The 50,562-nt window shown below is 56.0% G+C and carries 47 protein-coding genes and 1 pseudogene; 17 read left to right on the forward strand and 31 right to left on the reverse strand.

What is annotated here, in order from left to right; translation table 11 throughout:
* On the reverse strand, positions 1–883 hold an 883-nt coding region (locus VEV40_RS01530), incomplete at its 3' end, for an MEDS domain-containing protein (RefSeq protein ID WP_324829635.1).
* Between the two features lie 267 nt (positions 884–1,150).
* On the opposite strand from VEV40_RS01530, the gene VEV40_RS01535 reads away from it, so the two are divergent.
* Positions 1,151–2,056, forward strand: a complete 906-nt coding sequence (locus VEV40_RS01535; protein WP_324829636.1) for a rhomboid family intramembrane serine protease — start codon at positions 1,151–1,153, stop codon at positions 2,054–2,056.
* Positions 2,057–2,062: 6 nt separating this feature from the next.
* On the opposite strand, the gene VEV40_RS01540 is transcribed toward VEV40_RS01535, so the two are convergent.
* Positions 2,063–2,383 (reverse strand): transcriptional regulator, encoded by a 321-nt coding sequence (locus VEV40_RS01540; RefSeq protein ID WP_324829637.1) that lies wholly within the window; start codon positions 2,381–2,383, stop codon positions 2,063–2,065.
* 757 nt (positions 2,384–3,140) lie between these two features.
* A complete protein-coding gene (locus VEV40_RS01545; protein WP_414637769.1) occupies positions 3,141–3,488 on the reverse strand; it encodes a helix-turn-helix domain-containing protein in 348 nt (115 codons plus the stop codon).
* A 337-nt stretch (positions 3,489–3,825) separates the two neighbouring features.
* Here VEV40_RS01545 and VEV40_RS01550 point away from each other — a divergent pair, with 337 nt between their 5' ends.
* Positions 3,826–4,719, forward strand: coding sequence for a YihY/virulence factor BrkB family protein (locus tag VEV40_RS01550; protein ID WP_324829640.1), 894 nt, complete (start codon positions 3,826–3,828; stop codon positions 4,717–4,719).
* Between the two features lie 14 nt (positions 4,720–4,733).
* On the opposite strand, the gene VEV40_RS01555 is transcribed toward VEV40_RS01550, so the two are convergent.
* The 3 genes from VEV40_RS01555 to VEV40_RS01565 all read right to left on the reverse strand — a co-directional run bounded on the left by VEV40_RS01555 (position 4,734) and on the right by VEV40_RS01565 (position 7,484).
* Complete coding sequence (locus VEV40_RS01555) at positions 4,734–5,534, reverse strand: DUF1223 domain-containing protein (RefSeq protein ID WP_324829642.1); 801 nt, start codon at positions 5,532–5,534, stop codon at positions 4,734–4,736.
* 167 nt (positions 5,535–5,701) lie between these two features.
* Complete coding sequence (fabG, locus tag VEV40_RS01560) at positions 5,702–6,445, reverse strand: 3-oxoacyl-[acyl-carrier-protein] reductase (protein WP_324829643.1); 744 nt, start codon at positions 6,443–6,445, stop codon at positions 5,702–5,704.
* Between the two features lie 160 nt (positions 6,446–6,605).
* Positions 6,606–7,484, reverse strand: coding sequence for a DUF2071 domain-containing protein (locus VEV40_RS01565; RefSeq protein WP_324829644.1), 879 nt, complete (start codon positions 7,482–7,484; stop codon positions 6,606–6,608).
* Positions 7,485–7,521: 37 nt separating this feature from the next.
* Between VEV40_RS01565 and VEV40_RS01570 the strand changes: the two genes are divergently transcribed.
* The 4 genes from VEV40_RS01570 to coaD all read left to right on the forward strand — a co-directional run bounded on the left by VEV40_RS01570 (position 7,522) and on the right by coaD (position 11,365).
* On the forward strand, positions 7,522–9,078 hold the full coding sequence (locus VEV40_RS01570; RefSeq protein WP_324829645.1) for an FAD-dependent thymidylate synthase: 1,557 nt from the start codon (positions 7,522–7,524) through the stop codon (positions 9,076–9,078).
* A 103-nt stretch (positions 9,079–9,181) separates the two neighbouring features.
* Positions 9,182–9,550: a nuclear transport factor 2 family protein gene (locus tag VEV40_RS01575; RefSeq protein WP_324829646.1), complete on the forward strand. Its 369-nt coding sequence runs from the start codon at positions 9,182–9,184 to the stop codon at positions 9,548–9,550.
* A gap of 139 nt (positions 9,551–9,689) precedes the next feature.
* Positions 9,690–10,766: a recombinase RecA gene (gene recA, locus VEV40_RS01580; protein WP_324829647.1), complete on the forward strand. Its 1,077-nt coding sequence runs from the start codon at positions 9,690–9,692 to the stop codon at positions 10,764–10,766.
* A gap of 104 nt (positions 10,767–10,870) precedes the next feature.
* Entirely contained in the window at positions 10,871–11,365 is a 495-nt protein-coding gene (gene coaD / locus VEV40_RS01585; protein ID WP_324829648.1) for a pantetheine-phosphate adenylyltransferase, read from the forward strand.
* 12 nt (positions 11,366–11,377) lie between these two features.
* Here the strand turns inward: coaD and VEV40_RS01590 are convergent, their stop codons facing one another.
* Together VEV40_RS01590 and VEV40_RS01595 are read right to left on the reverse strand one after the other, a co-directional pair.
* Positions 11,378–12,133: a metallophosphoesterase family protein gene (locus VEV40_RS01590; protein WP_324829650.1), complete on the reverse strand. Its 756-nt coding sequence runs from the start codon at positions 12,131–12,133 to the stop codon at positions 11,378–11,380.
* A gap of 10 nt (positions 12,134–12,143) precedes the next feature.
* Complete coding sequence (locus tag VEV40_RS01595; RefSeq protein ID WP_324829652.1) at positions 12,144–13,400, reverse strand: cation:proton antiporter; 1,257 nt, start codon at positions 13,398–13,400, stop codon at positions 12,144–12,146.
* 372 nt (positions 13,401–13,772) lie between these two features.
* On the opposite strand from VEV40_RS01595, the pseudogene VEV40_RS20630 reads away from it, so the two are divergent.
* Positions 13,773–13,911 (forward strand): annotated as a pseudogene (locus tag VEV40_RS20630) (Clp protease N-terminal domain-containing protein); the annotation flags it as partial.
* A gap of 611 nt (positions 13,912–14,522) precedes the next feature.
* Here the strand turns inward: VEV40_RS20630 and VEV40_RS01605 are convergent.
* A complete protein-coding gene (locus VEV40_RS01605; protein WP_324829656.1) occupies positions 14,523–15,311 on the reverse strand; it encodes an SGNH/GDSL hydrolase family protein in 789 nt (262 codons plus the stop codon).
* Between the two features lie 16 nt (positions 15,312–15,327).
* A complete protein-coding gene (locus VEV40_RS01610) occupies positions 15,328–16,941 on the reverse strand; it encodes a SpoIIE family protein phosphatase (RefSeq protein ID WP_324829657.1) in 1,614 nt (537 codons plus the stop codon).
* A gap of 284 nt (positions 16,942–17,225) precedes the next feature.
* Between VEV40_RS01610 and VEV40_RS01615 the strand changes: the two genes are divergently transcribed.
* Together VEV40_RS01615 and VEV40_RS01620 are read left to right on the forward strand one after the other, a co-directional pair.
* Positions 17,226–18,086, forward strand: coding sequence for a tryptophan 2,3-dioxygenase (locus tag VEV40_RS01615; protein ID WP_324829659.1), 861 nt, complete (start codon positions 17,226–17,228; stop codon positions 18,084–18,086).
* A 20-nt stretch (positions 18,087–18,106) separates the two neighbouring features.
* Positions 18,107–19,300 (forward strand): aminotransferase class V-fold PLP-dependent enzyme, encoded by a 1,194-nt coding sequence (locus VEV40_RS01620; RefSeq protein WP_324829661.1) that lies wholly within the window; start codon positions 18,107–18,109, stop codon positions 19,298–19,300.
* On the opposite strand, the gene kdpC is transcribed toward VEV40_RS01620, so the two are convergent.
* The 5 genes from kdpC to VEV40_RS01645 form a co-directional block, all read right to left on the reverse strand.
* Positions 19,288–19,851, reverse strand: a complete 564-nt coding sequence (gene kdpC, locus VEV40_RS01625) for a potassium-transporting ATPase subunit KdpC (RefSeq protein WP_324829662.1) — start codon at positions 19,849–19,851, stop codon at positions 19,288–19,290. The two genes, VEV40_RS01620 and kdpC, sit on opposite strands and share 13 nt — an antisense overlap.
* Before the next feature lie 8 nt (positions 19,852–19,859).
* A complete protein-coding gene (kdpB, locus tag VEV40_RS01630) occupies positions 19,860–21,893 on the reverse strand; it encodes a potassium-transporting ATPase subunit KdpB (protein WP_324829663.1) in 2,034 nt (677 codons plus the stop codon).
* Between the two features lie 16 nt (positions 21,894–21,909).
* Positions 21,910–23,622, reverse strand: coding sequence for a potassium-transporting ATPase subunit KdpA (gene kdpA, locus VEV40_RS01635; RefSeq protein WP_324829664.1), 1,713 nt, complete (start codon positions 23,620–23,622; stop codon positions 21,910–21,912).
* A 2-nt stretch (positions 23,623–23,624) separates the two neighbouring features.
* Complete coding sequence (gene kdpF / locus VEV40_RS01640; protein WP_324829666.1) at positions 23,625–23,714, reverse strand: K(+)-transporting ATPase subunit F; 90 nt, start codon at positions 23,712–23,714, stop codon at positions 23,625–23,627.
* 199 nt (positions 23,715–23,913) lie between these two features.
* On the reverse strand, positions 23,914–24,603 hold the full coding sequence (locus VEV40_RS01645; protein WP_324829667.1) for a response regulator transcription factor: 690 nt from the start codon (positions 24,601–24,603) through the stop codon (positions 23,914–23,916).
* Between VEV40_RS01645 and VEV40_RS01650 the strand changes: the two genes are divergently transcribed.
* Complete coding sequence (locus VEV40_RS01650) at positions 24,581–26,089, forward strand: ATP-binding protein (protein ID WP_324829669.1); 1,509 nt, start codon at positions 24,581–24,583, stop codon at positions 26,087–26,089. The genes VEV40_RS01645 and VEV40_RS01650 overlap by 23 nt on opposite strands.
* Here the strand turns inward: VEV40_RS01650 and VEV40_RS01655 are convergent.
* Together VEV40_RS01655 and VEV40_RS01660 are read right to left on the reverse strand one after the other, a co-directional pair.
* Positions 26,076–26,795, reverse strand: a complete 720-nt coding sequence (locus tag VEV40_RS01655) for a base excision DNA repair protein (protein ID WP_324829671.1) — start codon at positions 26,793–26,795, stop codon at positions 26,076–26,078. The two genes, VEV40_RS01650 and VEV40_RS01655, sit on opposite strands and share 14 nt — an antisense overlap.
* Positions 26,792–27,154: a tetratricopeptide repeat protein gene (locus VEV40_RS01660; protein WP_324829673.1), complete on the reverse strand. Its 363-nt coding sequence runs from the start codon at positions 27,152–27,154 to the stop codon at positions 26,792–26,794. The genes VEV40_RS01655 and VEV40_RS01660 overlap by 4 nt, the downstream gene beginning before the upstream one ends.
* 45 nt (positions 27,155–27,199) lie before the next feature.
* Here VEV40_RS01660 and VEV40_RS01665 point away from each other — a divergent pair, with 45 nt between their 5' ends.
* Complete coding sequence (locus VEV40_RS01665; protein ID WP_324829674.1) at positions 27,200–27,637, forward strand: secondary thiamine-phosphate synthase enzyme YjbQ; 438 nt, start codon at positions 27,200–27,202, stop codon at positions 27,635–27,637.
* Here VEV40_RS01665 and VEV40_RS01670 read toward each other — a convergent pair.
* From VEV40_RS01670 to VEV40_RS01680, 3 genes are read right to left on the reverse strand one after another with little or no spacing between them, the layout of a single operon-like run.
* Entirely contained in the window at positions 27,621–28,493 is an 873-nt protein-coding gene (locus VEV40_RS01670; protein ID WP_324829675.1) for a flagellar motor protein MotB, read from the reverse strand. The two genes, VEV40_RS01665 and VEV40_RS01670, sit on opposite strands and share 17 nt — an antisense overlap.
* Positions 28,490–29,263 (reverse strand): flagellar motor protein, encoded by a 774-nt coding sequence (locus tag VEV40_RS01675; protein WP_324829676.1) that lies wholly within the window; start codon positions 29,261–29,263, stop codon positions 28,490–28,492. Before VEV40_RS01675 ends, VEV40_RS01670 begins: the two co-directional genes overlap by 4 nt.
* A 53-nt stretch (positions 29,264–29,316) precedes the next feature.
* Complete coding sequence (locus tag VEV40_RS01680) at positions 29,317–29,664, reverse strand: flagellar FlbD family protein (RefSeq protein WP_324829678.1); 348 nt, start codon at positions 29,662–29,664, stop codon at positions 29,317–29,319.
* Positions 29,665–29,958: 294 nt separating this feature from the next.
* Here VEV40_RS01680 and VEV40_RS01685 point away from each other — a divergent pair, with 294 nt between their 5' ends.
* The 4 genes from VEV40_RS01685 (at position 29,959) to VEV40_RS01700 (ending at position 33,168) form a co-directional block, all read left to right on the forward strand.
* Positions 29,959–30,873, forward strand: coding sequence for a flagellin (locus VEV40_RS01685; RefSeq protein WP_324829679.1), 915 nt, complete (start codon positions 29,959–29,961; stop codon positions 30,871–30,873).
* Positions 30,874–30,965: 92 nt separating this feature from the next.
* On the forward strand, positions 30,966–32,264 hold the full coding sequence (gene fliD / locus VEV40_RS01690) for a flagellar filament capping protein FliD (protein WP_324829680.1): 1,299 nt from the start codon (positions 30,966–30,968) through the stop codon (positions 32,262–32,264).
* A complete protein-coding gene (gene fliD, locus VEV40_RS01695; protein ID WP_324829682.1) occupies positions 32,261–32,701 on the forward strand; it encodes a flagellar filament capping protein FliD in 441 nt (146 codons plus the stop codon). The genes fliD (VEV40_RS01690) and fliD (VEV40_RS01695) overlap by 4 nt, the downstream gene beginning before the upstream one ends.
* Positions 32,702–32,706: 5 nt before the next feature.
* Positions 32,707–33,168: a flagellar export chaperone FliS gene (locus VEV40_RS01700; protein ID WP_324829684.1), complete on the forward strand. Its 462-nt coding sequence runs from the start codon at positions 32,707–32,709 to the stop codon at positions 33,166–33,168.
* On the opposite strand, the gene VEV40_RS01705 is transcribed toward VEV40_RS01700, so the two are convergent.
* The 8 genes from VEV40_RS01705 to VEV40_RS01740 all read right to left on the reverse strand — a co-directional run bounded on the left by VEV40_RS01705 (position 33,165) and on the right by VEV40_RS01740 (position 42,876).
* Positions 33,165–34,931 carry an ABC transporter ATP-binding protein gene (locus VEV40_RS01705; protein ID WP_324829686.1) on the reverse strand — a complete coding sequence of 589 codons (1,767 nt, stop codon included), beginning with the start codon at positions 34,929–34,931 and terminating at the stop codon, positions 33,165–33,167. The two genes, VEV40_RS01700 and VEV40_RS01705, sit on opposite strands and share 4 nt — an antisense overlap.
* A 52-nt stretch (positions 34,932–34,983) precedes the next feature.
* Positions 34,984–37,305, reverse strand: coding sequence for an LptF/LptG family permease (locus VEV40_RS01710; RefSeq protein WP_324829687.1), 2,322 nt, complete (start codon positions 37,303–37,305; stop codon positions 34,984–34,986).
* A gap of 31 nt (positions 37,306–37,336) precedes the next feature.
* Positions 37,337–37,684: a metal-sensitive transcriptional regulator gene (locus VEV40_RS01715; protein WP_324829689.1), complete on the reverse strand. Its 348-nt coding sequence runs from the start codon at positions 37,682–37,684 to the stop codon at positions 37,337–37,339.
* Positions 37,681–39,939, reverse strand: a complete 2,259-nt coding sequence (locus VEV40_RS01720; RefSeq protein ID WP_324829690.1) for a heavy metal translocating P-type ATPase — start codon at positions 39,937–39,939, stop codon at positions 37,681–37,683. Before VEV40_RS01720 ends, VEV40_RS01715 begins: the two co-directional genes overlap by 4 nt.
* Positions 39,940–40,137: a heavy metal-associated domain-containing protein gene (locus tag VEV40_RS01725; RefSeq protein ID WP_324829693.1), complete on the reverse strand. Its 198-nt coding sequence runs from the start codon at positions 40,135–40,137 to the stop codon at positions 39,940–39,942.
* A gap of 68 nt (positions 40,138–40,205) precedes the next feature.
* Positions 40,206–40,937, reverse strand: coding sequence for a response regulator transcription factor (locus VEV40_RS01730; protein ID WP_324829695.1), 732 nt, complete (start codon positions 40,935–40,937; stop codon positions 40,206–40,208).
* Between the two features lie 6 nt (positions 40,938–40,943).
* Positions 40,944–41,867 (reverse strand): HAMP domain-containing sensor histidine kinase, encoded by a 924-nt coding sequence (locus VEV40_RS01735; protein ID WP_324829696.1) that lies wholly within the window; start codon positions 41,865–41,867, stop codon positions 40,944–40,946.
* 64 nt (positions 41,868–41,931) lie between these two features.
* Positions 41,932–42,876 carry an acyl-CoA desaturase gene (locus VEV40_RS01740; protein ID WP_324829698.1) on the reverse strand — a complete coding sequence of 315 codons (945 nt, stop codon included), beginning with the start codon at positions 42,874–42,876 and terminating at the stop codon, positions 41,932–41,934.
* A 116-nt stretch (positions 42,877–42,992) separates the two neighbouring features.
* Here VEV40_RS01740 and VEV40_RS01745 point away from each other — a divergent pair, with 116 nt between their 5' ends.
* Both VEV40_RS01745 and VEV40_RS01750 read left to right on the forward strand, forming a co-directional pair.
* On the forward strand, positions 42,993–45,797 hold the full coding sequence (locus VEV40_RS01745) for a beta-propeller fold lactonase family protein (RefSeq protein WP_324829699.1): 2,805 nt from the start codon (positions 42,993–42,995) through the stop codon (positions 45,795–45,797).
* Positions 45,798–46,023: 226 nt separating this feature from the next.
* Complete coding sequence (locus VEV40_RS01750) at positions 46,024–46,572, forward strand: DUF4386 domain-containing protein (RefSeq protein ID WP_324829700.1); 549 nt, start codon at positions 46,024–46,026, stop codon at positions 46,570–46,572.
* Positions 46,573–46,602: 30 nt separating this feature from the next.
* Here the strand turns inward: VEV40_RS01750 and VEV40_RS01755 are convergent, their stop codons facing one another.
* The 3 genes from VEV40_RS01755 to VEV40_RS01765 all read right to left on the reverse strand — a co-directional run.
* Positions 46,603–47,589, reverse strand: a complete 987-nt coding sequence (locus VEV40_RS01755) for a diguanylate cyclase (RefSeq protein ID WP_324829701.1) — start codon at positions 47,587–47,589, stop codon at positions 46,603–46,605.
* Positions 47,590–48,362: 773 nt separating this feature from the next.
* Positions 48,363–50,009 carry a PQQ-binding-like beta-propeller repeat protein gene (locus tag VEV40_RS01760; RefSeq protein ID WP_324829702.1) on the reverse strand — a complete coding sequence of 549 codons (1,647 nt, stop codon included), beginning with the start codon at positions 50,007–50,009 and terminating at the stop codon, positions 48,363–48,365.
* Positions 50,010–50,291: 282 nt separating this feature from the next.
* The coding region (locus VEV40_RS01765; protein WP_324829703.1) for an alkaline phosphatase family protein at positions 50,292–50,562 on the reverse strand (271 nt) is incomplete at its 5' end.

The following is a 50,562-nucleotide window of genomic DNA, read 5'->3' on the forward strand; positions in this document are numbered from 1 at the left end:
CTCTGTCAGCATGAAACTCAGAGATGTGATGGCCGATGTACTCATGCGCCTCATAGCCGGTGAGCGACAATTCAGCTTTGTTGGCCCACAAAATCGTGCCATCAGCGGCAACCCAGTGCATGCCGATCGCAGCATTCTCAAGATAGTCCTTTAGCTCGGCTTCGCTTTCTTCCAGCGCCTGCTGCGTCCTCTTTCGCTCGCCGATTTCAGCTTCGAGCGCCTGCGCCTTCTGTTGCAGCAGAACGATGGCGCGAAGCCGCTCTTCAGCGTTCAACGAGGCCGTATATTGTTCCGTCGGCGTCACGGCGGAGTGTTCGGCGCAGATGTGGGAGAAAAGACTTGCGCTTTCCGGCTGCGAAAAAAGATGAATAGGATAAGCGCAGTGCAGTTGAAAGGCATGGGTCTGGGCCAGTACGTTCCAAAGCTCTTCCAGGCGAAGTGCCGCCTCATGATTTCCTTCCGCCCATAAAATGGCGACCATTTCGCCAAAAACCGCGATGCGGCGCTGTTCTCCGCCTATTGGGTGCCCCACGCGGCTGATAAGGTCGCCAACGACTTTAAGAAAACGGCCCGCATCGGGCTGGCCGTCCACCATGAATTCCTTCAGCAACTCAGCCGAATCCAGCCAGAAAAAGCGTTTGGCGGCGACCAGGCCTGGATCTATACCGCGATCTCGCAGGGTGGTATAAAGGCCCATCCTGTGGGCTTCGGTGGTAATGGCAAGAGCAATGTCGCCCGATCCCAGGGCTGAGCCAAGAAACCGGCCCACCTCTTCCAGCAGGAAGGAATCATCTTCATAGAATTGAACACTGTGGCCCTCGAAGCGAGGAGTGTCCCATTGCCGTAAGGGCGCGAAAGAGCTGTCGCCACTCTGGATTTTCATTACTGTACGCCTTCCCCTCGCTGCCCTTCTGACGTACTTAGATGGTTTAGAAAACAATCAACATAGGTTTAGAGGGGTACCAGACCAATACACTTTTAGCTGAGGAGATGCAGTCCCTACTGCAGATGTTGTCTTAGGTTGGCCACAAAGCCAGTCTTGTATTCACTGAGATTCAATCATTTGAAGTACGGGCTGTCCTTCGAGGTGAATCATTAGCGCGACAGCGGAGCCGATGAAACTGGGTTAAGGTATAAGTTGAGTCGGATTATGAGCGGTTCATGGCAGAACGACAGCGGCAACGGCGGCCCGTTTCATGCGGCGCACGCTGAACCCGAAATTCTGCCTCCTGAGGGAAGTCCTGAAGCGGCGGAGAGGCCGCAGCCGTATTACTACCAGCCCCAGCCGCAACCCATTCCACCGCCACAGCGGAACAGGCCGCGCTGGGCCTACGCGCCCGCGACTTATATCCTGGTCGGCATCAACTGCGCCGTTTTTCTGGGAATGCTCTTCAGCGGCGTCTCCATCCTCGGACCAACGCCTGAGCAGCTACTGAACTGGGGCGCCGACTATGGGCCCTATGTGCTTGTTCTGGATCAATGGTGGCGTCTGCTAACGGCGACCTTCGTGCACATCGGCATCATTCATCTGGCCACCAATATGTGGTGCCTGTGGAACCTCGGCCTGCTGGGCGAGCCGCTCATGGGACCCTTCGGCATGGCGGCCACTTATTTTCTTACCGGAATCGCCGGCAATCTGCTCAGTACGGCTGTTCATCCAGGCGTACCCGGTGGCGGAAGCGGCATCGTAGGCGCGGGAGCTTCGGGCGCGGTCTTCGGCCTCGCCGGAGCGCTGATCGTGCTGCTCAAGTCGCCGCTGCTGCCACTGCCGCGGGTGGAAGTGCAGCGCCTGCGCCGCAGCGTAATCTGGTTTGCCGTGCTGAACTTCGTCATCGGCGCAGGGACCTGGGTCGCGCGCACCTCAATCCAGATCGACAACATGGCCCACTTAGGCGGTTTCCTGAGCGGACTCGCTTTCGCCGTGCCGCTTGTGCCCCGCATCGGCGCGAGGCGTGAAGTTTTCCTGCGCCGCCGGTGGTTTGCTGTGCTGGGCATGGGCTTCCTGCTGTTGCTCGTCGCCTTCGGCGTCCACTCGTTTTATATGGGCGGCAGATAACAGACTCTAGTAAGATGAACGTCCGCTGCGCTTCTTTATCGTTTTCATTGTGAGCCAATAATCATCGAGCTGCCGCTTTCCTTCACTCGACAACTCCGCGGTGGTCAACGTCTTTTTCCCCTTGAAAGTCTTATCGATGTAAACGAGTCCCGCTTCTTCCAGCCGCGTGAGCTGCACTGAAAGATTTCCCTTGCTGAGTCCAGTGGTCTTTTGCAGAAAGAGAAAGTCTGCAGAAGCACACGACGAGAGCACAGTAAGAATGGCCAGCCGCGCCGGTTCGTGAATTGTGCGATTCACGTCAGGGAATTCAAAGGGCTTTTCAGGCATCTACTTCTTCGCCAGCATCGCCAAACAGACGCAGCAGGAGCATGTGATCCGCAATCGCGAGAGCGAGCATGGTTGCGCACATTGCCGCGAAAAGTATCAGCGGATTCCCCACTCTGAATAATCCAAGCACCCCGATTACGATCAGGAGCGCTACGCCCGCGCTACAACAGATCGTTCTTGCTCTCGGGGCTTCCGAATCAAAAAGAAAATGCTCACCGTAAAGGCAATGTAGAAAGGGATCCAGGTGGAGGGCCTACCTGGGCGGGAGGAAATGATTCCGGGCATTACGAGTACCGCAAAAAACGCAATCAGAAGCACCCATTGAAACCATCGTACCGGCGTTCTTCTGGCGAACAGGGGTAAATCAGGCTTCAGCCATCCAAAGTGCATTCGATAATAACGCCCCATCTGCCAGAACCACAGTGGAAGTACGATAAGTACTCCAATGATGATGGCCACTCTGCCCGCAAATCCGAATTGGGAGCGTATCGGCGCAATAAGCGAGCCCGCAAACCAAAGAGGCGCCAGGCGCAGTCCCTGAAGGTCGTAATAGTGCCGGGTCAGATAAGCGAGACGGTCGTACTTCTCCACGGGTTGGTTTATAACATAAACCGCTTATTGGTGAATGCCTCCATTCGCACTTTCATGAATGGAATTGACCAGGAAGGGAAACAGCAATACCCCACCCTTCATGCTTCGGGTGGGGCATTGACCACGATGTAACCTGGGCAATAGTAAGAGCGGCCAGGGTGGAGGTTCAGCGAACAGCTGTCGTCGCGAACTTCTTCACCATGGCGAGCAGCAGCTTGCGATCACTGTCGTTCAGGTTAGAAGAGTAGCGGCGTATCTGCGTAAGAAAGCGAAGCTCGTCGTCCGAGAGCCGGTGTGTGTCCAGTTCCCGTCCGAGCGTATCCTCGGCGAAAAATTGTGAGAGCGGTAAATCCAACGCGCTTGCGATCTTGGAGAGAGTGTCGAGCGAGGGAACGGTATGACCGTTTTCCACTCTCGACAGGTAACAGCGCAGCAGGCCGGTGCGCTTTTCTATATCACCCTGCGACAACCCTTTTTGCAACCGATAACCCCTAATGGTTATTCCAATTTTCATAATTGTGGTCCTATGTCCACATTCCCCTTTTCTGCACTGCAAAAGGTGGTTTGTTTTATTATTGCCTGCATAGTTAACACGTTGATAGGGGCGAAGCAAGTATTTTTTTCGGTATTTCGTAATCATTACTTCGCCTGAACCATCAAGGGTTCATCCAGGCAAAGGGATTTACTTCATTACCTGCCAGATTTTCCGCGGAAACTTGCCATTTGCTTTTCCTGTTCGTTCTTTTATTGCCAGCATATAGCGCGTAGTTATTTGCGCCAGGGCAATAAAGATGGCAATCTCGCGCATACCATGGGCGGTAAGGTGCATCCATGCAAAACAGGCTGGACGCATGATCGTTGCAGAAAAGCTGCGGGTCAGGACAACGCGCTTTTTGCAGAGCGCAGGCAGCATTATCGCCCTTGTTTACAATGAGCTGTGGCGGACGCGCGTTTTTACCGCTGCGGCCGCTCTGGCCTTTTACTTCACCTTTTCTCTTGCGCCACTGCTTATTCTTTTCGCTTCACTGCTCTGGTATTTGCCGGTTACGGCCCTTGTGAGCCAGCTGCTTACCATTCTGGCGGCTCTCATTCCACCAGATTCAATGCATCTGGTTCAGAAAGTTGTTCTCAGTTTTCTCGAACCGGGCCATGCCAAACTTATTTCTTTCGGCATTCTGGGTTATCTGTGGTCGGCGACCAGCGGTTTTTCCGAACTCATTGAAGCTCTTGATATCGCATACGATGTCCAGGATTGCCGCCCATGGTGGCGCGAGCGGCTGCAAGCGCTGCTGCTCACATTTACTGTCGGCGGACTGGGGCTGCTCTCGTTGATGGCCATCGTTGCCGGACCACATTTCGGCCACCTGCTGGCTATGGTTTTCCCTGTGCCTGGTATCTTCGCCCACGGCTGGCCAGCGCTGCGATGGACCATTACTATTGCCACTTTTGTCGCCGCCCTGGAGCTGGTGTACTATCTCGGTCCGCATGCAAGGCACACCTTCTGGTCTACGCTACTGGGAGCGGCGGTCGCTGTAGGCATGTGGTTTGCCGGCTCCTTCGGCCTCAGTTTTTACCTGGACCATCTTGCCCATTACAACAAGACCTACGGCTCGCTCGGAGCCGTGATTGGTCTCATGCTGTGGCTGTATATCAGCGCGCTCGCTGTGCTCATCGGGGCAGAACTCAATGCTGAACTGGGGAAGCGCAGAAAACCGCGTTCCAGTCTTTCGCGGGCGATTGTCTAAAACAATCGAGAGGTTCAAACCTCCTGTTGCGCCGCCCCGAAAATCTCGCCGTTCTGCCCTTTCTGGGCAAAAATAATCAGCCGCATTTTGTCATGGCTTACGCCATGAGGCAGCTTGACTTCAACCGGTCCCGAATACGGTCCGTGCAGTGAAAAGATCTTCTGCATCACCCGCACCACGGACACATGGGTCAGCGTTTTGCCGGAGTTCTCACCTTTGGCCACGTTCGACGTGTCCTCATCATCGGCCAGCGCAGCATAGAGAGTTGTGCCCTTTGCTGTCTGTGCAGAGAGTTCCGGCACAGAAATCGTGGCGTGAAGCACATTGCCGTCCCACGAAGCGCCGCTAATCTCGATCTGCAGTTTTCCCGCCATCGCCGCAGCCTTCTCGATGGCCTGAGATACTTGCGGGCCATTGCTGCCGTTTACCTGCTGCATACCATCAATCACCATCTGCGGCGTGTAGACGCTTTCCAGTCGAAAGCGCTGGTTGTAGTCATTCTGCCGCTCGGTCCAAAGCTCAGAGGAAAACGGATCGTGCCATCCGTCGTGGTTCCAGTAGTCCACATGCTCGCTCAATACAATGATGGGAACACCCGCGAAGGTTTTTCTCCGGTCAAGCTCCGCCAGCAGCGCGTCCGCGGGAGGACAACTCGAGCATCCCTCTGAAGTGAACAACTCCGCAACCACCGCCGGCTTTACATCCGGCGCGGGAGGAGCCGCGGTCTGCGCGGCGCCACATGGTTGCAATCCCGCCACAAGGGCCACGACAAAAGAAAAGGCGCAAACGCTCATGGATGATTTACCTGTCTTCATGATTCGCCTGTTCGACGCAGCTTGCAAAGCCCTTGTTCCACCGGATGAACAGCATATTTCGCACGTTCCGTCCAAACCCTGAACAAGGTGTGACCGCTCATAAAGAAAGCACGGCTGCATCAATGTTGAAGAATGGCGCCGCAGGCGCGTCCGCCTAAACGGCAAGTTTACATGTACATGCCGCCGTTTACGTCCAGCACATGTCCGGTGATGTAAGCAGCGTCATCCGAAGCCAGGAAGCGAACGGCATGGGCGATGTCCTCATCCGTCCCCGGACGGTTCAGCGGAATCTGACCCAGCATTGCCGTGCGCTGTTTTTCATCGAGCACCGCCGTCATCGCCGTCTCAATGTATCCCGGAGCGACAGCGTTCGCTGTGATGTTGCGTGAAGCCAGCTCGCGCGCCAATGACTTGGTGAAGCCGATCAGCCCGGCCTTGCTGGCAGCGTAGTTTGCCTGCCCCGCCTGCCCCGTCTCACCGACCACGCTTGAAATATTGATGATCCGTCCCCAGCGCGCCTTCATCATGGAACTGATGAGCGCCTGTGTCAGCAGAAACGTTCCCGTCAGATTCGTATTGATGACGTCGTCCCAGTCCGCGCGTTTCATGCGCAGCAGCAGCGTGTCTTTTGTGATGCCGGCGTTGTTGACCAAAATGTGCACGCTGCCGAAGTGCTCCAGCACGGCTTTCGCCGTTGCTTTGATTGATTCCTCGCTCGCAACATCCAGCACAAAAGCCTTCGCCGTGCCTCCATCAGTGGCAATCTCAGCGACAACTTCATTCAGCTTCGACTCATTGCGCGCGGCAACGGCAACACTGGCTCCAGCGCGCGCCAGCGCAATGGCGCACGCTCGCCCAATCCCTTGCGATGCCCCAGTGACCAGCGCAACTTTTCCTTCCAATGACGGCACAGCACTTCTCAACTTTCTTTCTGAATTCGCAAAACGAAATTATAGAAGCTTAGCCACAGACTACGGGTGCCCCATCCTTTGCGGATCGGGGTCCACTCACGCGCGGTGTTCGCGTGATGGGGTGAGGAGCAAATGGTGGGAGGCAACATAAGACTCGCAACTACAAAGGCTTCGCCGCCGGAACAGCCTGCGCCGCCGCATGTTTCGCCAGAGCAGGCAGCAATTCCAGTTGCCATACATACACCACCAGCTCGCGCGCATAGTGCAGCAACGGCTTCGTGTCCGGCAGATGAATCCCATGCGCCTGCGGCAGCTCGTTGATCTCAATTTCCGCCTCAGCCATCTCCAGCGGCCATGGCATGTGATGGATGTTCCCGCGATACAGCGTGCCGCGCTTGTCCGTCGTATAGAGACAGTAGCGTTCTGTCAGAAATGATTCGATGCCCCCCTTCGCGCTCGCCTGCTGCAGGCTCCTGTAGCGCGCGCGAAAGCGGACATGGTCAAGCGTAAGCAGGCGTGTGCTCTGATACCGGAACTCGCGCTGATCTTCAGATTCAATTTTCATATGCGCCCAGTAATAGGGCAGTTTGAAGAAAGTACGAGCAACGGCTACGGCCGCCGGGTTCGCCGCGTCAAGCGAAAAGAAGTAGACGCCGGACAAGTTCGAGTGGCGCTCGCGCACATAGGTCCGCAAATTCAGTTCCGGAAAATGATTGGCACCGGGTATCAGCGGCATGCCGCGCAGCCGGATGCGGTCCATCCAGAACGGAACCACCCCTACCCATGCCGACCCGTCAAAGGTGTCCACAACCAACCCTGGAGGCAGCAAATGCGCCAAGTCCATGGGAGGAACCGGCCAGTGTGCGAAGAGAAGATCATTCCAGCGTTGTGTCATGGCCCACGCTGTGCGGGGCAGCGGCCATGGCCGGTGACTGGTCTCAGATAGTATGTCCTTCATTTCGGGCCGGTTCTGAGACATGGGACGCGCCACCGCTCGTTGCAGTTGCAACACCGCGGTAACCTTCCGGGATTGTGCCATCTCTTCCAGAGGCAAATGCCGTATTCTGGTGGCCAACATGTCAGAAACCGTTGCTGAACCCGTAGTCGTCATGCGCGCCGAGCCTCAAAACCAGACAGAAGTTTTTGCCGTTCACGGCGCCGACCCGGAGGTGCTGGCCTACGCCATGGCCAAGTATTCGCGCTCGGCGCTCTCGATGAAGGAGTCTCTCAAAGAAATCAGCAGCCAGCGCGCTGAACAGTTTCTCAACACATTCTATTTCCAATACGGCCACCGCTCCATCGCTGATCTGGCCCATATCGCCTTCGCCGTCGAGCGCCTATCGCTGCTCGCCGCCATCTCGCTCGTCGACGAGCAGCGCTGGGACGGACAGGAACGCTCAACACGATATCAGAACTTCAAGAAGAGCAGTTGGTACATGCCCGACTTTGGCACCGACCGCGACGCAGCCCAACTCTACCGCGAATCCATTGAAGGATTGTTTACCGCCTATCACGAACTTGCTGAAGGCATGTTTGAGTCGCTGAAAAATCAGGTCGCCAGGCCAAACGAAATGAAGCAGGAAAGCTACGACCGGACTTTAAAAGCACGGGCATTCGACGTGGCACGCTACCTGCTGCCGCTGGCAACCAACACCTCGCTAGGCCAGATCGTGAACGCGCGCACGCTGGAAACCCAGGTCTCGCGCCTGCTGTCGAGCCCTTATGCCGAAATCCGCGAACTCGGAGAGCGTCTGCGCGCCGCCGCTACCGGACCAGCCTGGAACGTCCACGCCGAAGAGTTGGCTGGCCTGCAGCGTGAGATTGCCGCGCTCGACCCAGCTCTGGGAGCCAAAGCTGAAGCCCTGCTGACCCGCGAAGTGAAAACCGCGCCTACGCTAGTCAAATACGCCGCGTCCAATAGTTATGAGATCGAGACCAAACGCGAACTGTTGCAAGCTGCCGCCGAACTTATGCAGGGAGAAGCCATCCAACCTGCTCCACTTGTAGATCTCGTAGAACGCGCAGAATCCCTCGAAGTCGAAATCGCAACGACGCTGCTCTATGGATCGTGCCACTATCCGTACCGTCAGCTCCGAAACCGTGTTGCATCCCTTAGCGAAGCCCGAATCAACGAACTCATCGCTTTGGGCACGCGCCATCGCAGCAAGCACGATGAGCTGCTGCGCGAATTTTCTGCCGGACAAACCTTGCGCTTCGATATTCTCATGGACATCGGCGGCTTCCGCGACATGCACCGTCACCGCCGCTGCATCCAGGTCTTGCAGCGCTATACCACTGCCCACGGATACGCCATCCCCGAAGGCGTTGCCGAAGCCGGCCTGCAATTGCAGTATGAGGCCGCAGTGCAGTCCGCCCACAATTCCCACGACAAACTGGGAACCGAATCTGCCGACTACCTCCTGCCGCTGGGCACACGCATACGCGCCCTCTTCAAAATGGACTTTGCCGAAGCTCTCTACATCTCCGAATTGCGAAGCCAACAGCAGGGTCACTTCTCCTACCGCCGGGTGGCATGGGAAATATACGAAGCAGTCAGAAAACAGTATCCTTCGCTGGCGCAGTACTTCCGGGTGACAGATGTGAACGAACCAGTGGATCTGCTCAAAAGATAACGGGGCCTGCCTGAGCGTAGTCGAAGGGTGGTGAAGAAGTTTTCCTCTGTGTACTTTTGCACAACCGTGGCGTCCTTTGCGGTAAAAAGGATACAAATAAGCAATGAACCTATCATCGGCCACGATTGAGACGTTTCGCCACATCTATACCGCCTTCAATCGCCGAGAAATCGACACCGTGCTTGCAGCCATGCACCCGGATGTCGACTGGCCGAACGGCTGGGAGGGTGGCCGTGTTCACGGCCATGGAGCCGTTCGCGATTACTGGACACGCCAGTTTAAAGCCGTCAGCTCAAACGTGGAACCGCAAGGCTTCAGGACAGAGCCGGACGGAAGCATTGTCGTCACCGTGCACCAGGTCGTCCACGATATGGAAGGAAAGCTATTCTCCGACAGCATGGTCGAGCATGTCTACACACTCGAAGACGGCCTGATCCGAAAGATGGACATCCGTTCTCAAGAACAGCGTTAAACATGGCAAGATTACGAAAGTTTTTGATTTTTCTTCGCCCGCCGGCAAATGACTGCTAGAATCGCCTTAAAACGACACGTTTTCCTCACAAAACACGCGTATTCTGGCGCTAAAGAGCGCCTAAAACTGGAGAAATATTGTGGCAGATGACCGTACCCGCGCCGTAGAACTGGCGCTTTCGCAGATCGAGAAGCAATTCGGTAAAGGCTCCATTATGCGCCTCGGCAGCAAAGAAGCCGTGGTGCCCATTTCGACCATTTCTACCGGCTCGATCTCGTTTGACGCCGCGCTTGGTGTGGGCGGAGTGCCCCGCGGCCGCGTGATTGAAATCTTCGGACCGGAATCCTCGGGGAAAACGACCATCACGCTGCAAATCATCGCCGAAGCGCAAAAGAACGGTGGCATGGCGGCCTTCGTTGACGCCGAGCACGCGCTCGACCCTGGTTATGCAAAAAAGCTGGGCGTGGATGTCGATAACCTGCTCGTTTCGCAGCCCGATTACGGCGAACAGGCTCTCGAAATTACCGAGGCACTCGTTCGCTCCGGTGCCATTGATGTACTCGTAGTCGATTCAGTGGCCGCGCTTGTCCCCAAGGCCGAGCTCGACGGCGAAATGGGTGACTCGCACGTTGGCTTGCAGGCCCGTCTTATGTCTCAGGCGCTGCGTAAGCTTACCGGGACAGTCTCAAAGTCGCGCACCTGCCTCATTTTCATCAATCAAATCCGCGAAAAGATCGGCGTCATGTTCGGCAATCCGGAGACCACCACCGGAGGCCGCGCCCTCAAGTTCTACTCAACCGTCCGCATCGACATCCGCCGCATCTCCGCCGTGAAGGAAGGCGATGTGGTCGTCGGTGCGCGCACCAAGGTCAAGATTGTAAAAAACAAGGTGGCCGCGCCCTTCCGCGAAGCCGAGTTCGACATCCTCTACGGCGAAGGCATTTCGCGCGAAGGCGATGTGCTCGATCTGGCCGTGAACAACAACATCGTCGAGAAGTCCGGCGCATGGTACAGCTACAGCGGCGAGCGCATCGGCCAGGGCCGCGAAAACGTCCGCTCCTTCCTCAAGGACAACAAGGAAACCTTCGAAAAGATTAATACCGAACTGCGCCAGAAACTGAAAATCGGCGCTCCCGCTCCGACAGAACTTCCTCCGGTTCCAGTCAACGGAGCCGCCGCCGCGCAGGAAGCGGTCAGGCCCGCAAGACGACAGTAAGTTTTCAGCTGCCCTCAAACTTCAACGGCAGGCTTAATGCCTGCCGTTTTATCTGTGGCCATGAAATTGTGTGCTTCCTGGATCGCGGCTACAATTCTTCTGGCGTGAATACTGTAAAAGCCATCTATCCGGGCAGCTTCGATCCGGTCACGAACGGGCATCTTGACCTCATCGCCAGAGGGTCGAAGATATTCGACCATCTGGTTGTGGCCATCCTCAGAAATTCGTCGAAAAACCCTCTGTTTACAGTCGAAGAACGCGAAGAGATGCTGACCGAAGCGCTCGCCGGATTCGACAATGTGTCCGTAGCCACATTTGACGGCCTGCTCGTCGACTTTGTCCGCGAGCAGCACGCGCAGGCGGTGATGCGCGGCATCCGCGCTATCAGCGATTACGAATACGAGCTGCAGATGGCCCTGATGAACCGCCGTCTCGCGCCGGACCTGGAAACCATCTTCCTTATGCCCGACGGCAAGTATTCCTTTGTCAGTTCGCGGCTGGTGAAAGAAGTCTTCACCCTCGGTGGGTCGATTGAAGGACTGGTGCCACAGTTTGTCATCGATCGCCTGAAGGCGCGCGTCCCCAATGGTCACCCTTAAGCCTGACACTGTCTAACCCAATGCAACCCGGCCAAATGCCTCCAACATTTCTTTTTCTGATGGAGGATGCAGAACATTGCGTACCGCAAAGTCCTCGGCTTGCAGGTATTTGGTGCTTCGAATGCTAGCTGCCGCATTCTCAAGGTCATAGGGCGTGCGTAGGAACTGAACATCGGGCCCAAGCAGAAGCCAGTACGCCCCCGGCTCCCCAAAAGGCATTCCCACGCTGCCGGCATTCAAAATCCGAACGCCTCCCACAACCCGATCAAACTGCATGTGAGTATGGCCGCATACGACTATTTGCGCGCCGAGTTCATCAAAAACAGGCAAGAGACAGTCTTCAGGCGTGAGGCGCGTAAATATCTCGGTGTCGTTGCGCGGAGTAGCGTGGCAAAACAGCACTTCACCTAATCCATCAATCTGAATACGAAGAGAATCCGGCCAACTCGCTAAAAGCTGTTTGTCTTCCGAATGAAGCTGCTGCGCTGCCCACCGCACAGGCTCTCGCCACTGTTCCGGAGCCGTGCGAAACCAGTCTGTTTCCTTGCCTTCCATCTGCGCCAGCACCTCGCGGTCGCCATTCCCGTGGATGAACTGTACAGGAACGTCAAGGTCGAGCAGCCGCGCGATTGTTTTGCGTGGCATGGGGCCGGGCAATACGTCACCGCCAACGACGATCCTATCTACTTCTACCCGTCGGATGTCTTCAAGTACGGCCTCAAGCGCAGGAAGGTTTGCGTGAATGTCATAGATTGACGCTATTCGCATTGGTGTGCCACTAGGCCGCAGTCGTTTCCAGGCTCTTCGCGCGTTCGTCCTGAACATCTCCATTCTTTACGCCGAGCAGGTTCAGAATCGGCGTCGTGCTCATCGTCGTTAGTAGCGCCATTACCACTAGCATGGTGAAAAGGGTCGGCGAAAACGCGCCAACGTTGTAAGCGATGTTCAGCACCACTAGCTCTACAAGGCCGCGCGTATTCAGCAAAGCGCCCAGTGCTGCGGCGTTGCGCCACGATTGCCCTGTCCAGCGCGCGGCCAGCGCAGCGCCGCCCATCTTGCCGAAGACCGCGCCCACGAGCACAATCCCGCTCCACCACCACATCGCCACGTCATTCAGCAGATCGAGCCGCGTGCGTAGCCCGGTCAGGGCGAAGAACAACGGCAGCAGCAGGACCGAGGTAATCATGTCCAGCCGCGCCCGAAGCGCCGTCTGCCACTCAGGAACGCGCGGGAAGCAGACCCCGGCAAGAAACGCGCCAAACAGTGGATGAATCCCGATCCACTCCGTGGCGGCAGCCGAAGCCAGCGTTCCGGCAATGATCGCGCCCAGCAGCTCCAGTGAAAGCCCCGGCTTCTTGCGCATCTTTACCGCCCGTGCAGCCAGTGGGCGAACGATGCCGAGCATCAGCACGAGATATCCGCCCAGTCCGGCAAGCCGAATCGGCAGTGAAGCCGAGCCGCCGTCGGCGCCGATCAGTGCCAGCGCGAGCGCCAGCAATAGCCAGCCGATCAGGTCATTGACTGCCGCGCTCAGGATCGCGGTCACGCCCAGTGGAGTGCTCTGCAGTTCGCGCTCTTCCAGAATGCGCGCCAGCACCGGGAAAGCCGTGATGCTCATGGCGATGCCGAGAAAGATGACGAAGGGAATGCTGCCGATTCCATGCGGAGCGAAGCGGATACGAAGTGAATGAGCCAGCAGGGCGCCTACGAAAAAGGGAACGAAAATGCTGGTTGCGCTGGAGATGACCGCAGTTTTCCGATGTGCGGAAAGCTGCTCGTAGTCCAGCTCCATCCCAATCAGAAATAAATACAGAATCAGCCCCACCGTCGAAAGCATGTCCAGCAAGTGCAACGAAGCCACTGGGAAGAGCGCTGCTGAAGCGTGAGGTGAAATCCGCCCCAGCACGGACGGCCCCAGCAGGATGCCGCCAATAATCTCGCCAATCACGCGCGCCTGCCCAAGCTTGCGCGCCAGCCATCCGCAGACAATGGTGACGCCGAGAACGACGGACATCTGGATGAGGAGGAGGGTCATAAGAGCGGCCAGCCTTTTCGTCTCGGATGGGTTTCTTGTTTGAGATGCAGAATATGGCCCGGGGATGGTCGTCATCCCCATTTACAATGCGCGGGAGGGTCCAGCTATGCTGCTATGGTGGACCAGAACCTCCAGCGGCGCAATCGGAATCAAGGGGAAGGCATGTTCGAGCGATATACAGAAAAGGCACGCCGGGTCATCTTCTTTGCCCGCTACGAAGCCTGCACATTTGGCAGCCCTTATATTGAATCCGAGTTCCTGCTGCTCGGTTTGCTGCGCGAAGACCGGCATATAGTCACCCGCTGGCTGGGGAAAAGAGACTGGCCGGCGATTCTGCGCAAAGAGGTTGAGAAGTATGTCGATCTGAGACCGAAGACTGCTACTTCAGTCGATTTGCCTCTATCGAACGAAGTCAAGCGTGTGCTGGCTAATGCCGCCGAGGAAGCTGAGCATCTCGGGCACCAGCACATTGGTACAGAGCACTTGTTCCTCGGCCTGCTGCGTGAGCCCGGATTCCAATACAGGCAAAATACTCATCGGCCATGGCATAGACATCAATATAGTGCGCGAGACCATAGCCAAAGAGAGCGCGCATGCAGGAGACCCTACGAACGTCGAGAGCAGGGCCGTGGCAGCGCAGCGCCACATCATTGAAGTCAGCATCGTTCCGGAAGAGACAAGTCAACCGCTGCAAATCCATTGGGAAAAACGCATTCCTGCTGTTGGCGAGATAATCTCGATCGATCAGGACCGGGGCAAGGCGGCCGTCTATCAGATTGTCAAATTGTCAAAGTCGAATGGACTGTCACGGCTATCTCGATCTTCCCGCCTCATCTCACCGCGGTTCGGCTGCATGTTAAGGGACTCCCCACAAATCCATGACTGAGGTTGGGCTAGGTTCCGGTTGGCTAATACAGACGGTTGAAGCCCGCGGCGGATCGTATATCCAAGCTTTTTCCCGAAAGGGTCAAACGCGATCAGGTGGAGGATATGAATCGCACATGGCCGTAGCCTGTTCTTCGATTGTCCCTCTGCCAATGTACTCCTGGAAACGCCGGCAAGTGCTCGGTCTCGACAATAAAGGAAAGCTCTGTCTCTGTAGCCTCTTTCAATTCCATGGCGCTATTGTGAGAGAGCCTTTTCTATGGCCGCTTCCGCGAGCGGGGCCATTATGCGATATCCGGCGTCATTGGGGTGCAATCCGTCGTTGGCCAGGTTCTCTTTCATCATGCCGCGGTCGTCCACCATCGCGCCGTAGTAGTCGAGATACACGAGGTTGTTCTGCTCGCAGTAATGGCGCAGCCATTGGTTAAGTTGCAAAATCTCTTCCGGTGAGCGCTGCAGAAAGAATGCTTGCCGCTGCTTAATGTAATCGTGGATTGGAGTGACTGAGGAAAAGACCACGCGGATGGAATGATCGCGGGCCAATTCCGCCAATGACGCATAATTTGCCTCAGTTTGTTCCACCGTCATAGGTCCAGTATTTCCGGCAATGTCGTTAGTTCCAGCAAGAATGACGACGACTTTCGGCGTAAGGTCTATTACGTCCTGCCGAAAGCGCACCAACATTTGCGGCGTTGTCTGTCCGCTGATGCCGCGATTGATGTAGCCCTTGCCGGGGAAGTAGGTATCCAGCATCCAGCCGTCAGTGATGGAGTCGCCATAGAAGACGACACGATTTTCGCTCGGGCCCGATGATTTGAGTTCTGCATTCGCTTCGCGATACCGATCTAGCTCGCCAAAGTCACTCATGTATGTGGAAACGCGGCTCTCACGCCAGCGTTCGAGACTGAGCACAGCCTGAGACGCCGGGTCGTCCTTTGCCGAAAGCTCTGGCGGCTGCGTCTGAGCAATGACAGACAGAGAACTGCCAATCGAGGCGAAAATAAGAAGGCAAGCAAGTTTGTGCATGAGCACAAAATATCACTCAGTGGAAGCGCAACTCCAGCATTGTGCAGTCATCATTGGCTGGCGTGCCTTCACAGAAAGTCTGAACAGCATGTGCTATGCCGTCCAGATTGGTATTTGAGCCGAATGCGTGTTGTAAACGCACGTCACCAAAAAATTCTCCCTTTGCATTCTCTGCTTCTGTCACCCCGTCCGTTACCAGAAAGACGCGGTTTCCTGGCTCTAACGTTGTTGTGTGCGCGCTGAAGTCAGCACGATCAATCAAACCGACCGGAAGATTCAGCCCTTGAAGTTGAACTACGCTTCTACCATCGCAAACCAAAGGAGCGGGGTGACCGCAGTTAATGTAATCAAGTTGTCCCGTCTTGCTGAGCCGTAGTATGCACAGAGTTGCATATTTGCCTACGTTCTTTGCGCAGATGTACTGATTAAGAAGCGTAGCGATGGTATCGAGCGAGTGATGGGCGTTCAATTGTGAATAAATCTGTCCCTGGAGTGTTGAGGCCAGAAGCGCCGCAGAGACGCCCTTTCCTGAGACATCGGCGATAACAAGATAGAGATGGTCATTGTCGGTCATCACATCATAGAAGTCGCCTCCGATTTCCTTGCAAGGAATGGAGCGCGCCGAAACTTTGGCATAAGAAAGCTCAGGTATCTGCACAGCCATAAGGCCCTGCTGAATACTCGCAGCAATATCAAGCTCTTCGCGATAACGGCGGGCCTGTTCTTCCGCAATTGCGAGCTGGGCATTGTCGATGAGCGCCGCAGCTTCAGATGCGATCGTGTGCAGCATTTCGTTATCTACTTGCGTCAGATTGCCAGCGTGCAAACGGCTATCCAGGTAAAGCACGCCGAGCAAGTTGTTTCTTGCTGCATCATTTTTGTTTGAAGACTGCGCACGCCGGCTGCGTAGTGGAATACAAATGATCGAGCGAATGTTCTGCATGATCATGCTCTCTGAACGGACCGCAGATTCCGCCTTAAGAGTGTCCGTGATTATAAACTCACCCGCCGATGACATGGCCTGTTGAATGGCGCTTCGGGAGAGAGTCGAGTCATCAGTGAGGGTCTCACCTTTGTTGCTGCGGCCAGCAGCCAGCTTCAGCCGTCCAGTTTCATCGCAGAGGAAAAAGTAGCCGCGTTCCACTTTTGTGAGATCGAGCGTGGTTTCTACCAGGCAACTAAGGATTTGGTCCACTGCTCCAACGGCATTCAAGCGCCGTGCTGCTTCAAGGAACCAGCTAAGCTTTTCTAAACCGCTGCCAGTACTAGAAGCTGCGGGGAGTTGCACCAGCAGTTCGCGAATTGTGGAGGTTGATGTGGCGTCCGCAATGCCGAACCGCATTCTGGGGCCGTCCATTGACCCAAAATGAAGAAGGTCCTGAGGGGAGAGGCGTTGCCGCTGTATACGAATCCCGTTGACGAATGTGCCGTGGCGGCTCTCCATATCCACCACATGGAAGGCGGCATTTTCATAGATGATTTCAGCATGCTTGCGCGAGACGTGGACGTCCTCAAGAACCAGGTCACGCCCCGGAAGCCGTCCGACAGTAAAGGGTGAGTGAGCGATGACTCCGTTCGATTTGTGGGAGCCGTCAAATACTTCATAAGGAATTGGAGGAACTGAAAGCATGTCTCATTCTCGGTTCGCGCAAGCCGGGAATCGACAAGTGAGCTTCGGCTGGCCCCAGGGGCAGATTATATAAATATGTCCTGCATTTCTATCCCGAAATCTGTTCGAACCCGAAGATACATGACCTGAAATCGCTTGTCCGTAGAACCTTGTCAAATTTGTATTTGACAAACCTTGTGATGAGCAGGCATTCTGTTCCGTTTTCTCAATGGTGTATGCCTCCCTGCCTGGCGGGCACAGTTCCGTCAGGCTTTCTTTTTGCTGGACTCCTATAATTCTGGGTGATGTCGTCGATTGAGAAAAACATAAGGCCACTGGAATCCGGCATCTTCACTGATTTTCGCGACCGGATGAGCTATGCAGGGTATCTGTGTCTGGATGGCCTGCTGGCGCAGCAGCATCCGCTCTCCCATCCTGAGCATCATGACGAAATGCTGTTCATTATTCAGCATCAGGTATCTGAGCTTTGGATTAAGCAGCTGATACATGAACTCTCTGCCGCGATAAGGCATGTGCAGCGTGACCAGCTTGATCCCTGCTTCAAGATTCTGTCGCGGGTCAAGCTCATACAGATGCAGCTCTTCGATCAATGGGCAGTGCTGGAGACGCTTACGCCGTCGGAGTACATGGAATTTCGCGGTGTGCTCGGGCATGCCTCAGGCTTCCAGTCGTTCCAGTACCGCAAGTTGGAGTTTCTGCTGGGCAACAAAAACCGCGAGGCGTTGAAAGTCTTCGAACATCTTCCGCAGATCCACGAAGACCTGCGGGTAGTCTTGGAAGCGCCGAGCATCTATGACGAATTCCTGCGCCATCTCAAGCGGCGCGGACTTGCGATACCGGATGCTTGCGTAGAGCGCAATTGGTCAGAGCCATATGAAAAGAACGATGAACTGGTTGATGTGCTGCGACAAATTTATGAGCACCCGCGTGAGCACTGGGACGCTTACGAAATGTGCGAAAAGCTCGTTGATGTAGAAGAGTATTTTCAACTCTGGCGTTTTCGCCACATGAAGACGGTAGAGCGCATCATTGGCTTCCGGCCTGGGACGGGAGGCTCTTCAGGAGTGGCGTTTCTTAAGCAGGCATTGAATCTTACCTTTTTCCCTGAGTTGTTTGCCATACGAACCGGGCTCACGCAGCGATGAGTTGCCTGATTCAGGAGGCTGTGGATAGGCTTCCGTCTGGCCCGCTGCGCGAAGAAGCGATTAAACGCTGCATAGCGCCGCTGTTTTCTCGCACGCTCGCGAATGGTCATATATATCTGGCAAACCACTCGCTCGGAAGGCCGCTGGATCAGATGGCAGAGGATGTCCGCGAAGGGATAACTCTGTGGGAAACAAAGCTGGGTGATGCCTGGGACAAGTGGCTGGCCGAACAGGAGGCGTTTCGTTCGCGGATTGCGAAGCTGATTGGCGCGCCTAGCGCCGACTCCGTTGTGCCTAAGACCTCAGCAGGTCAGGGATTGCGGACGATTCTGAATGCTCTTCCAGGCAGACCTCGCGTTTTAAGCACACGCGGCGAATTCGATTCCATCGATTTGATTCTCAAGCAATATGCTGCGCTTGACCGCATCGAGATGCGGTGGGTTGAGCCGGATGTGGACGGCCGTTTTACCGTGGCCCGGCTGCGCGAGCATTTGCGTTCTGGCGTTGATCTGGTTGTGATTTCGCAGGTCATGTTCATGGACGGTCAGATCATCCACGATCTGCCATCCCTGGCCGAGGCCTGCCATGCGATCCGCGCCAGATTACTGGTGGATTCTTATCACGCCGTCGGGGTCTTTCCTCTAGATGCGGCTGCAATGCAGGCTGACTTTATGATCGGCGGCAGCTACAAATATTTGCGCGGTGGCCCAGGTGCGTGTTTCCTGTATCTTTCTCCGGAAGCTCTATGTAGCGGTCTGCGCCCGCTGGATACAGGGTGGTTTGCACGCGAAAACATGTTCGGCTATGAACGTCCTGATCCGCCGAAGTTGCGATTCGGCGGCGATGCGTTTCTTGAATCGACGCCACCGGTGCTGACGTACTATCAGGCGCGGAGCGGTCAGCGATTCGCGCTGGCTATGGGCGTCGAAAGGTTACGCGCCTATGGCCTGGATCTATTGACGAGATTCAAGAGCTACCTAATCGACATCGGCGTCAAGGCTGTCGGCGGTGATACTGAGCATGGGGCGTTTCTCGCAGTACGGTTGGATAATGCCGCCGCCATTTCCAAGAAATTGGCAGAGCGTGGTGTGATCACAGACGCGCGCGGGCCGTGGCTACGTCTCTGTCCAGACTGTCTGACAACGGATAATGAGCTTCGGATGGCTGCCGCTAAGCTCGTACAGGTGCTGGAGCAGATGCGCTATTGCATCTGATCGAGGGCGAGATTCAGTTCAAGTACGTTAACGCGGGGCTCTCCGAAGATGCCGAACTGGCGCGGCTGAATGTGGGCTGTAACGAGATTGCGCACTGCCTCCTGGTTGAGATGTCGCACCCGAGCCACGCGCACAACCTGAAAGTATGCGGCTGTGGGCGATATGTCAGGATCGAGGCCAGAGCCGGAGGCTGTGACCAGGTCAATGGGAACCGGCTGATTGTTTCCATTCTGCTGATATTTTGCGACGTCGCCTTCAATACGCGAGACAAGCTTCCGACTTGACGCGGCAAGATTCGAGCCGCCGGATGAGGTTGCATCATAGCCGTTGCCTGCAGCGGATGGGCGGCTATGAAAGTACATGTCGCTGGTGAAACCCTGCCCGATGATTCTGGAGCCGATGACCTGGCCGCTTCTTGAGACAAGTTGCCCATTAGCTTTATCTCGAAATGCAAAATGTGCAAAGACAGTTACGACGAGAGGATAGACGATTCCCAAAATTACAGTCGTCATTAACGTGTAGCGGAGAGAAATGATCAGTGTTTTTCCCATATTCTTTCTCAGACCAGATGCAGGCCGTTCAGGACAACATCAATGAGCTTGATCCCGATAAAGGGGACGATCACGCCGCCGACCCCATAAATGATGAGGTTACGCCGGAGCAGGGCCTGTGCGGATTTCGGCTCATATTTGACGCCGCGCAGCGCGATTGGCACGAGCGCGATGATGATGATTGCATTGAATATGACTGCCGACAAAATGGCGGAGTGCGGCGTCTTGAGATGCATGATATTGAGCGCATTCAACACCGGGAAGACGCCTGCGAACATCGCGGGGATAATGGCGAAGTACTTGGCGACATCGTTAGCGATAGAAAAAGTTGTCAGCGCGCCGCGCGTCATAAGCAACTGTTTGCCGATTTCGACGATCTCGATCAGCTTGGTCGGGTTGGAGTCAAGATCGACCATATTGCCAGCCTCTTTGGCGGCTTGCGTGCCGGAGTTCATGGCAACGCCTACGTCGGCCTGAGCGAGCGCGGGCGCGTCGTTAGTGCCATCTCCGGTCATGGCGACGAGTTTGCCTTTTGCCTGCTCGCACTTGATCAGGGTCATTTTGTCTTCGGGTTTTGCTTCAGCGAGAAAATCATCAACGCCAGCCTCACGGGCAATGACGGCGGCGGTGAGTGGATTGTCGCCGGTGATCATGATGGTGCGAATCCCCATCGCGCGCAGGCGCGCCAACCGGTCCTTGAGGCCGCCTTTGACGATGTCCTTGAGGTGGACGACGCCGAGCGCGGTGCTGTTTTCTGATACCACCAATGGCGTTCCACCAAGACGGGCGATTTCCTCGACTCTATCTGTCACTTTTCGAGGAAGGCTCGACCCGTGTTGCTCCAAATGACGCGCAATTGCGTCGGCGGAGCCTTTGCGAACCATGGTTCCCGGCAGGTTGACGCCTGACATACGGGTCTGGGCACTGAAGGGAACGAACTCGGCATGCATGCCGGTCAAGTCGCGTCCGCGCAGATTGTATGTTTCTTTTGCGAGGACGACGATGGAGCGGCCTTCTGGCGTTTCGTCGGAGAGCGAGGCGAGCTGTGCTGCATCGGCAAGGCGCTCCGTGCTGATGCCGGGGGCGGGCAGGAACTCTGCCGCCTGACGATTGCCAAGAGTTATGGTTCCGGTTTTGTCGAGCAGAAGGGTATTTACATCGCCCGCAGCTTCCACGGCGCGTCCGGACATCGCGAGCACGTTGTATTGCACCAGCCGATCCATGCCAGCGATTCCGATGGCTGAGAGTAACCCACCGATGGTCGTGGGAATCAAGCAGACGAGCAATGAAACCAGAACAAAGATTGTCTGTGGCGCATGCGAGTAGATCGCGAAAGGCTGCAGCGTCGCAACGGCGAGGAGGAAGACGATTGTCAGTCCTGAGAGGAGGATGCTGAGCGCTATTTCGTTTGGAGTCTTTTGCCGTTGGGCTCCTTCGACCAAGGCGATCATGCGGTCGAGAAAGGTTTCACCGGGATTTGAGGTGATGCGAATCTTGATCCAGTCGGAAAGAACGCGCGTTCCACCCGTGACCGCGGAACGGTCGCCGCCAGCTTCTCGAATGACGGGAGCGGATTCGCCGGTGATGGCAGACTCGTCAACAGATGCGACGCCTTCGATGACTTCGCCATCGCCTGCGATGAATTGCCCAGATTCAACCTTAATAGTGTCGTTGATGCGTAGTTGTGAGCTGGACACAGCTTCAAGGCTGCCGTCTTTACGATAGCGATAAGCCATGGTCTCGCCTTTGGCTTTGCGCAGGGTGTCTGCCTGCGCCTTGCCACGGCCTTCCGCCATTGCTTCCGCAAAGTTGGCAAAGAGAACGGTAAACCAGAGCCACAGTGTGATCTGCAGATCAAATGGGAAGCCGGGTTGGCGCCGGACAAGGTCCGCAATCAGCAGCGCTGAAGTAAGCACGCTTCCAATTTCCACGACAAACATGACTGGGTTCTTCACCATGGCTCGTGGATTGAGTTTGGTGAAAGCGGCGACAATCGCCTGGCGCAGAATGACCGGGTTCCAGAGACTCTGTTTCTCTGCCATTTGTTATCTCCCTGCCTTAGAAAAGCTGTCCCGCATGCAGCAGCAGGTGTTCAAGAATTGGTCCCAGGCTTAGCGCCGGGAAAAACGTTAGCGCGCCGACAATGAGAATGACACTGGTCAACAGCACGGTGAAAAGGCCGGTATTTACCGGAAACGTTCCGGGAGAGGGAGGCACGCTCTTCTTCTGCGCCAGATTGCCGGCCAGCGCTACCATCGGGATCATCATAAGAAAACGGCCGATGAGCATCGTGAATCCAAGGCTCAGGTTGTACCAGTGCGTATTGGCGGTGAGGCCGGCAAATGCCGAGCCGTTGTTTCCAGCGCCTGAAGTGAAGGCGTATAGAATCTCGCTCAGACCATGTGGACCGTTGTTTGTTAAACTGCTCAGGCCCATCTGTGGTGAGAGCACAGAGATTGCTGTGAGCACGAGGATGATGAGTGGGAAGATAAGCACATAGAGCATGGCCATCTTCACGTCGTAGGATTCAATTTTCTTGCCGAGATACTCAGGCGTGCGCCCGACCATCAGTCCTGCGATAAAGACTGAAAGCACTACGTAGATCAGCATGCCGTAAAGCCCCGCGCCGACGCCGCCGAAGACAATTTCGCCCAGCATGATGTTGGCCAGTGGCACCATGCCGCCGAGAGGCGTAAAGGAATCGTGCATGGAGTTGACTGCGCCGCAACTGGCATCGGTCGTAACTGTGGCAAACAGGGCGGATTGTGAGACGCCGAAGCGTACTTCTTTGCCTTCCATGTTGCCTGCGCGCTGGTCTACGCCATGAAGCAATGGATGAGGCTGCGATTCTGCCCAGTAGGCAGTAATGAATCCGGCGATGAAAAGCACGGACATACAGGCGAACACGGCCCATCCATGGCCTCTCGAATTCGTCATCCTGCCGAGCGTCACGGTCAGGGCTGCTGGAATGATGAAAATCGAAAACATCTCCAGGAAATTAGTGAATGGAGTTGGGTTCTCGAACGGATGCGCACTGTTCGCGTTGAAGAAACCGCCACCATTTGTGCCAAGCATTTTGATGGCTTCCTGCGAGGCTACCGGACCTTGCGCGATGGTCTGGATCTGGCTGTGCTGTTCGAGGGTCGCAACGCTGGTGTAAGGCTTGAGGTTCTGTACAACTCCTTGCTGGACAAGTATGCCTGCATAGATAAGGCAGATGGGCAGCAGGATGTAGAGCACCGAGCGGGTAGCGTCCACCCAGAAGTTCCCGATAGTTTTCGACTCTTTGCGTGCGATGCCGCGAACCAGCGCGATGGCAACGGCGATGCCGACTGCGGCGCTCAGAAAGTTGTGATACGCGAGGCCAACCATCTGGGTGAAGTAGCTCATGGTGGTTTCCGGCGTATAAGACTGCCAGTTGGTGTTCGTAGTGAATGAAGCAGCGGTATTCCAGGCTAGATCGGGCGCCACCGCTGTAAGGCGTTGTGGGTTCCAGGGAAGAAAATGCTGCACGCGTTCAATAACGTATGTAAGCAGCATGGAAACGAAACTGAAAAGAAGCAGCACGACGGAGTACTCGCGCCAGGTCATTTCTTCGTTAGGATGTATGCCTGAGACCCGGTAAATCAGTCTCTCAACAGGCCGCAGAACCGGGGAGAGAAACGTGCGCTCGCCTTCGAGCACGCGGGCAATGTAGACACCAAGCGGGCGCATAAAGACCAGCAGTGCGATAAAAAGAACAAGGAACTGGAGCCAGCCGTTAGCTGTCATCTTCAGAATTTCTCCGGATAGAGCAGGGTCACTACTAGATAGACCATCATGAGAACCGTGACGGCGAGGATGACCAGAGTAAGCATGCTCATGTATTGCCTACCTCAGGCGCTCGCAGGCACCCACATACAGCAGGGCAACGACGAAAAAGATAATCGTGAATACAAGCATTAAGAGATCCCACATAGCGCGCCCTTTTCAGAAACTTGTCGCAGCAAGCCTTTACTTAGTAAATGGGTTACACGCTAAACCGGGTGTAAGGGATTTATAAGGAAGCCGTAAATGGAGAAATTACTCAGATCCGCCATCCGGGAGAAAACGATAACCGACCCAAGGTTCAGTCTGAATATATTCTTTGTCTGAATCGCCCTGGAGCTTCTTACGCAGCTGGCCTACAAACACGCGCAGATATTCTGGCTGCTGCGCAGACTGCGCTCCCCAGACAGCAGTGAGCAGCGCTCGATGTGTTATGACCTTGCCAGCGTTGCGCGCGAAATGAAGGAGCAGTTCGAACTCTTTCGGTGTTAGATGGACGGGTCGGCCCTTAACTGTGACGCTGTGAGCGGCTGTGTCCACAATGAAGTCACCGGTTTCAATTGGCGCGTTCGTGTTGCGCTCCGGCGCCCGGCGCAGATGGGCTCGCACACGTGCAAGCAATTCCTGTGTGCTGAACGGCTTAGTTACATAATCGTCGGCGCCCGCATCCAGCGCTTCGATCTTTGAGCGCTCCTGGTCACGAACGGAAAGCACGAGGATTGGCACGTCGCTTTTTGCGCGCACTGTGCGGGAAAGCTCGACGCCGGTCATGCCCTGCATCATCAGATCGGTGATGATCAGATCCGGCGTCCAGTCCTGAACCAGGCGAAGTGCCTCTTCGGGCTCATTGGCAGTGCGCACATCATAACCATGAGCGGAAAGCGCGGCACGTAGAACCCGCGTAATCTGCATTTCGTCATCAATGACCAGAACTCGTTCAGCCATACTTCGATACAGTATCATCGCGCTTGAGATGCTGAAGCACAACAAGCAAGCCGGGACAGAGATTCTGCACTATGCAGCATCCACTGCGGCAGCTTGCGGATTGGTTGTCCTGTTCCGGCGAGTGGTCCATGTGAACGTGACTACAGTAGCGTTGTGTTTTCTTGTGCTGGTGCTGATTGTGGCGACGCGATGGCGGCTGGCCCATTCTGTGTATCTCTCGATTCTCTGTACGCTGCTTTACAACTTCTTTTTCCTGCCCCCCATTGGGGCGCTCACAATCGCCGAGCCTCAGAACTGGGTAACGCTTTCCGTCTTTCTTGGAACCAGCGTCCTGGTCAGCCATTTGTCAGAGAGCGAGCGCCGACAAAGCGAACTATCGGAGCGACGGAGGAGAGAGGTGGAGCGCCTGTACGAATTCAGCCAGCAACTACTTCTATATGAGGACCTGCGCGGGCTGGCACGCGCCACGCCTTCCATTGCAGCCAGGGTTTTTGGCATGCGAGCCGTGGCGCTCTATGTTACCGGACAAGATGCTGCATACTACTCCGATCCTGAGAATGAACTGTTCCCCACGGCCGAGCTAAAGATGGCCGCCCGCAATGCTGAAGCGGGCGTTCGCCGCATGGATGATGCTTACCTTATTCCGCTTCTTCTCGGAATGCAGTCTGCCGGAGCGCTTGCAGTGATGAATGGAACGTATTCGGAGGAGATGTATGAGGCCATCGGCGGGTTGGTTGCCATTGCGCTCGAGCGCGCTGCGGCTCTTGAGCGCTCAAGCCACATGGAAGCAATGGAGGAAGGAGAACGTCTGCGCCACGCGTTGCTCGATTCGGTGACGCACGAACTGAGAACTCCATTGACGGCAATTCGCGCCGCCGCGACTGCGCTGATTGCCCATCCGCCGCTTCCGGACCCTGAGCGGGACGAATTATACGCCGTTGTAGATGAAGAGAGTCTACGGCTGGACCGTCTCATTGGCGAAGCAGTCGAAATGGCGCAACTGGATACAGCCGGCTTGCATGTGCACCCGGAACTTGAAAATGTGCGCGACTTGATTGACGCAGTCTTGCAGGAAGAGCAGCCACGGCTTCGCGGGCGCATGGTAGAAGTACAAATCCAGGAGCCGCTCCCGCAGATAGCCTTGGACCGCGAACTGGTGCGGCGGGTCCTGCGTCATCTCATAGAGAATGCCGTGAAGTATTCACCTGCAAAATCCTCCATTGAAATCGTCGCTGGAGTAAAGGATGAAAGACTGTCGATTCATATCGCAGACCACGGAACCGGCATCGATGAGGCTGAGCAGCCGTTTATCTTCGATAAATTCTTCCGCGGCAGCAGTCAGCGCGATCGAGTCGCAGGAAGCGGTATGGGACTGGCAATTGTTAAGGCAATTCTTATAGCCCATGGCGGTGGTATCGAGGTGAAGAGCCAACGAGATCATGGGTCGGTATTCACGTTTTGGCTGCCGTTGTCTAGCGTTGCATAGCTTTGTTGAAAAGCAGTCTTGGTGGATGGAATTCGGTTTTCGACAGTGGACAGCCGTCGCATTCCGCCTTCCGCTTGCAGTGACGTTTACCGAGTTCAACGACCACAGCATGGAACTCGTTGTAATATTTCGTGAGCGAAGCTGCATCTTCTTCAGAAAACGCCTTGACTGCTAACTGCTGAATTTCTGTGTAGCGTGCTTTTTCCGGCGCCAGCCCATGACGCGTGACGAGCCTTCGCAGGTATTCGTCAACCACCATAACTGGCTGGCCGAGAGCGTAGAGGAGAATAGCGTCCGCAGTTTCCGGTCCAACACCGGGAAGGGCCAATAACTGCTGCCATGTCGTTGTCGCGTTCTGCAAAGAAAGCCGAACAATCGATCCATCGTACTCCCGGTCCAGAAATTCGATAAAGGCTTTGATCGACGAAGCCTTGCGCTGCATAAAGCCTGACGGTTTGATGAGCGTCTGCAGTTCTGCTTGTGAGATTGCGCGCAGGCCATCGAGGTTGAGAATGTCTCGTGCCCGCAGGTTCTCGATAGACTTTTCGACCCCCCGCCACGAGGTGTTTTGTGTGAGATAGGCTCCTACGATGACTTCAAGCCTGGTCTTTGCCGGCCACCAATGCTGCGGCCCATAAGCTTCTGTGAGCGCAGTGTACATGCGTCGGAGCAATGTATCAGGCTTTTTGTGAAGTTCAGAGGTCACACAGCACCCGCGTCCTCACGTTGCCGGCGCAACTGAAGCTTCCATCCGAGCAGCTTGGCCTTCGTGGCTTCCGCTTCGGCCTCAGGAACCATGCCTTTGGTTTGATACAAAATGGACAGGCTGGTGTGCGCGAGAACGTCATCGGGATCGATCTCCGATAACCGCAGTGCGACGCTGATGGCTTCATCCAGTTCACCCAGGTCTTTGAACGCGTGAATCAGCCCGTGCATGGCGTCGAGCATCGAAGGATCAGCGGCAAGGCAGGAGCGAAAATCAGCTACCGCACCGGTAAGATCGCCGTTGGCGACTTTATCGATGGCGTCGTAATACTTATCTTCCGGCGAAAGACGCGCATTCATACTTACTACAATGATAGCTTTGCTAAAAAGGCAAAGGAAATTTTCATGAGTAGCATCGCGGGAGCAGTAAAAACCTATACGGAATATCTGTTTTTCCATACAAAAAAGCGGCGGGAAATTGTGCCGCTGACGCCTCAACTCGAAGAGATCGTTGCGCGCAGCGGAATCCGCGACGGATTCTGCTTTGTCTCCGCCATGCACATCACAGCTGCCATCTATGTCAATGACTTAGAAAGTGGCTTGATCGCTGACATTCAGGAGTGGTTGGAAAAACTGGCGCCGGCGCGGCCTGACTACCGTCACCATCAGACCGGTGAAGACAACGCGGACGCGCATTTGAAGGCGTTGCTCCTGCATCATGAGGTGACTCTGCCCATTACAGATGGCCGGCTTGATCTTGGGACATGGCAGCAGGTTTTTTATGCCGAGTTCGATGGGCAGCGGCGCAAGAGCGTCATTGTGAAGCTTATGGGAGCGGCTTAGTTGTAGCTTTTGCTGTTGCAGTCGAGGCTGGAATCACGGCTGCGATTGCGGCAGGCTTGGTTAAGGGAACAGGTATGACTGGTGCCTGCGGCACGGTTATCCGCGGCAGCACGATTATGTCGACACGGCGGTTCTGCGCGCGGCCTTCTTCAGTTGCATTGGTCGTTGCGGGATGGTATTCGGCATAACCGGATGCGGAGAGCCGTGCCGGGGCGAAATGATGGCCGACGATGAATATGCGGGCCAAGTGCGTTGCGCGGGTCGTCGAGAGCTCCCAGTTGGAGTCGAACTGCCCAGTGTGAATGGGCACATTATCGGTGTGGCCTTCGATGCGGACATCGTATGGGGTGGCGCGCAGGGCATCGGCAATCTGGCCGAGAGTTGTGACGGACACAGGGCGAGGCACGGCGGAGCCGCTGTCGTAAAATCCTGCCTCCCGCAGAGATATGACGAGCCCTTCCCGACCAATGCGAAGCGCAACAACGTGGCGGGCGATCTGGTTGGAGAGACGGCCTTCCAGGTCGCGCTTGATGCGCTCAAAGTCCTGCTGAACTTCCGGGGAGCCAAGTATCTCGTCGCCCATCACAACATTCATGGGAGTCACGGGAACTTCCTGCGATGTTGCAAGGGCTGTAGCGGCCGTCAGGCTGCCTTTTGCCGGGGATGCCGACTGAAACAATCCCAGTGCCCGAAAAGCCGAGTTAATGGAGGCTGCAGCCTCGGCCTGTTTCCGCTGGTCGGCCTTGGATGTGGCATACAAAACGACAAAAAAGGCAAAGAGCAGAGTGATGAAGTCAGCATAGGATATGAGCCAGCGCTCATGGTTGAAACTGTGCTTGCCCTGGCGTCGTTTCATGCTTCCTGTCCTTCCGGCTTTTTTCGGCGCTCTGCCATGAAGCTTTGCAGCTTCACCTCAATCATGCGCGGGTTCATGCCTTCGATGATCGAGATGACGCCTTCGAGCGTCATTTCCCTGATGCGTTGTTCTTCGTTCAGGTGAAAACGGAGCTTGCCCGCCGAAGGAAGGAAGAAAATGTTGGCCGAGCCGACACCGTAAATCGTCGCGACGAAGGCGACGGCGATGCCACGGCCCACTTCGTCGATGTGGTCAAGATGCTGCATGACCTGGATGAGGCCCATCACCGCGCCAATGATGCCAATGGTGGGCGCGAATCCGCCGGCAGATTCGAAGACAGATGGAATGGCTTCTTCTCTTTCTGCATGATTGTCTAGCTGAAGTTCCATGATCTTGCGCAGTTCAGTTGGCTCGGTGCCGTCCACTGCCAGCGTGAGAGCCTGCTTGAGAAAACCATCGGAAATCGTGGGCAGGTCCTGGTCAAGCGACACGATGCCGCTGCGCCTCGCCTTGTTGGCGAAGCTCAACAGCAGCTGGACGGTGGCTTCGCTGTCGACTTTCTTTGAGACGAAGACGCTTGCCAGACGATTAAATGCCGCGCCGACAGTCGCCAGCGGAAACTGCAGCATGACAGCTCCGAGCGTTCCACCGAGAACGATCATGGCCGCAGTAGGCTGCAGAATCTGGCCCACACGGCCCCCCTCCATCAACAGGCCAGCCAGAATTCCAGCCAGCGCAAGTATTACTCCACCAAAGCTGCTCTTATCCATGATGAATTTCTTTCCAATGAGTCATTCCAAAGTGGAATTGCAGGCGCAGATCGTCAGGCATCATTCCGGCGCCGGCGTTGCAACGCGAGTTCGTCGGATTCGTCAGGCAGCTCTCCTAAATGTATGGCTTGCTCCACCGCCATGGCGCGCTGCCCCGCCGCGTTCGCAGCAACGCTTGCCAGGTCTACAGTGCTGCTTGCTGAGAGCTGCGCTGCGACGCTGCATAGAAGCGTGAATCGATATGCAGTGATTCGCCGTAAAACTTCCTCGCACAGTTCCGAGACAACGATCTTTTCGCCGTGAATCAGCGTCAGCGTGGTATCCGGAGAAGACTCCACATACTTAATCAGGTCGCTGTTGACGACCATGGCCTGCCCATTGAGCCGTGTGAGCACAATCATGTCCAGAGATCCTCCGATGAATACTGTCTGGCTTATCGGCGGTGGGGCAGAAAAATTGATAAATAGACGCCTCCTGAAATGATGCGCAGTTGATCTTCCTGCCACGCGCACTTTACGTGCCAAACATCGGCCTGGTTCGTTTCACCTATAAAGTGCTTTTGCGACAGGCCGATGAATGCTGTGGGTAACGTGGTTCCTGTGGAAACGGTGACCCGGTCACGAACATCTTGTTCCTGCGCCGGTCAGGCACCCGAAGCGGGCAACCTAAATCAATCGAAGAGGAGCACAACGAATATGTCATTGGGTGTCCTGAATAACATTTCCGCTATCTATGCGGAAAATAACCTGAACCAGACGCAGTCGAGCTTGCAGGATGTGCTGACTCAACTCTCGTCCGGCTCGCGCATCAACTCTGGGGCCGACGATGCAGCCGGCCTTTCACTCGCAAATGGGCTTGGCGCTAACTCTGCCGCTCTGACGCAGTCTTCGACCAACGCCAGTGAAGGCGTGGGTTTGCTGCAGGTGGCTGATGGGGCACTTTCGCAGGTAACGAACCTGCTGAACCGCGCCGTCACGCTGGCGACGGAAGCCTCCAATGGAACGCTGAATGCGACGCAGGACAGCGCTGCCAACTCCGAGTTCCAATCAATTCTGGACGAGATCAGCAACATAGGCAGCACCACCGCGTATAACGGTCAGCAGGTCTTCGGCGGCAATTTTCAGATCTTTACCGGCGACGGGACAAAGGGTGGAGGCTTTGCTGACACAATTACTCTTGCCGCTCTTTCGAGCGCAGCGGTGGGAGACAGCACGGGTTCGGCTGGTCTTACCTATACATCCGGAGCGGGCACTGCGACATCTACCCTCGTTTATGCCCCGGTTGCCGCGGACAGCGTCAAGTTGAGCACGGACGACCTAACATCAGCGGCCAATGCCCAGACCGCGTTGAACGATGTATACAGCGCAGTGCAGGATGTAGCGGCGGAGCGTGGCTACACCGGCGCACAGATCAATACTCTCAACGCCGTCAGCAACGTTGAAAGCACCGAGCAGGAAAACGTGGCTTCAGCGCAGAACTCCATCCAGGCCACCGACTACGCGTCGGCGACCTCGAATCTCTCAAAATATGAAATTCTGAGCCAGACCGGCATCAGCGCTCTGGCACAGGCCAACAGCAGCGAGCAGCTGGTCACGAAACTGCTTCAGTAGTTCGGCAGCAGTTGCTGTATCCGGGGAGCCTTTCGAGGCTCCCTGTTTTCTTTGGGTCTGCTCAACGATTGCTTGGCAAGAAGGCTATTTGATTGCTTATCCAGATAGAGGAAAAGCGGCGCAGTGAAGTCTGGACGGAAAGCGTCGATAACACTGATATGGGAACAGTCGGACTGTCATTCGGATCGCCCACAAGCGGCGCAGGATTTGACGTAACGTCAACCGTCAACCAGATTGTAGCGAACATGCAGGCGGTAGAAACGCCGTGGAAGAACCAGTTGACCGCTCTGCAATCGCAGGACACAACCCTGAGCAGCATCGGCACAGACCTCAACTCACTTTCGACGGCAATGCAGTCGTTGACGGATTTTCAGGGAGTGCTGGCGGAAAAGCAGGGATCGAGTTCCGACACGAATGTGCTTGCGTTGAGCTCGGCTTCGACCTCCGCGATCGCGGGGAGCCATACCATCACTGTCCAGTCGTTGGCGGCAACGTCGTCGTATGCGAGCACAACGCTCAACAACGCCGCCGACACGCTTAACGGCAGCCTGGTTATCAATGGCAAGACGATCACGATCGATTCAACCAACAACACGCTGGGCACATTGGCCAACGCCATCAATTCAGGCAGCTATGGTGTGACGGCCAACGTGATTACGGACTCCTCCGGCTCGCGCCTCTCGCTTGTAAGCCAAACGAGCGGAGCCAGCAGTTCGATCTCGGTATTAAGCAGCCTGCAGGACACGAAAACTTCGACGGTGGTCAATTTCACGCAGACTCAGGCTGGCGCCGACGCGCAGCTTACGATAGATGGGGTCTCCGTCACCAGCGCGTCAAACACGGTGACGAACGCGATCCAGGGCGTGACATTCCAGCTATTGAGCGCCAATCCGGGTGAAAGCGTGCAGGTTGAGATCACGAACAACAATTCAGACGTGGAATCGGCCCTCAATACGTTCGTGACGGACTACAACAAAGTCCTCCAGGACCTGAACACGCAGGAAGGCAATGATTCGAGCGGCGAGCCGGAGCCTCTATTCGGCAACCCAACCATTGCGACCATTCAGCAGGCGCTGCAATCAGCGCTGACATATCTCCAGCCTGCGAACACCGCTCCCAGTTCTTCTATTGGAGCGTCGGATGTGCTGTCGGGGAACATCTCAATCAGCATAGGAGGCGGCACGGCGCAGTCGATTGCCGTCCCATCGGGCAAACAGACATTGGCTGGGCTGGCGGCGGCGATCAACAGCGCCAATATTGGCGTGACAGCGGCAGTAATGACAGCAGGAACAAGCGCCACCCTGAGCCTCACGAATGCCACCAGCGGAGCGACAGGTGCAATTAGTGTAGACAGCAGCGGCCTCATGACACCACCAGTGGGACAACGGTGACGTTCGGCTCTTCGCAGTCGAATGGCGTTACCTCGATTACTCAGCTTGGCTTCAGTGTCAACAACGACGGAACACTTTCGCTGAATACCGACACCCTGGGCAGCATCCTGAACAGCAACTACGAGGATGTGGTGAATTTCTTCCAGCCAAGTGGCGGATTCACTTCATTTGGCGGCAACTTTTCATCCGTGCTCAACAATCTCGGCAGCAGCGCCAGCAACGGCGCCATGAGGCTAGCATTGCAGGAGAACTCCACGGTTGAATCGCAGCTGATCACCAACATCAATAATGAAGAAACAGCAATCAACGCGCAGAAAACGCAGTTGACGACTAAACTGAACCAGGCGAACTTCATCCTGACCCAGATTCCGCAGCAGCTCCAACAGATTGACGAGATGTACAGCGCCATCACCGGATACAACCAGAACAAAGGATAGGCGCCATGCAGAACAGAAGTTATCAACAGCAATCTGTTGCCGGGAAAAATGGCGTTGAATTGATTGTCGCCCTCTACGACGGCATGGTCCGCTTCCTGAATCGCGCCATAGCTGCAACGGGAGTGGGCGATGTTCAAGAGCGCCGAATTGCCGTCAAGCGTGTGCTCGACATTCTGATACATCTGCAATCGCGCCTGCGCATGGAAGCGGGCGGCCCGGCCAAGGCTCTGTCAGAGTTCTACGCTGCGATCTTTGCCTTATGCCTCGAAGGTTCCCGGCTGTCCTCTCCCGAGCGCTTCCGCAAAGCTATCGAGTGCATCTGGCCAGTGCGTGAAGCATGGCGGCAGGCAGCGCAGGACCCCGAAACGCTGCGGCAGTTTTCCGCGCCGGGTTCCACCAACGCGTTAACGTCGGTGTCCGCAGCTTCTGCAACGGAAGGGCCAATCGGGTCGCGCTGGACGGCTTAACGCGCTACCGCCAGCTCTTCTTCGAGCAATTGCTTCTGAAAGAGATTTGAATAGTGACCGCCTCGCGCAAGCAGTTCGTCGTGCGTTCCCAATTCGACGATTCTACCGGCGATAAGGACGGCGATCTGATCTGCGTGGCGAACGGTTGAGATGCGGTGCGAAATCAGAATAGTCGTGCGGTCGCGCATGATCGACCGCAACTCCTCCAAGATCAGTTCCTCGGTGTAAGTATCTACGCTCGCCAGCGAGTCATCGAGAATGAGAATGCGCGGATAACGCAGAATCGCCCGCGCCAGCGCAGAGCGCTGCTTCTGTCCGCCTGAAAGCGTAAGGCCGCGCTCGCCTACCATGGTCTCGAATCCGGCGGGGAACTCTTCAAATTCTTTACGGATGTGGGCGGCTTCCGCTGCGCGAAAGACCTCTGTTGCCGTCGCGTGGGGCACGCCGAACGCGATGTTTCCGCGGATGGTCTCGCTGAAAAGGTATGTTTCCTGGGGGACGAACCCGATATTCGCCCGTAGCACATTGAGTGGATATTCACGGATAGGACGCCCATCAATCAAAATGCTGCCGGGCTCGCCGTCATAAATACGTGCAATCAGATTTACGAGTGTAGATTTGCCGGACCCGGTAGGTCCTACCAGCGCAAGGCTGCTTCCTTCAGGGATCCTCAGCGAAACATCGCGCAGCACCTCAGCGCCGTTGCGATCATCCTGGCTATAGGAGAAGCTCAGATCGCGGAATTCTATTTCTCCTCGCAGCGTGAAATCCGCAGGAATCGAAGTATCTGCGTTGCGATCATCAATAGAGGGTTCAGCCTTCAAGAGCTCATCAATGCGCACAATGGATGCCGTCCCGCGCTGGAACAAATTGACGACCCAACCGAGCGCGATCACCGGCCAGGTGAGCATCAGCATGTAGGTAGTGAATGCCACGAAATCGCCGACGCTGATGCGGTGCGACAAGACTTCGTGTCCGCCGACAAGCAACGTAATGGCCATCGCCAGACCGAGCACGAATTCCAGCGTTGGCCACAGCATTCCCATCAACTGCACCAGCCGCAGGCCACGGCGGATATATTCCCGGTTTGATTTCTCGAAGGCAGTGATCTGCGCCTCTTCCTGTGCAAAGGCGCGCACCAGCCGCGCGCCGGAAAAATTCTCCTGCGCTTGCGCGGAAATGTCAGAAAACATTGCCTGGATGCGCTCAAACCGCTCGTGGATTTTCCGCCCCATGGCCTGGACAAGAATGCTGGCTAATGGCAGTGGCACCAGCGCAACCAAAGTAAGGAATGGGCTTATTTGGAGGAGGAAAAACAGCGCGCCTATGGAGAACAGGATGGTGTTGGCGCTGTACATAATGGCTGGCCCGAGCAGCATGCGCACGGCGTTGAGGTCGTTCGTCATGCGGGCCATGATGTCGCCAGTCCGGTGCTGCTGATAGTAGGCTGCGGACTGTCTTTCCAGTTGCTGGAACAAGTCATTACGCAGGTCGAATTCAATGTCGCGCGAAACGCCAATGATGATCCAGCGCGTCAGAAACAAAAAGATGCCCTTTGCGACTGCAACTCCAACCAGCAATCCTGCATATAGCCAGATTTTTCGCTCCGTAACGCCAGCGTTCAAGTCGTCAATCGCAACTCGAATGACCTGCGGGAAAAATATCCAGATTAAATTGCTGAGGACAACCGACACCCCTCCCCAGAAGAAGCCGCGACGGTAGCGGCGCATATATGGTAAGAGCGGTTGCAGATCTTTAAGCATCAGTCCTTCGTCGGTCTGGGTATGTGATTCTCGCGGGCCGGGAAACGTCGCATCAAGTGGGTGTGCGCAATAGCAAATAACTTCCGGCCAGTGCAAACAGCACATCTGGTGACCATGCCGCGAGAAACGCTGGCAGCATGTTCACATTCCCCATGGCCTCAAACATTCCATCTACAAACATATATGCAATGGCCATGCCGATAGCGATTCCGACGCCAGTAAGCGATCCCCGCTTGCCCATGGAAAGCGCAAAGGGAATCGCCAGTATTGCCATGACAAGCGTGATGACTGGATAAGCCAGCTTGCGATTCAGTTGTACGCGAAGCCGCATAGTATCCAGTCCGCTCTGTCGCAGATCGCGGATGTATCGCTGCAACTCATTGAAACTCATCTCCTGCGAAGGTCGCGTTTCTTTCTTGAAGTACTGTGGCTGCTCGACAATTTCCGGAAATGTGCTTACCTCAAACGTATGGAAATTCGTGACCTCGTCTCCATTGAAACTGCGCTGCCACCCGTGCTCAAAGATCCAACGATGAATCTGCGGGTCCCAATGCGCGCCTGCTGCAAAGATGCGTCGAGATAGCGAGAATGTCGCCGGGTCAAATTCGAAAACCGTGATATTGGCGAAACGATCGTTGTCCGGATCAAAAAACTCGTAATAAAAGATACGGCCCGGCTGACCCGCCTGCGGCATACCAAACATCCATTTCCTGTCGGGACGGAGATAGGTCTGCGCCGGTCTGCCTTTGATGACGTTATGCAGCGCCTCCTGCTTGCGATTGGCAGCCGGCAGATACGCCTCATCAAAGAGAAAGAGGGATAGAGACAAGACGGAAGCGATGACCAGGATTGGCACGACAATGCGGTACAGACTCGTGCCCGTTGCCTTCATTGCAGTAAGCTCATTCGTCCGGTTCAAGCCGCCGAATACGACGAGAACGGCAATCAGCACGCTCAAAGGCGTGATGATGTAAATCATGCTGGGTGTGAGGTTGAGGAGATATTCGCCGACGATGATAAAGGGCGTCTGATTACGGATAATGTCACCCAGCAGCTCGAAAAAAGTGAAGACGAGCATTAACATGACGAACGCGGCCAGCACCATAGTGAGCACGGAAAGAAACTGGCGAATTACATATTCGTCCAGGATAAGTGGGAAGCGTCCGCGCACATGCCGTTTCGAGATAGCGCGTTCAGCCGCTGCGACGGCTCCCGATGAAGTTGAGGGCTTTCTCCATCGAAACCATGATCCAGCCGACACAACTGCGGCAAGGGCTGCTCCTCCCATCGACATCTGGCGCAGAAAGAAGATACCGGAAATCCCGAAGAGAAGATTTGCCATCCACACCCCGGCAAGTACTGGCAGCTTATTCTGGCGCGCCAATGCCACACCTGCGCTCGACAAAAAGTAATAGACAAACACCAGCACAATTGTCAGCACAAAGCCCGCACCCTTGCCTCCACGCTTGGACGAGATCCCCAAAGGCACGCCGACGAGCAGCAGCACGAGGCAGGCAGTGGGATAGGCATAGCGGCGCTCCAACTCGATCTGATACCAGCGTCCGCCGGGTCGTCTTGCGCGTTCGACCAGCTCATGGTTCGACATGGCCAGAACTGGCGCATCGCTGTGGCCGAGGTGCGGATCAGGCGTAGACGTGGCTTCCAGAGGTAAATCAGTCTGGGCGAACGTCGATATCGTATATTGGTCAGGCCGGTCAGATGCTATCTGGTGCTGCATGCCGTTCTGCAGACGCATCGTGAGCGTCTGATTGTCGGTACTTGCGACCGTGGCTTCCTCAGCCGTGGTGACTTTGGGCGAGACCGGATCCGTAAGATCGGCGAGAAATACCTGGCGCCATCTCGCCGCGCCAGTTCCAGCGCGAACATCTTCCACATACAGAACAACGTTTTTCAGGTCTTCATAAAAAACACGCGGTTGAATTTCATAAGTCGCCTGCGTATTTTTCAATTCATCTTCAAGCCTCAGCATCTGGGCAGAAGCTTTCGGAGCAAAGTACAACGTATTCACCAGCCCAGCTCCCCATGCTATGGCGGCAAGCACGCCAACGATGCCTACGAATCTCCAGACGCCGACGCCGGACGCGCGCATGGCCGTAATCTCGCTGTCTGCAGCGAGGCGGCTCAGGCCAAGCAGCGTACCCACCAGCACCGCCATGGGAATGGTGACAGTGAACATATTGGGCAGCATCAGCAGGAAAATCTCGCCAACTGTGCTGGAGGAAGTGCTGTTGCGCACCGCGAGCTCAAGCAGCGGCCCAAGCTCTTTCATGAAGAGGACAAATGTAAAAAGCACGCCCCCAAGCAGTCCATGCGTGAGCACTTCTCTCAAAATGTAGCGGGTCAGGATGCGCACAAAGTAATGTCCACTATCAGTTTACTAGGCCCTAGCGCGAATGCCGGTACACGAGATCAAGCAGCTCGTCATACATCGCTTCCACCGTCTCTGGCCCACTTTTGATCGCGTCAGTGGCGCAATGTTTCAGGTGGTTGCGCATCAGGTGGCGGCTTGTGCCGCGAAGTGCCTCTTGAACTGAAGATATCTGCAGCAGAATATCGGCGCAGTAGCGTTCCTGTTCGACCATTTTTTCGAGGCCGCGAATTTGCCCAGCGATACGCGCAAGACGGCGCAGCGTCGTGGCCTTGATCTCAGGATCTACGCCTGTGGCCTTGCGTTCATTTCCACAGGCGCAGTTCGTTGAAGCTACTTTGCCGCCTATTCGTTTACTGCTCATGCTTCAAAACTCCGCAGTCTCAGGCTGTTGCTTAGAACACTTACCGAGCTCAGGGCCATGGCGGCACTGGCGATAACAGGGCTTAGGAGAATGCCCAGCAAGGGATAGAGCACTCCCGCTGCGATAGGAATCCCAAGCACGTTGTAACCCAGCGCCCACCCCAGGTTCTGTCGCATAACGCGCACGGTCTGCCGCGCCAGCACGATGGCGTCCCCAATCTGCTGAGGTTCGCCGCGCAATAGAATCGCATCTCCGGCTTCGCGCGCCAGGTCTGTGCCCGTTCCGATGGCGAGCCCTGCATCCGCCTGTGCCAGCGCAGCCGCGTCATTGATGCCATCGCCAACCATGGCGACCTTGCTGCCACCAGCCTGAAGTTCGCGAATGACAGCCAGCTTCGCATCCGGAAGCAATCCAGCTCTTACCTCCTCGATTCCAGCCGCGCTTGCAATGTAATTTGCTGACTGGGCATTGTCGCCGGTCAGCATCACAGTCTTCATGCCAAGCGCGTGTAACTTGGCGATTACCTCTCTCGCGCCGGACCGCAGCACATCCTGCGCTTCCAGCCGCCCGCGATAAACACCGTCAACCGCAACATGCAGCAAAGTTGCGAGGGAACCACTTGGCGAGATGGCGATGTTTACGCCGAGTTCCTGCAGCAGAGAAGCATTTCCGGCGGCGACGGTGCGGCCATCAATGATGCCGGTAACACCCTTACCGGGAAGTACCCGCAAGTCACTTACTGCCGAAAGCTGTATCCCCTCAGCCTGCGCCTTCATGATCGCCGCATGGGCCAGCGGGTGTTCCGATTGCTGTTCGAGCGATGCGGCAGCGGCGAGCACTTCGCGGTCTGTCCATCCATCCGCCGGATAGACTGCCGTGATTTGCGGCTTGCCGATAGTCAGCGTTCCCGTCTTGTCCAGAACGACTGTATCGATATGCGCCAGCCGCTCGACACTTTCGCCGCCTTTGAAGAGTATTCCCATCCGGGCGCCGTGCCCTATGGCGACCGTGAGAGCGGCAGGCACGGCAAGGCCCATTGCACAAGGACAGGCAATGACAAGCACCGTCACAGCAACCGCGAAAGCGCGGCTGATGCCACCAGCAGGATCAAGCCACGCCCATAACACAAACGTAACCAGCGCCAGCGCCAGCACTACTGGTACGAAAACGCCACTGATGTGGTCGGCCAGTTGCTGCATCGGAGCTTTCGAACTTTGCGCCTCTTCCATGAGGCGGAGCATCTGGCCCAGCACGCTCTCGGCTCCCACAGAAGTCGCGCGATAAGTGATAGCCCCGTCGTAATTCAACGAGCCGCCGATAAGCCTCTCCCCCTTCTTTCGCGGTACAGGAACAGACTCGCCTGTAATCAGCGACTCATCCACGCTGCTTACCCCAACCATGACAACGCCATCGACGGGAATGCGCTCTCCAGGGCGAATAACGAGAACATCGCCCGACGTGACTGACGCGAGCGGCACTTCGACTTCCTGGCCATCTTTAAGAAGACGGGCTGTCTTCGGCTGCATTTTCGCAAAAGCTTCCAGCGCATCGAGAGTTCTGTGCTTTGCCCGAGCTTCAAGCCACTTTCCTAACAGCAGAAAGCCGAGAATGAGCAGCACCGCCTCGTAGTACACCTCCGGCGGCAGTCCGTGGCGCACAAATAATTGAGGAGCAACTGTTGCTGCCGCTGAATAGAAAAACGCCGCGAGTGTGCCCAGCGAAACCAGCGTGTTCATGTTGCTCGCGCCATGCAGCGCCGCTTTGAACGCGCCGCGATAAATCGGCCAGCCAGCCCAGAACATCCCGGCAAGACTCATCGCCAGCAGCGTGTACTCAAGCGCGATATGCGGAACCTGAAAAAGCCACGGCAGCACACGCATAAACGCGCGATCAAGCCTATTTCCATGACTACCCATAAGCGGCATGGACAGGAGCATCGCCAGCGCACCGCCAAACACCGTGGCAAAAGCACGGATTTTCAGCGTCCCTTCGTTGCCTGCCTCATCAAGGACGTGATGTTCAAAGTCTTCCGCCAGCATGGAGGCTTCATACCCCGCATCGCGCACTGCGCCGATAAGCTGCTCCGGTTTTGCGACGGCAGGATCATATGTCACCCGAGCACGATGGCTCAGCAGATTGACCTGCGCGTCGCTGACGCCGGGCGTGTCGCGCAATGCGCGTTCCACATGCACCTGGCAGGCAGCACAGCTCATACCTGTGACCGGCATGACCACGGTTTTTGAATCGTCAGCCATTTATTGCTCCAGATGCGCCGAGTAGCCGGCCTTCGCGACAGCGCCAAGCAGCGCTGGCCCCGTAGCTGCTGTGTCTGCAACTTTTATACGAGCCGCGCCTACGCGCACTTCCTCCACCTCTACTCCTCCAACCTGCTGTAAAGCCTGCTCCACGCGGCGCACGCATGCCCCGCAGTGCATGCCTTCAATTCTCAGCACAATCTCCCTCATAGATATACCCTCTACCCCTATTATATGCACGGAATAGCCTTGAAGATTCTTTTCCCTTATTCTCCTTCCGGCAGAAAGCGGTAGCCAACACCGCGCACCGTTTTTAGATGGACCGGATTGACAGGCTCATCTTCGATATAGCGGCGTAGACGGACAACGAAGTTGTCAATCGCGCGCGTGTCCGTATCCTCACGCACGCGCCATACCTGCTCCAGAAGCTCCTTGCGCGAAATGATGCGGCCCTGGTTGCGCACCAGATAGCGTAGAAAATCCGCTTCCATCAGCGTGAGATGAATATGTTTTCCCGGAGCCGTTAATTCAAGTGCTTCAAAATCAATGCAGCGGCCGGCAAACTCGAAGCGCGGTAAATCCAGAGATGGTTCAGTCGATGCAGGGGGAGTATGCCATGCCATCCTCCGTAGCAGGCCGTTCAATCGCGCAATCAGGATGGAAAGATCGAATGGCTTAGGCAGATAATCGTCAGCCCCGGCGGCGAATCCCTGCAGCACATCTTCTGGGCGGCCCCGCGCTGTGAGCATCAGCACCGGAACATAGTTTTGCTTCACCCGCAGTTCACTCACCACGGCGAAACCGTCTTTGCCCGGCAGCATGACATCGAGCAGGACCGCGTCGAACTTCACTCCATTGCTGGTCAATGCGGCAAGCGCAGTTTCGCCGTCGCTCGCAATCTGCACCTCGAACCCTTCCGCCTGAAGATTAAAAAGAAGGCCCTGCGCAAGATGCGTTTCGTCTTCAACCACCAGGATGCGGGCTGTCTTCTGTGGCATGGCTCCTCAGTTCGTCTGCGGGCGCCTCACTGCTTCCAGCAGGCGCGGTAATTGCAGGCGGATGGTTGTGCCCTTGCCCTCTCCGGCGCTCTGCGCAGTGGCGTCTCCGCCGTGTTGCCGGGCAATGGAACGGACAAGGAACAGTCCAAGACCGGTGCCTTTGGTCTTAAGCACATTGCGGTGCGGCACGCGGTAGAAGCGTTTAAAGATGCGTTTCAGGTGTGCCGTAGCAATGCCGATGCCTTCATCGCTGACACTCAACACAATCCATGCGTCGCCTTCCAGCGCCAACCGGACAACAGCATGAAGCCCATTCGGTGAATACTTCACGGCGTTACCGAGAATGTTTTCGACCGCCGTCCTCAGATCGTCGGGGTTGCCGCGAACCAGCAGGGAAGCGTCGCCGCTCTCAAATCTGATCGACTCCGGAGCCAGATGATGCCGCAGTTGCGTCGTCTCAATGCACTCCTGCACCAGCGCATGCATATCCACTTCGGCTTGTATCTGGTTGCGCGCGCGTTGTCCAACTTCGCCCGCCTTCAGCACTTGTTCTACAGTTGCCAGAAGCCGTTCACTGTCGGCCAGCATAATGTCATAGAACTGCTGCCGCTGCTCTTCGCTCAATGTACGGCGCTGGAGTGTTTCAAGATACAGCCGGATCGAGGTAATCGGCGTCTTCAACTCGTGCGTGACCGCGTTCAGAAAGCTGTCGTGTCGCTCGTTGCGGCGCACTTCTCGGACGAGGAAAATTGTATTCAGCACCAGGCCGGCAATCAGCAGAAGGAAGAAAGGAATCCCGACAACCATCGGCCAGGCGCGCCGCCAGTTCAGCACAATCCAGCCAACACCAAGTATCAGCGCGACGCCCACCAGGCATGCGCCCAATGTGATGAAGAAAACCTTGGCCGATCTGCGTCGCGTAATTCTCATGGAGCAAATGGAAACGCCCGCTCAGTCTATCGTGAGCGGGCGAATCTTTTGATTCGGCTCTATTTTAAGCCGCGCCGGCAGGCCGGGGATTGTGCGGATCGTACTGAGCGACCTTAATGTCACGCGCCAGGCCAAACTTCTTCAGCAGCCAGATGCCGTAATAATTCGGGTCGAACTCATACCACTTCAAGCCATGCCGAGCCGATACGGGGTGAGCATGGTGGTTGTTGTGCCAGCCCTCGCCGCCAGTCAGCAGGGCCACCCACCAGTTGTTGCGCGACTCATCGCGCGTGGCGAAGCGGCGCGATCCCCACATGTGGGTCGCTGAATTCACAAGCCAGGTCGCATGCAAACCAAGCGTGACGCGGAAGAAAACGCCCCACAGCACCCATGTCCATCCGCCCATCGCAAGCAGGGCAAATCCGCTGATGGTGAGCGGGACCCAATGATACTTGCTCAACCAGACGTGGAAGCGGTCTTTCGTGAGATCGGGAGCGTACCGCGCCAGCATTACTGTCTGCGCGTGCAGCGATTCCCCGCTCAGAATCCAGCCCAGGTGCGCCCACCAACCGCCTTCAGTGGGAGTATGCGGGTCGCCGGTCTTGTCGGAAAGCTGATGATGCACGCGATGCGTCCCCACCCAGAAGATCGGACCGCCTTCGAGTGACATGGTTCCGCAGACGGCCAGAAAATATTCGACCCATTTCGGTGTCTTATAGCCCCGGTGCGTTAACAACCGATGGTAGCCCATGCCGATGCCCATATTGATAGCCAAGACATACAAAATCGCGGCTGCAACTAGGGCCTTCCATGAGAAGAAGAAGAGCGCCGCAATCGCGCCCACATGGAAAGCGACCATAAAGACGGCTGTGATCCAGCTTGTCTTGCCACCCTGCGCGGCGCGTCCCAGCGTCGGCAGGTCCGGTTTTGGGGAATAACGTTTGGGCGGCGCGGTGGTTTCAGCGGCGGAGGGTTCTTCCAGCAGGTCTTCAAGAAGCTCGACGGGCATGCGGGAGAGTAGTTCCTTTGTAGTGAAAATACGGTCTATTTAGACCGTATCAGTGTGGTGGAAGAGGGCTTGTAAGACTTTTGTAATGTCGCCGTGATAATTTGCTGCTGTCGAATATGAACTGTTCCCTGATTGCGCTCTCCTTACTTGCCGTGTCGTTGGTTCTGCAATCTGCCGGTGATGCCCAGGCAATTCGGCTCGCCACGAGCAAGCAGATCACCCCGCCCGTTCCCGGCTCGCCTCAGCGCTTGAACAGTCTCCCGATGGCGATGGCATGGTCGCCCGACCATCGTTACCTGGCCATCGTCAACGCGGGATACAGCACGGTCGAGTCGAATTATGAGCAGTCGATTGCAGTGCTCGACACCGAAACCGGTAAGCTCGCCGATTTTCCCGATGCCCGCACCGATATTGGCGCGACGCAGACACTTTACAACGGTGTCGCGTTCAGCGCTGACGGCTCGCATGTATATGCCAGCATTGACTCGCTGCAAGAGCCGGAAGGCGATGGCGCAGCGCATACGGGCAATGCTATCGCGGTCTATAGATTCACTGGCAGCACGCTTGCGCCGGAGCGGCTCATTTCCATGCCGCTGCAACAGCTTGCTCCGGGACGCACGCAGAACAAGATTGGCAAGCCGGTTCCGAGTGCCATGGCGATTCCCGCTCCTGCTGGACTTGCGATCGTTAAGAGCAAGACAGGGGCAGAGCAGATCCTTGTCGCCGATGAGTTCTCCGACGACGTGCTGCTGGTCGATGCCGCATCAGGCAAAGCAGTTCTGCGTTTTGATCTGGCAAAGCATCCTGTCGTTCCGTCTCAGTATCCGATAGCAGTCATCGCCAGTAGTGACAACCGCCGCGCCTTCGTTGCATTGTGGAACGGCTCTGCAGTCGCTGAACTCGATCTTGAATCCGGCAAAGTTGTTCAAACTCTGCCGCTGCTTCCGCCTGATGTTGCCACTGCGCCAGGGTCACATCCGACTGCATTTGCGCTGAGCCATGACGGCAGGATGCTCTATGTTGCGTTGGCTAATCGTGATGCTGTTGCAGCTGTTCATCTCAACGGCGAGCACATGCAGCTTGCCGGGATGTTTAGCACACAACTACCTGGCCAGCACTACTTTGGCGCGATGCCCGACGCAGTTGCGCTTTCACCTGATGATGGAACCCTGTACGCGGCGAACTCGGGCTCCGATGCGGTTGCCGTTTTCTCGACACTCGGTCTGAAGCCGAATACGGCGGTCGAAGCCAGCGGCTTCATTCCGACCGAGTGGTTGCCGACGGCCCTGGCCGCGAAAGGAAACCAGCTTTATATCGCCGCTGGTAAAGGCAAAGGAACCGGCTCGAATGTGGATCCGCAGCCGCAACCTGCGAATCCTTCGCCAAACCAGTCGCGGCGGCTGCATCGTCCGCATACCTACATTGCCACTCTGCTTCACGGCTCACTGGCGACGGTCGATATGAGTGCGGCTGAGCGTGAGCTGCCGCAACTTACATCTGAAGTTGTTGCCAGCAACATGATGCAGGCAGCTCAGCAGCATCTTCAGTTCAAGGCCGGCACAAATCCAATCCGTCATGTCATCTACATCATCAAGGAGAATCGCACCTACGACCAGATCTTCGGCGACCTCGGCGCCGGCAACGGCGATTCGTCATTGACGATGTACGGACGCGACATCACTCCCAACCTGCATAAGCTGGCGCTGCAATTCGGCGTGCTCGACAACTTCTATGACTCGGGTGAAGTCTCAGGCGACGGCCACGTCTGGTCGAACGCGGCCATTACCAGCGACTACACCGAGAAGACATGGCAGCAGGCGTATCGCGGTAGTGCCCGCGTCTACGATTTCGAGGGCGTGGTCGAGCAGGGATATCCGCTGCTCGAAGGCATTCCCGACGTGAACGAGCCATCGAGCAGTTATATTTGGACCAACCTCGCGCGCCACGGCAAGTCGCTCTATCACTTCGGCGAATATATCTCGACACAGTTCTGTGATGAGATTGACGAAGCACCCAGGGCCAGTTCGCCGCTTGAGGGAACGCCGGAGCCGGCTCCGGAACACTGCAAAGTCGCGGCCATCCACAAGGGCGATCCGATTCCGGCCAATTATGGCGGTGGCACAAGCAAATATCCGTGGGCAATTCCTCTCATCTACAAAAATGTAGCCACCAAGCCGGAACTGGAGGGCCATTTCGATCCGCAGTATCCCGACTTCAATCTCATGTTCCCCGACCAGCTTCGCGTCGAGGAGTTCCTGACACACTTCCGCAAGTGGGTCGCGGACGGCGACATGCCGGCGTTCGTAATGCTGCGGCTGCCGAATGACCACACTGCGGGAACCAGGCCGGGATCGCCGACACCGAAAGCTTCAGTTTCAGACAACGATCTCGCTGTGGGCCGCGCAGTCGAAGCCGTCTCGCACAGCCGCTACTGGGACGACACAGCCTTCTTCATCCTTGAAGACGACGCCCAGGACGGCGCGGACCATGTAGATGCGCACCGCAGCATCGCGCTGGTCATCAGCAAATACTCGCCTCGCGAAGCGAAGCCGACGGTCGATTCAACCTTCTATACCACGGTCAGCTTCTTGCGAACGATGGAAGACCTTCTCGGCATTCCGCCGATGAACAACAACGATGCCTTCGCTCCGCTGATTGCCCCGCTCTTCACCGGAGCAGGCGACCAGGCTGCGTTTGACGCCGACTACACAAACCGCGACAACGGCCTAATTTATACAGCCAACAACCCGAAAGCTCCCGGCGCGAAGGAGTCATCGAAAATGGACTTCAGCCACGAAGACCGAGCCGACCCCTGGAAGCTGAACGTCATCCTCTGGCGGGATGCGATGGGGAACAAGCCGGTTCCGTGGATGGTGCTCCATCCGCACAGCTCGCGCAAAGAAGATGACGACGGAGACTAACCCTCCCCCTGCCATTTTCCCTTCGCCTTCTTTGTCTTCAATAATCGGCGGTTTGAGTTCTCAGGCAGGGAACTCCTGTGCTCCGGCTATCGTATGTGGGGTCATAACGCCGCTGGGCTTTCTCTCAACAGGAACAGGCTCCATAGCCAGGAACAGTTCATAGCACTTCTTCGATTTGTGCCGAGAACAGCGCTCAGATGGGAAATCCTACAGGAGAAAAAAGAAGATGACTGAGTCGCCACATCTCAAAGCCCGGATTGCCGGGTTTTTTTATCTGCTGACGATTCTGACGGGAATGTTAGCTGTGTTTATCCGCTCCAGGGCTGTGGGCGATGCCTTCAATCTCGCTGCTACGGCATGTTACGTTGTGGTCACGCTGATTCTGTATCAGATATTTAAGCCGGTAGACAGGAATGTTTCCCTGATCGCCGCATTTTTTAGCCTTGCAGGCTGCACACTCGGAGCTTTGCAAGCATTTCACTTTGCCCCACTGCACATCAACAGCCTGGTATTCTTCGGTTTCTACTGCCTTCTGATTGGCTACCTCATTCTCAAATCAAACTTCCTGCCTCGAGTCGTGGGCATCCTTATGGTGCTGGCGGGTCTGGGCTGGCTGACCTTCTTGTCTCCACAGCTCGCAAATCGCCTTTCGCCTTGGACGATGCTCCTTGGCCTCCTTGGTGAGGGATCACTGACTGCATGGCTGCTTGGGAAGGGAGTGAATACAGAGCGATGGGAACAGCGACCCAGGAGACAGAAGACTCTGGAAGCTTAAAAGTGGCCTGGAACAAGGTCATTCGATCACTTAGAATGGCGGGACGGTGTCGGATAGTTTAAGTTCAGCGATTTCCAGCATGGGCTCGGTTGGCTGGGCGAAGGCGCGGACGCAGTTACGTCCGGCGAGTTTGGCATTGCGCAGAGCACATTCCGCCTCGCGCAGGATGATAAGGGGTGAGCGCCCTTGGCTGGTGCTAAGTCCGATGCTCGCGGTGGCGCTCAACACATCACGGTGGACGTGGTAAGACTTGGCAAGCACTGTGTTTTGCAGGCGCTCGGCCATTGCTGTGGCCTGATGGGTCGCGCAACCAGGCAGGCCAATGAGAAACTCGTCCTCGCCGTAGCGCCCAAGAATATCGTAGCTGCGCAGGTAGCGACGCAGCCGCTGAGCGAATTCGCGCAGGACAACATCTCCGGTTTCGTAGCCGAATTCGATGTTGATTTCGGAGAATTTGTCGAGGTCGATGAGCATGAGTGTCAGAGATGTGCGCGTACGCTGAGCGCGGTCAGTCTCCTGAAAGAGCAGGCGCATCGTGGATTCGCGGTTGAGAAGTCCGGTGAGGCTGTCGTGCGCGGAATGAAATCGGACGGCTTGCGTCTGCTCCTGTAGCTCGTGGTAGAGGTGCTGAACACGTTCAGCTGTGCGGAGGCGAATGAGGAGGTCGGTTTCGTTGACCGGTTTGAGCAGGAAATCGTCAACACCGGCTTTATGGGCCATTTCGATCTTTTCCAGGTCGGCGGCGGCGCTCATCAGCATCAGCCACGTGGCCTGCCGGCGCGATCGGCGGCGCGTTTCCGCGATAACCTCAAACCCCTTCATGGAGGGTAATTCATAGTTCACAATGGCCATTGCCGGGGGATTTGCGCCGTTGAGCCGCCTGAATGCGGCAGCGCCATCGGCCAGCACCTCGACGTGATAATTCCAGGACGAAATCAGCGCACTGAGAGTGGAGGCTGAGTCAGGATCTGAGTCGACCAGCAGGATGCTGGAATGCTTTTCTGGCAGGACGGGCATAGTGGAGGGTCTCCCAGAGATAGTTATCGGGAGAGTTTCAGATACGGATTAGGAAAGCATGCGCCATTTACCGCCGAAACCGTTTTCATTGCTAATCTGTGGAAAATTTAGCCAAGATTGTGGAAAAACTTGTTGACCTTTTCGGGAAATAGGCAAAAACTACACTCATACACACAACCCGGTACGCCTGACCGGGCATCTTTTATAGACAAAGAAAGCAAAAGTAACACTGGCGTAATCCCCAGGCTCGTTTGTCGAGTACTTGACCTGTCAGTCATCAGGCGGGGTAAATGCTTCCAGTCCACCCTCAAAATACTGGAGTGTGAGCCATGATTTCCACTGTCACCACCACCCATGCGGTTCCGCAGAAATTGCTCCCTGCGCGGACCCACATCGCTCGCGCAAAATTAACGATCTGCCACCATTGTTTTCAGGTTCTCGGTTCGGCCAAGACAATAGCGGAGGTTCGAGCGTTGGAGGCCGCGCATATCTGCAATGAGAAATTGAACGACCGGAAACCCGCGGCGGCCATCCCCTTCCACTAGAGAAACAAAATTGAAAAAAACGCGCCTTCGGGCGCGTTTTTTTGTTGCCTTGAGATATGAAAATTAACCTATGTCGACCTACCTAGCCGCGGACAGCAATCCGATCATCGTTCGATTCGCCAAGCCCAAAGCTGAGCATTCGACTCCTCAGAGGCACACAGATAAGAGGGATCCCATGATGGGGCATCTGATTCTGCGATTTAGCAGGGATTAATTTACGCCTTCACTTCACTGCACCGTCAGGCTCACCGCCGCCATATTATTGGCCAGGTTAGGATCGGGCGTCTCCGCTATGGTAGCCGCATTTTCTGTGATCACAGTACCCGCTGGTGATGTCACCCTCACTGTCAGGCGCACTGTCCATGTGGTGTTCGGAGCCATGCTGGCGTTTTGATGGCAAACGATCTGCCCTGTTCCCTGATATGGCGGATGCGTGCATGTGCCTAGTCCGGGCGTGCCGGAGATGCGTATGTAGTCGAAGGTCGTTCCTGCGGGGACTTGTGTGTTCAGCACTTCGTGAAATGCGTTATCTGGCCCGAGGTTCCATACCGGGAAGGCATAGGTGAGCAAGTCACCTTGATGGACAGTCGTCTCAGATGGCTGCACGCGCAGGAAGAGGTCGGCACTCCCCAGCGAGAAGGCATAAGTAGAGCTCCCATGTCCACCACGGATGTAAAGCACCCCATCCACAACTGTGGGCGAGGAAAAGATTCCGAGGCCACCGGTCGGATAGCTCCATAGCTTGACACCAGTGGTGGCGTTCAGCGCATATACGATGCCGTTCTCCGAACCAACATAAACCACCCCGTTTGCTACTGCGGGCGAGGAAGAGAACAAGTCACTTAGGGTGACAAATTTCCATAGGAATGCGCCGGTTGTGGCGTTCAGCGCATACACCGTGCCGCCGCTGGCGCCGACATACACCACCCCATTTGCCACTGCGGGCGAAGACTGCACAACGCCGAGTCCGGTGGTATAGCTCCACAGCTTGGCACCGGTGCTGGCATTCAGCGCATATGCGTTGCCGTCATCGGACTGAATGTACACCACCCCATTCGCCACGGCAGGCGAGGAACGCACTAGGTTGCCGGTGGCAAAGCTCCACAGTTTTGCGCCGGTGTCAGCGTTCAATGCATACACTCTCCCATACACGGTGTTGTCCACCGAGCCGACATAGACCACTCCATTCGCCACGGCGGGCGTGGAGAGCACAGCGCCTCCGGTGGTATAGCTCCACAGCTTGTCGCCGGTGCTGGCGTCCAGCGCGTACACATTGTTGTCCACCGAGCCGATATAAACAACCCCATTCGCGACCGTGGGAGAAGAAGAGAACACAGAACCTCCGGTGGCGAAGCTCCACAGCTTGTCGCCGGTGCTGGCGTTCAGCGCATATACATTGTCGTCTTGGGAGCCGACATAGACGACCCCATTCGCCACGGCGGGCGAGGAATCCACCTCGTTTCCGGTGGCAAAGCTCCACAGCTTGGCGCCGGTGCTGGCGTTCAGCGCATATACATTGTGGTCATCGGAGCCGATATATACTACCCCGTTTACCACGGCGGGAGCGGACATAATGTTCTGGATATAGATGCCTATGGGGTTCTTCCACTTCAGCTGCAGACCGCCAACGTTGTTGACGCCAAGCACCGTCTCATACGGGTTCCAGCGCTGCATGTTATCTCTGAGGAATTGCGTCCAGTCTGCAGGTGAAGACGTGCTGGTTGACGCGCTGGTAACAACGTCGGACGCCTGCGCATACGCAGACATGGTAGCTGCGGCCAGAATTAGGCACAATAAACCGACCGCAAACATGAAGCTAACGATCCCGATAGAGAGGGCACGCTTCCCGTTAACTACACGGAGGGGAGATTTCATAACAGTTCTCCGGAGATTTTTCAGATTGGCAGAGAGCGGGGACGGCGCGTGCTATAGAGGCGTTGGGTTCTGGCCTCCTGAAAGAAATGAGCGAGGCGGCGTCGGCCTTCCGGTTCGGTGCGCCCAACGCCCAGCACTCTACTCTGCCCGAGGTCCTGTGGGCAAGAGGATTCTTTTGATGGACACGCCTCATCCATGATGGGAGTCAGATGCTCAGTTTCCAGACTGGAAAGGCATAGGTGAGCAGCCCGCTCTGATGCATATGGTCGTCGGTGGCAGTATCTACTGGGAGAGGTCGGCACTGTCTGCCGGGCTGGAGTTGGAAATGAACTCCTGCATGTCGGGGGCAGTAGCGGCAGTACCGGGAAATGTGGTCAGCCCAAGGGCCTCGGACAGGAACCTCAGGGTACTGGGGTGCTGATAAAAAGTATTGGAGACATAACCGCGCTTCACGTCGGGCCCGACGACGATCCACGGCACATTCCCGCCCCCGTGGGTGTTGTCCGAGTCCGACTCGTCAAAGACAATCACCAGCAGGCCTCCATGAGGCGCG

The organism is Alloacidobacterium sp. (assembly GCF_035631355.1).
Lineage (GTDB): Bacteria > Acidobacteriota > Terriglobia > Terriglobales > Acidobacteriaceae > Alloacidobacterium.

Coding starts and splice junctions, on each gene's coding strand:
- VEV40_RS01535 (WP_324829636.1), top strand. CDS start 1,151: ATGAGCGGTTCATGGCAGAACGACAGCGGCAACGGCGGCCCGTTTCAT.
- VEV40_RS01540 (WP_324829637.1), bottom strand. CDS start 2,383: ATGCCTGAAAAGCCCTTTGAATTCCCTGACGTGAATCGCACAATTCAC.
- VEV40_RS01545 (WP_414637769.1), bottom strand. CDS start 3,488: ATGAAAATTGGAATAACCATTAGGGGTTATCGGTTGCAAAAAGGGTTG.
- VEV40_RS01550 (WP_324829640.1), top strand. CDS start 3,826: ATGATCGTTGCAGAAAAGCTGCGGGTCAGGACAACGCGCTTTTTGCAG.
- VEV40_RS01555 (WP_324829642.1), bottom strand. CDS start 5,534: ATGAAGACAGGTAAATCATCCATGAGCGTTTGCGCCTTTTCTTTTGTC.
- VEV40_RS01565 (WP_324829644.1), bottom strand. CDS start 7,484: ATGGCACAATCCCGGAAGGTTACCGCGGTGTTGCAACTGCAACGAGCG.
- VEV40_RS01570 (WP_324829645.1), top strand. CDS start 7,522: ATGTCAGAAACCGTTGCTGAACCCGTAGTCGTCATGCGCGCCGAGCCT.
- VEV40_RS01575 (WP_324829646.1), top strand. CDS start 9,182: ATGAACCTATCATCGGCCACGATTGAGACGTTTCGCCACATCTATACC.
- VEV40_RS01590 (WP_324829650.1), bottom strand. CDS start 12,133: ATGCGAATAGCGTCAATCTATGACATTCACGCAAACCTTCCTGCGCTT.
- VEV40_RS01595 (WP_324829652.1), bottom strand. CDS start 13,400: ATGACCCTCCTCCTCATCCAGATGTCCGTCGTTCTCGGCGTCACCATT.
- VEV40_RS01605 (WP_324829656.1), bottom strand. CDS start 15,311: ATGCACAAACTTGCTTGCCTTCTTATTTTCGCCTCGATTGGCAGTTCT.
- VEV40_RS01610 (WP_324829657.1), bottom strand. CDS start 16,941: ATGCTTTCAGTTCCTCCAATTCCTTATGAAGTATTTGACGGCTCCCAC.
- VEV40_RS01615 (WP_324829659.1), top strand. CDS start 17,226: ATGTCGTCGATTGAGAAAAACATAAGGCCACTGGAATCCGGCATCTTC.
- kdpC (WP_324829662.1), bottom strand. CDS start 19,851: ATGGGAAAAACACTGATCATTTCTCTCCGCTACACGTTAATGACGACT.
- kdpB (WP_324829663.1), bottom strand. CDS start 21,893: ATGGCAGAGAAACAGAGTCTCTGGAACCCGGTCATTCTGCGCCAGGCG.
- kdpA (WP_324829664.1), bottom strand. CDS start 23,622: ATGACAGCTAACGGCTGGCTCCAGTTCCTTGTTCTTTTTATCGCACTG.
- kdpF (WP_324829666.1), bottom strand. CDS start 23,714: ATGAGCATGCTTACTCTGGTCATCCTCGCCGTCACGGTTCTCATGATG.
- VEV40_RS01650 (WP_324829669.1), top strand. CDS start 24,581: ATGACCAGAACTCGTTCAGCCATACTTCGATACAGTATCATCGCGCTT.
- VEV40_RS01645 (WP_324829667.1), bottom strand. CDS start 24,603: ATGGCTGAACGAGTTCTGGTCATTGATGACGAAATGCAGATTACGCGG.
- VEV40_RS01660 (WP_324829673.1), bottom strand. CDS start 27,154: ATGAATGCGCGTCTTTCGCCGGAAGATAAGTATTACGACGCCATCGAT.
- VEV40_RS01665 (WP_324829674.1), top strand. CDS start 27,200: ATGAGTAGCATCGCGGGAGCAGTAAAAACCTATACGGAATATCTGTTT.
- VEV40_RS01670 (WP_324829675.1), bottom strand. CDS start 28,493: ATGAAACGACGCCAGGGCAAGCACAGTTTCAACCATGAGCGCTGGCTC.
- VEV40_RS01675 (WP_324829676.1), bottom strand. CDS start 29,263: ATGGATAAGAGCAGCTTTGGTGGAGTAATACTTGCGCTGGCTGGAATT.
- VEV40_RS01680 (WP_324829678.1), bottom strand. CDS start 29,664: ATGATTGTGCTCACACGGCTCAATGGGCAGGCCATGGTCGTCAACAGC.
- VEV40_RS01685 (WP_324829679.1), top strand. CDS start 29,959: ATGTCATTGGGTGTCCTGAATAACATTTCCGCTATCTATGCGGAAAAT.
- VEV40_RS01700 (WP_324829684.1), top strand. CDS start 32,707: ATGCAGAACAGAAGTTATCAACAGCAATCTGTTGCCGGGAAAAATGGC.
- VEV40_RS01705 (WP_324829686.1), bottom strand. CDS start 34,931: ATGCTTAAAGATCTGCAACCGCTCTTACCATATATGCGCCGCTACCGT.
- VEV40_RS01715 (WP_324829689.1), bottom strand. CDS start 37,684: ATGAGCAGTAAACGAATAGGCGGCAAAGTAGCTTCAACGAACTGCGCC.
- VEV40_RS01720 (WP_324829690.1), bottom strand. CDS start 39,939: ATGGCTGACGATTCAAAAACCGTGGTCATGCCGGTCACAGGTATGAGC.
- VEV40_RS01730 (WP_324829695.1), bottom strand. CDS start 40,937: ATGCCACAGAAGACAGCCCGCATCCTGGTGGTTGAAGACGAAACGCAT.
- VEV40_RS01735 (WP_324829696.1), bottom strand. CDS start 41,867: ATGAGAATTACGCGACGCAGATCGGCCAAGGTTTTCTTCATCACATTG.
- VEV40_RS01740 (WP_324829698.1), bottom strand. CDS start 42,876: ATGCCCGTCGAGCTTCTTGAAGACCTGCTGGAAGAACCCTCCGCCGCT.
- VEV40_RS01745 (WP_324829699.1), top strand. CDS start 42,993: ATGAACTGTTCCCTGATTGCGCTCTCCTTACTTGCCGTGTCGTTGGTT.
- VEV40_RS01750 (WP_324829700.1), top strand. CDS start 46,024: ATGACTGAGTCGCCACATCTCAAAGCCCGGATTGCCGGGTTTTTTTAT.
- VEV40_RS01755 (WP_324829701.1), bottom strand. CDS start 47,589: ATGCCCGTCCTGCCAGAAAAGCATTCCAGCATCCTGCTGGTCGACTCA.
- VEV40_RS01760 (WP_324829702.1), bottom strand. CDS start 50,009: ATGAAATCTCCCCTCCGTGTAGTTAACGGGAAGCGTGCCCTCTCTATC.